Source organism: Candidatus Polarisedimenticolia bacterium, from assembly GCA_036001465.1.
In the GTDB taxonomy this organism is placed as follows: domain Bacteria; phylum Acidobacteriota; class Polarisedimenticolia; order Gp22-AA2; family Gp22-AA2; genus Gp22-AA3.
Genome location: DASYUH010000096.1, coordinates 1 through 57,671, shown reverse-complemented (window position 1 = coordinate 57,671; position 57,671 = coordinate 1). Strand labels below are relative to the sequence as shown.

At 68.8% G+C, this 57,671-nt stretch carries 43 protein-coding genes (1 of these 43 running past the window's edge); 21 read left to right on the top strand and 22 right to left on the bottom strand.

Annotated elements, in window-relative coordinates:
• The 4 genes from VGV60_17200 to VGV60_17185 all read left to right on the top strand — a co-directional run.
• Positions 1–847: the 3' portion of a thiolase family protein gene (locus VGV60_17200; GenBank protein ID HEV8703011.1), read on the top strand. It extends 440 nt beyond the left edge of the window; the window shows 847 of its 1,287 coding nt (coding positions 441–1,287); its start codon lies beyond the left edge, outside the window; the stop codon is at positions 845–847.
• Positions 848–889: 42 nt separating this feature from the next.
• Complete coding sequence (locus VGV60_17195) at positions 890–3,178, top strand: 3-hydroxyacyl-CoA dehydrogenase NAD-binding domain-containing protein (GenBank protein ID HEV8703010.1); 2,289 nt, start codon at positions 890–892, stop codon at positions 3,176–3,178.
• A complete protein-coding gene (locus VGV60_17190) occupies positions 3,165–4,895 on the top strand; it encodes an acyl-CoA dehydrogenase family protein (protein HEV8703009.1) in 1,731 nt (576 codons plus the stop codon). Before VGV60_17195 ends, VGV60_17190 begins: the two co-directional genes overlap by 14 nt.
• Positions 4,896–5,015: 120 nt before the next feature.
• Positions 5,016–6,194 (top strand): saccharopine dehydrogenase NADP-binding domain-containing protein, encoded by a 1,179-nt coding sequence (locus tag VGV60_17185; protein HEV8703008.1) that lies wholly within the window; start codon positions 5,016–5,018, stop codon positions 6,192–6,194.
• 10 nt (positions 6,195–6,204) lie between these two features.
• Here the strand turns inward: VGV60_17185 and VGV60_17180 are convergent, their stop codons facing one another.
• The 3 genes from VGV60_17180 to VGV60_17170 form a co-directional block, all read right to left on the bottom strand.
• Positions 6,205–7,143, bottom strand: a complete 939-nt coding sequence (locus tag VGV60_17180) for an alpha/beta hydrolase (protein ID HEV8703007.1) — start codon at positions 7,141–7,143, stop codon at positions 6,205–6,207.
• A gap of 6 nt (positions 7,144–7,149) precedes the next feature.
• Entirely contained in the window at positions 7,150–9,714 is a 2,565-nt protein-coding gene (locus tag VGV60_17175) for a M1 family aminopeptidase (protein ID HEV8703006.1), read from the bottom strand.
• A gap of 72 nt (positions 9,715–9,786) precedes the next feature.
• Complete coding sequence (locus VGV60_17170) at positions 9,787–10,815, bottom strand: NAD(P)H-dependent glycerol-3-phosphate dehydrogenase (protein ID HEV8703005.1); 1,029 nt, start codon at positions 10,813–10,815, stop codon at positions 9,787–9,789.
• A gap of 181 nt (positions 10,816–10,996) precedes the next feature.
• Here VGV60_17170 and gatB point away from each other — a divergent pair, with 181 nt between their 5' ends.
• The 4 genes from gatB to VGV60_17150 all read left to right on the top strand — a co-directional run bounded on the left by gatB (position 10,997) and on the right by VGV60_17150 (position 14,690).
• Positions 10,997–12,448, top strand: a complete 1,452-nt coding sequence (gene gatB, locus VGV60_17165) for an Asp-tRNA(Asn)/Glu-tRNA(Gln) amidotransferase subunit GatB (protein ID HEV8703004.1) — start codon at positions 10,997–10,999, stop codon at positions 12,446–12,448.
• Positions 12,449–12,461: 13 nt separating this feature from the next.
• Positions 12,462–13,157: a cell division ATP-binding protein FtsE gene (gene ftsE / locus VGV60_17160; protein ID HEV8703003.1), complete on the top strand. Its 696-nt coding sequence runs from the start codon at positions 12,462–12,464 to the stop codon at positions 13,155–13,157.
• Between the two features lie 68 nt (positions 13,158–13,225).
• Positions 13,226–14,131 (top strand): ABC transporter permease, encoded by a 906-nt coding sequence (locus tag VGV60_17155; GenBank protein ID HEV8703002.1) that lies wholly within the window; start codon positions 13,226–13,228, stop codon positions 14,129–14,131.
• A gap of 181 nt (positions 14,132–14,312) precedes the next feature.
• Positions 14,313–14,690 (top strand): cupin domain-containing protein, encoded by a 378-nt coding sequence (locus VGV60_17150; protein HEV8703001.1) that lies wholly within the window; start codon positions 14,313–14,315, stop codon positions 14,688–14,690.
• A 201-nt stretch (positions 14,691–14,891) separates the two neighbouring features.
• Here the strand turns inward: VGV60_17150 and VGV60_17145 are convergent, their stop codons facing one another.
• From VGV60_17145 to VGV60_17130, 4 genes are all read right to left on the bottom strand, one after another.
• Positions 14,892–16,892 carry a hypothetical protein gene (locus VGV60_17145; protein HEV8703000.1) on the bottom strand — a complete coding sequence of 667 codons (2,001 nt, stop codon included), beginning with the start codon at positions 16,890–16,892 and terminating at the stop codon, positions 14,892–14,894.
• 331 nt (positions 16,893–17,223) lie between these two features.
• Positions 17,224–20,280: a hypothetical protein gene (locus tag VGV60_17140; GenBank protein HEV8702999.1), complete on the bottom strand. Its 3,057-nt coding sequence runs from the start codon at positions 20,278–20,280 to the stop codon at positions 17,224–17,226.
• A 48-nt stretch (positions 20,281–20,328) separates the two neighbouring features.
• On the bottom strand, positions 20,329–21,015 hold the full coding sequence (locus VGV60_17135; protein HEV8702998.1) for a hypothetical protein: 687 nt from the start codon (positions 21,013–21,015) through the stop codon (positions 20,329–20,331).
• A 10-nt stretch (positions 21,016–21,025) separates the two neighbouring features.
• The gene (locus VGV60_17130) at positions 21,026–21,508 is read right to left on the bottom strand and encodes a tetratricopeptide repeat protein (GenBank protein HEV8702997.1); all 483 of its coding nucleotides are present in this window, start codon (positions 21,506–21,508) and stop codon (positions 21,026–21,028) included.
• A gap of 152 nt (positions 21,509–21,660) precedes the next feature.
• Here VGV60_17130 and VGV60_17125 point away from each other — a divergent pair, with 152 nt between their 5' ends.
• Entirely contained in the window at positions 21,661–21,855 is a 195-nt protein-coding gene (locus VGV60_17125) for a hypothetical protein (GenBank protein ID HEV8702996.1), read from the top strand.
• A gap of 23 nt (positions 21,856–21,878) precedes the next feature.
• On the opposite strand, the gene VGV60_17120 is transcribed toward VGV60_17125, so the two are convergent.
• Together VGV60_17120 and VGV60_17115 are read right to left on the bottom strand one after the other, a co-directional pair.
• Entirely contained in the window at positions 21,879–22,490 is a 612-nt protein-coding gene (locus tag VGV60_17120; GenBank protein ID HEV8702995.1) for a hypothetical protein, read from the bottom strand.
• A complete protein-coding gene (locus VGV60_17115) occupies positions 22,487–23,914 on the bottom strand; it encodes a hypothetical protein (GenBank protein ID HEV8702994.1) in 1,428 nt (475 codons plus the stop codon). Before VGV60_17115 ends, VGV60_17120 begins: the two co-directional genes overlap by 4 nt.
• Positions 23,915–24,012: 98 nt before the next feature.
• On the opposite strand from VGV60_17115, the gene aroA reads away from it, so the two are divergent.
• On the top strand, positions 24,013–25,317 hold the full coding sequence (gene aroA / locus VGV60_17110; protein ID HEV8702993.1) for a 3-phosphoshikimate 1-carboxyvinyltransferase: 1,305 nt from the start codon (positions 24,013–24,015) through the stop codon (positions 25,315–25,317).
• A 79-nt stretch (positions 25,318–25,396) separates the two neighbouring features.
• On the opposite strand, the gene VGV60_17105 is transcribed toward aroA, so the two are convergent.
• Positions 25,397–26,743: an alginate export family protein gene (locus tag VGV60_17105; GenBank protein ID HEV8702992.1), complete on the bottom strand. Its 1,347-nt coding sequence runs from the start codon at positions 26,741–26,743 to the stop codon at positions 25,397–25,399.
• Positions 26,744–27,213: 470 nt separating this feature from the next.
• Here VGV60_17105 and VGV60_17100 point away from each other — a divergent pair, with 470 nt between their 5' ends.
• A complete protein-coding gene (locus tag VGV60_17100) occupies positions 27,214–27,729 on the top strand; it encodes a hypothetical protein (GenBank protein ID HEV8702991.1) in 516 nt (171 codons plus the stop codon).
• Between the two features lie 90 nt (positions 27,730–27,819).
• Entirely contained in the window at positions 27,820–28,617 is a 798-nt protein-coding gene (locus VGV60_17095) for a hypothetical protein (protein ID HEV8702990.1), read from the top strand.
• 127 nt (positions 28,618–28,744) lie between these two features.
• On the opposite strand, the gene VGV60_17090 is transcribed toward VGV60_17095, so the two are convergent.
• The 3 genes from VGV60_17090 to VGV60_17080 all read right to left on the bottom strand — a co-directional run bounded on the left by VGV60_17090 (position 28,745) and on the right by VGV60_17080 (position 31,468).
• A complete protein-coding gene (locus tag VGV60_17090; GenBank protein HEV8702989.1) occupies positions 28,745–29,188 on the bottom strand; it encodes a hypothetical protein in 444 nt (147 codons plus the stop codon).
• Positions 29,189–29,441: 253 nt separating this feature from the next.
• Complete coding sequence (locus VGV60_17085; GenBank protein HEV8702988.1) at positions 29,442–30,731, bottom strand: hypothetical protein; 1,290 nt, start codon at positions 30,729–30,731, stop codon at positions 29,442–29,444.
• A 230-nt stretch (positions 30,732–30,961) separates the two neighbouring features.
• Complete coding sequence (locus VGV60_17080) at positions 30,962–31,468, bottom strand: hypothetical protein (protein ID HEV8702987.1); 507 nt, start codon at positions 31,466–31,468, stop codon at positions 30,962–30,964.
• A gap of 216 nt (positions 31,469–31,684) precedes the next feature.
• Here VGV60_17080 and VGV60_17075 point away from each other — a divergent pair, with 216 nt between their 5' ends.
• Positions 31,685–32,059: a hypothetical protein gene (locus VGV60_17075; GenBank protein HEV8702986.1), complete on the top strand. Its 375-nt coding sequence runs from the start codon at positions 31,685–31,687 to the stop codon at positions 32,057–32,059.
• On the opposite strand, the gene sat is transcribed toward VGV60_17075, so the two are convergent.
• From sat to VGV60_17050, 5 genes are all read right to left on the bottom strand, one after another.
• Positions 32,047–33,765 (bottom strand): sulfate adenylyltransferase, encoded by a 1,719-nt coding sequence (gene sat, locus VGV60_17070; protein ID HEV8702985.1) that lies wholly within the window; start codon positions 33,763–33,765, stop codon positions 32,047–32,049. The genes VGV60_17075 and sat overlap by 13 nt on opposite strands.
• 628 nt (positions 33,766–34,393) lie before the next feature.
• The gene (locus VGV60_17065) at positions 34,394–35,158 is read right to left on the bottom strand and encodes a glycerophosphodiester phosphodiesterase family protein (GenBank protein HEV8702984.1); all 765 of its coding nucleotides are present in this window, start codon (positions 35,156–35,158) and stop codon (positions 34,394–34,396) included.
• Positions 35,155–37,002: a translational GTPase TypA gene (typA, locus tag VGV60_17060; GenBank protein HEV8702983.1), complete on the bottom strand. Its 1,848-nt coding sequence runs from the start codon at positions 37,000–37,002 to the stop codon at positions 35,155–35,157. Before typA ends, VGV60_17065 begins: the two co-directional genes overlap by 4 nt.
• Before the next feature lie 64 nt (positions 37,003–37,066).
• Positions 37,067–38,119 (bottom strand): class I SAM-dependent methyltransferase, encoded by a 1,053-nt coding sequence (locus VGV60_17055; protein HEV8702982.1) that lies wholly within the window; start codon positions 38,117–38,119, stop codon positions 37,067–37,069.
• 95 nt (positions 38,120–38,214) lie between these two features.
• Positions 38,215–38,712 carry a polymer-forming cytoskeletal protein gene (locus VGV60_17050; protein ID HEV8702981.1) on the bottom strand — a complete coding sequence of 166 codons (498 nt, stop codon included), beginning with the start codon at positions 38,710–38,712 and terminating at the stop codon, positions 38,215–38,217.
• A 313-nt stretch (positions 38,713–39,025) separates the two neighbouring features.
• Here VGV60_17050 and VGV60_17045 point away from each other — a divergent pair, with 313 nt between their 5' ends.
• Positions 39,026–40,243 (top strand): hypothetical protein, encoded by a 1,218-nt coding sequence (locus tag VGV60_17045; GenBank protein HEV8702980.1) that lies wholly within the window; start codon positions 39,026–39,028, stop codon positions 40,241–40,243.
• 13 nt (positions 40,244–40,256) lie between these two features.
• On the opposite strand, the gene VGV60_17040 is transcribed toward VGV60_17045, so the two are convergent.
• Positions 40,257–43,328: a M1 family metallopeptidase gene (locus VGV60_17040; GenBank protein HEV8702979.1), complete on the bottom strand. Its 3,072-nt coding sequence runs from the start codon at positions 43,326–43,328 to the stop codon at positions 40,257–40,259.
• Between the two features lie 344 nt (positions 43,329–43,672).
• Positions 43,673–44,599, bottom strand: a complete 927-nt coding sequence (ttcA, locus tag VGV60_17035; protein HEV8702978.1) for a tRNA 2-thiocytidine(32) synthetase TtcA — start codon at positions 44,597–44,599, stop codon at positions 43,673–43,675.
• A 166-nt stretch (positions 44,600–44,765) separates the two neighbouring features.
• Here ttcA and VGV60_17030 point away from each other — a divergent pair, with 166 nt between their 5' ends.
• The 5 genes from VGV60_17030 (at position 44,766) to VGV60_17010 (ending at position 49,766) form a co-directional block, all read left to right on the top strand.
• Positions 44,766–45,038 (top strand): HU family DNA-binding protein, encoded by a 273-nt coding sequence (locus tag VGV60_17030; GenBank protein HEV8702977.1) that lies wholly within the window; start codon positions 44,766–44,768, stop codon positions 45,036–45,038.
• A 76-nt stretch (positions 45,039–45,114) separates the two neighbouring features.
• A complete protein-coding gene (locus tag VGV60_17025) occupies positions 45,115–46,860 on the top strand; it encodes an ATP-binding protein (protein HEV8702976.1) in 1,746 nt (581 codons plus the stop codon).
• 17 nt (positions 46,861–46,877) lie between these two features.
• Entirely contained in the window at positions 46,878–48,245 is a 1,368-nt protein-coding gene (locus tag VGV60_17020; GenBank protein HEV8702975.1) for a sigma-54 dependent transcriptional regulator, read from the top strand.
• A gap of 260 nt (positions 48,246–48,505) precedes the next feature.
• Positions 48,506–49,507: a tetratricopeptide repeat protein gene (locus VGV60_17015; protein HEV8702974.1), complete on the top strand. Its 1,002-nt coding sequence runs from the start codon at positions 48,506–48,508 to the stop codon at positions 49,505–49,507.
• Between the two features lie 88 nt (positions 49,508–49,595).
• Complete coding sequence (locus tag VGV60_17010) at positions 49,596–49,766, top strand: hypothetical protein (protein ID HEV8702973.1); 171 nt, start codon at positions 49,596–49,598, stop codon at positions 49,764–49,766.
• Between the two features lie 65 nt (positions 49,767–49,831).
• Here VGV60_17010 and VGV60_17005 read toward each other — a convergent pair whose 3' ends face one another.
• Both VGV60_17005 and VGV60_17000 read right to left on the bottom strand, forming a co-directional pair.
• Positions 49,832–51,208, bottom strand: coding sequence for a hypothetical protein (locus VGV60_17005; GenBank protein HEV8702972.1), 1,377 nt, complete (start codon positions 51,206–51,208; stop codon positions 49,832–49,834).
• 111 nt (positions 51,209–51,319) lie between these two features.
• On the bottom strand, positions 51,320–53,317 hold the full coding sequence (locus tag VGV60_17000; protein HEV8702971.1) for a peptidase M49: 1,998 nt from the start codon (positions 53,315–53,317) through the stop codon (positions 51,320–51,322).
• 217 nt (positions 53,318–53,534) lie between these two features.
• Here VGV60_17000 and VGV60_16995 point away from each other — a divergent pair, with 217 nt between their 5' ends.
• Together VGV60_16995 and VGV60_16990 are read left to right on the top strand one after the other, a co-directional pair.
• The gene (locus VGV60_16995; GenBank protein ID HEV8702970.1) at positions 53,535–55,589 is read left to right on the top strand and encodes an oligopeptide transporter, OPT family; all 2,055 of its coding nucleotides are present in this window, start codon (positions 53,535–53,537) and stop codon (positions 55,587–55,589) included.
• Positions 55,590–55,604: 15 nt separating this feature from the next.
• Complete coding sequence (locus VGV60_16990; protein HEV8702969.1) at positions 55,605–57,050, top strand: APC family permease; 1,446 nt, start codon at positions 55,605–55,607, stop codon at positions 57,048–57,050.
• The last annotated feature ends 621 nt before the right edge of the window (positions 57,051–57,671 follow it).

Genomic DNA, 57,671 nt, shown 5'->3' with positions numbered 1-57,671 from the left:
GAAGGCCGCGGCCCTCCTGGCGGTGCGCCCGCGCCATCTGCGCCCGGTGCCGGCGCTCGAGATCGGCCTCAGGGACGCCATCTGCGGCCTCAACATGGGGGAGACCGCCGAGGTCCTGGCGCGCCGCTTCCGCATCGGCCGCGAGGAGCAGGACGCCTTCGCTCTCGAGAGCCACCGCCGCGCCGTGGCGGCGCGCGCGAAGCTGCGCGAGGAGATCGTGCCGCTGTTCCCGCCGCCCCGCTTCGCACCGATCGTGGACGACATCGGGCCGCGCGAGGACCAGACGATGGAGCAGCTGGCACGGCTCAAGCCGGCGTTCGATCGGAAAAACGGCACCGTCACGGCCGGCAATTCGTGCATGCTCACCGACGGAGCCGCCTGCGTGGTCGTGGCCGCCGAGGACCGGGCGCGCGAGCTCGGCCTGCCGTACCTCGGCCGCATCCGATCGTACGGCTTCGCCGGGCTCGATCCGACCGTCATGGGGCTGGGGCCGGCGTACGCCACCGCCGTGGCCCTCGAACGGGCGGGGCTCACGGTGCGCGACCTGCAGCTCATCGAGATCAACGAGGCGTTCGCGGCGCAGGTGCTGGCCGTGCGCCAGGCGTTCGCCTCCGCCGACTTCGCCCGCCAGGAGCTCGGCCTGGCCTCGGCGCTCGGCGAGCTCGATCCCGCCGTCACCAACGTCAACGGGGGCGCCATCGCGCTCGGCCACCCCGTCGGCTGCTCGGGCGCGCGCCTGGCCCTGACGCTCCTGAAGGAGATGGCGCGGCGCGACCTGTCGCTCGGTCTTGCCGCGCTCTGCATCGGCGGCGGCCAGGGGGCGGCGCTGGTCCTCGAACGATCGTAAGGGGTGGCCTCGGTCCGGCGTCGGACCCAGGGGAGGGGGAGCATGGATCCCAAGCGTGCGGCGGCCGAGATCGGCGACAAGACCCTGTCGATGGAAGGACCGGGGGTCGTCCTGGAGACGCGCCGGGACGGGCTCGCCTTCCTGGTCTTCGACCGGCCGCACGACAAGGTCAACCTTCTCTCCTCCCCGGTCGTCGCCGTCCTGGAGATCCTGGTCGACCAGCTGGCGCACGACAAGGACGTGCGCGGGATGGTCGTGATGAGCGCCAAGCCGGCCTCCTTCATCGCCGGCGCGGACGTCAACGAGATCGGATCTCTGGGGTCGATCCAGGACGCCGAGAACGCCTCGCGCAAGGGGCACCGCCTGTTCGACGCGATCGAGGCCCTGCCGTTCCCGGTGGCGGCCGCCCTCAATGGCACCTGCCTGGGGGGCGGCACCGAGCTGGCGCTGGCCTGCCATTTCCGGATCGCCGCCGACGATCCGCGCGTCGAGATCGGCCTCCCCGAGGTGCGCCTCGGCATCATCCCGGGCTGGGGCGGGACGCAGCGCCTGCCGCGCCTGATCGGCATCGGCCCCGCGCTCGAACTGATCCTGACCGGCCGCTCCGTGGACGCGCGCAAGGCGCAGAGGCTGGGCCTGGTCGATCAGATCGCCCCCGCCGAGACCCTCCTGGAAGCGGCCGAGCGGCTGGTCGTCGACGCCGCCGAGGGCCGGCGCCACCCGCGGCCGCACGCCGGCGATTCCGCGCTGGCGCGGCTGAACCCGGTCCGCCTGGCCCGGGTCGCCCTGACGGCCCAGGTCGCCCGGGCCGGACTGCGCCGCCGCGTCAACGAGGCGCACTACCCCGCCCCCTATCGCGCCCTCGAGGCGGTCGTCCACGGGCTGCGCCACGGCATGGACGAAGGGCTGCGGCGCGAAGCGGAGCTGCTCGGCCCCCTCGCCGCGGGCCGCACCAGCAAGAACCTGGTGGCGATCTTCCAGATGCAGCGGGCCGCCAAGCGCGATCCCGGCGTCGACGATCCCGCCGTGCGACCCAGGGAGGTGCGGGCCGCCGCCGTGATCGGCGCCGGCGTCATGGGTGGAGGCATCGCCCAGACCCTCGCCCGGAGCGGCATCCCGGTGCGCCTGAAGGACATCGATCCGCAGGCGCTGGCGCGCGGCATGAGCGCGGCGCACGACCTGTTCCGCGCCGAGACCAGGAAGGGCCGGCTGACGAGGCGCGAGAGCGATCAGAAGCTGGCGCTCATCCAGCCCACGCTCGAGTACACCGGGATGCGGCGCTGCGACGTGGCGATCGAGGCGGTCGTCGAGTCGATCGCCATCAAGCACCTGGTGTTGCGCGAGGTCGAGACCGTCATGCCGGACGGGTTCGTGATGGCCACCAACACGTCCTCCCTGCCGATCGACGCCATCGCCTCGCCCGCCCGCCGCCCCGAGAACGTCGTCGGGCTGCACTTCTTCAATCCCGTCCACAAGATGCCGCTGGTGGAGGTGATCCGCGGTCCGCGGACGTCCCCCGAGACCGTGGCCACGGCGGTCGCTCTCGCCAAGCGCATCGGCAAGACCCCGATCGTCGTGGGGGACGCCCCCGGGTTCCTGGTGAACCGCATCCTGATGACCTACCTGGGGGAGGCCCTGCTCATGATCGAGGAGGGGGCGATGATCGACGAGATCGACCGCACCCTTCTCGACTTCGGAATGCCGATGGGACCGCTGGCGCTGCTCGACCAGATCGGCATCGACGTCGCCTGCCACGTCGCGGGGGTGCTCTCCGAAGCGTTCCGGGACCGGGCTCCGCGATCGACGGCGCTGCAGATCCTGAAAGACAAGGGATGGCTCGGCCGCAAGTCGGGGCGCGGCTTCTACACCTATCCGGACCACGCGGATGATTCCGATGGAGGCGCTACCGCGGCGGGCGGCGGCCCCGCCGGCCGAAGCGCCCCCGCGGGCCGCAAGCGGGCGCGCCGCGTCGAGGGGCCGCCGCGCGCCGTGAACGAGGCGGTCTATGCGCTCATCTCCGCCAGGCCGCGCCACCACGAGGACCCGGGGCCGACCGAGACCCGCCTCGTCCTGCCGATGATCAACGAGGCGGCGCGCTGCCTCGAAGCCGGGATCGTCGCCAATCCCTCCCACGTCGACCTGGCGATGGTCCTCGGGACCGGCTTCCCGCCGTTCCGCGGCGGGCTCCTGCGTCACGCCGACGCGCTCGGTCTGACGGCCGTGGTGCAGGGACTGGAGGCGCTGGCGGGGCGTCACGGCACGCGATTCCTGGCGGCCCGCCTGCTCCTCGAGATGGCCCGCGAAGGCCGGGGGTTCCATGGGAAAGCCTGAAGAGGCCCCGCTCAGCTTCATGAAGTCGCTGTTCGGGGGCGCCCTGCCGGCTCACCTGGTCTTTCCGTACCCGCGGCAGGACAAGGACGCGCGCGACACCCTCGGCCTCGTCCTCGAGTCGTTCCGATCCTGGGCGCGGGAAAGGCTGGACGGCGGCGCCATCGATCGCGCCGCCGTGTTCCCCGAGGCGCAGGTGCGCGAGCTCAAGGAGCTCGGCATCTTCGGGCTGACCGTTCCCGAAGAGTACGGCGGCGCCGGCCTGTCGATCACCTCGTACTGCCGCCTGATGGAGGAGATCTGCCACCACTGCGCCGCCACCGCGACCATCGTCGGCGCGCACCTCGGGATCGGCAGCAAGGGGATCGTCCTGTACGGCAGCGACGACCAGAAGCGGCGCTGGCTGCCGGCCGTCGCGAAGGGAGACCTCCTGGCCGCCTACGCCCTGACCGAGCCCGAAGCCGGGTCGGACGCCGGGTCGCTGAAATCCCGCGCCGTGTGGGACGAGAAGCGCCAGGCGTGGATCCTCAACGGCGGCAAGCGCTTCATCACCAACGGCGGTCACGCCGGCCTGTTCACCGTGTTCGCCCGCACCGCGATCGGCGGCGCGGACAAGATCAGCGCGTTCGTCGTGACGCGCGATCTCCCCGGAGTCTCGACCGGCAAGGAGGAGGACAAGCTCGGCCTCAAGGGGTCGTCGACGACCGATCTCTACCTCGAGAACGTGCCGGTGCCGAAGGACAACCTGCTCGGGGAGGCGGGGCGCGGCTTCAAGTACGCGATGGAGATCCTGAACGACGGCCGCGTCTCCCTCGCGGCCGGGGCGGTCGGCGCCTCCAAGGAGATGATCGACCGGGCCGTCGAGGCCGCCAAGGGGCGCCGCCAGTTCGGCCGCCCGATCGCCGAGTTCGAGATGATCCGGGACAAGATCGGCCGGATGATGACCGACACCTACGCGGCCGAGAGCATGGTCTACCTGACCACCGGTCTCGCCGAGCGCGGCGGCGTCGACTACTCGATCGAGTCGGCCCTGTGCAAGATCTTCTCGTCCGAGAACGCCTGGCGCGTCGTCAACCAGGCAGTGCAGATCGCCGGCGGCAACGGGTTCATCAAGGAGTACCCGTACGAGCGCTACCTGCGCGACTGCCGCATCAACATGATCTTCGAGGGGACGAACGAGATCCTGCGCGTGTTCGTCGCGCTCGCCGGCGTGCAGAACCTGGGCGACGAGCTGAAGAAGGTCGGCCGGGCCCTGCGCGATCCGATCTCCCAGATCGGCGTGCTGTCCGACTTCGCGCTGAAGAAGATCCGCCAGGCGATCACCGACGAGCAGTTCCCCGACATCGACCCCCTCCTGAAGAAGACCGCCGTGCGGGCCGCGCACTACGCCGAGGCCCTGTCCACCACCGCCGAGCAGGCGCTGCGCGATCACGGCAAGCAGATCGTCGAGCGGGAGTTCGTCCAGGAGCGCCTCGCCGAGGCGGCCGGCGACCTCTATGCCCTGATCGCCTGCCTGTCCCGCGCCAACACCCGCATCAAGGAGGAGGGGGCCGCGAAGGCGAAGCGGGACCTCCTGCTCACCCGCACCTTCGGCAACGCCGCCTGGCGACGCATCCGCCGGCGGCTGCACCAGGTGACGCACAACCAGGATGAAAACCTCGTGCGCGTCAGCGACCTGGCCTGCGATCAGGGCGGGTACGGCGAGGACCTGATTTCCTGACCCGCCGGCCCGCCGCGTGCGGGCGCCCGCGCGCGTGGGCCCGGCGCGGCCCACGGTCCATCATTGACGCCGCTTCGCCGAAAACGCTAGCATGCGCGCCATCCGCAGGGGAGGCCGGGAGTGCGCATCGTGGTGCTGGGAGGGGCGGGGATCATCGGGCGGGTCATCGCCCGGGACCTGGCCGGCGACCGCGAGGTCAAGGAGATCGTCATCGCCGATCTCGATCTCGACGGGGCCAGGAAGCTGGCCGCCTCCCTGGGGCGGCCCGGCGCCGTCGCGGTGCAGGCGGACGTGACCGATCACGCCGCCCTGGTCAACCTGGTCCGCGGTGCCGGCGCCGTCATCAACTCGGTGCAGTACTACTTCAACATCCCGGTCATGCAGGCCTGCCTCGAGGCGAGGACCCACTATCTCGATCTCGGCGGCCTGTTTCACACCACCCGCAAGCAGCTCGAGCTGCACGACGAGTTCAGGAAGGCCGGGCTCCTCGCGGTGCTCGGGCTGGGATCGTGCCCCGGCATCGCCAACGTGCAGGCTCGGGCCGTCGCCGACACGCTCGACACCGTCGAGTCGATCCGGATCTACAACGGGGCGACGCCGGACATGGGGGACTCCCTCGCCTGGGCCTATTCGATCCAGACCATCTTCGACGAGATCACCCAGCCCCCGATGGTCTTCCGCGACGGCCGGTTCCAGGAGACCGCGACGCTGGGGGAGGAGGAGCTGTACCGCTTCCAGGACCCGATCGGCGTCTCCAAGGTGCACCTGTCCCTGCACTCCGAGGTGGCCACCCTGCCACTGACCTACGGCGCCAGGGGGATCAAGGAGTGCTTCTTCAAGATCTCCTTCTTCGGTTACTCGGAGAAGGCGCTGCGCCAGCTTCAGTTCCTGGCCCAGATCGGCCTGGCCTCCACCGAGCCGGTCGAGGTGCGCGGCGCCCGTGTGAAGCCGCGCGACGTCCTCGTCGAAGTCCTGAAGCGCGCCCCCCAGGTGGAGCGCAAGGGGAGCCTCGGCTTCAAGGACATCGTCACCGAGGTGCGCGGCACGCGCGGCGGGAAGCCTCTCGTCGGGAAAGTCGAGACCACCTGCTGGCCGCACAAGGAATGGGGCGTCTCGGGCGGGACCGTGCTGGTCGCCTCGCCGCCCGCCATCGTCGCCCGCTGGCTGGCGCGGGGCCAGATCAAGCAGGCCGGCGTCCTCGCTCCCGAGCAGGCCGTCGATGCCGCAGCATTCTTCCGCGACCTCGAGGCACGCGGGGCGCGGACGACCGTCGCCGTCGCCGAGCCGTTTCCCGCGTAGGCCGCGCTCTTTACCCCAGCGATTCCAGGAAGCGCCGCACCGCGTCCCATACTTCGTCGTCGTGAAGGGCCCAGAGATCGTTGTGCCCGCCCCCCCGGATCGCCGCCAGTACCTTTCTCCCCGGCGCCAGGTTGTAGAGCCGCCGGCCCAGATCGAACGGCGCGATCTCGTCGTCCGTCCCGTGCACGACCAGGACCGGCGCGGCCACCCGCCCGATCCGCGCCGCCGAGTCGAAGCGGTAGGTCCCGAACCGTGACAGGGCGAGAAGCGCGAAGTGCCCGCCCTCGCGCAGAAGGTCCGGCACGGATGTGAACGGTGACTCGAGAATGAGGCCGGCCACCGCGGGCGAGCCGTTCCGATCAGGGGATGGGGCGGCCCCCTCCGCTCCTCCCGCCGCGAGGTAGACCGCCACGGCCGCGCCGATCGACCGCCCCCACACGACGATCCGGGCGGGATCGCCGTCCGGACGCGAGAGCAGATGGAGCAGCGCCGCCTCGCCATCCTGGTAGATTCCGCGCTCCGAGGGATGGCCGTCGCTCTGGCCGTAGCCGCGATAGTCGATCAGAAGCAGGTTGAGCCCGGCCTGCCGTGCCCGCGCCGCCAGGTCCAGACAGCCTCCGATGTTCTCGGCGTTCCCGTGGAAGAACAGCAGCGTGATCGGCCGTCGCGATCGGGATGAGGCGATCAGGCCCGCCCGAGCCGATGGTGCATCCGCCGCCGGAACGAACCAGCCGTGGAGGCTCACCCCATCGCCGGTGCGCAGGACGACGTCCTCGAACGGCAGTCCCGCCGCGGCCGGCGTCTCAGGGTAGGCGCGCACGGGATAGAACGTCAGGCGCGGCTCGAGGGCCAGAGCGGCGATCTTGACGGCCAGGACGACGGCTACGATGACCCCGCCGGCCGCCAGCACCGTCCTGACGACCGAGGAGGCCAGAGCACCCCAGGCCACCGCGTCTCAGCCCGCTTTGATGATGTCGGCGAGCAGGGAATGGTCGTCGTCGAGCGTGACGTCCTTCGGCTCGGCCGGGGACAGGAGCTTGATGTCCTGATCCATCTGGGTCACGGGCTTGTACTGCGGAATCGTCTTGTCCTTGAAGTGAATGTGGATCGGCATCAGCACGCGCTTGATGTGGTTCTTGTCGTCCTGACCGACGTGCACGGTGATCAGGAATTTCCCGTCCGGCTGCTTCTCCGAGCGCCAGGAGTAGCGGAACTTGGGGATGCCGACGTCCCAGAACCACTGGTCGAAGAAGTAGGTGTAGTCCGAGCCGGTGATCCGGTTGACCTCGCGCACCAGCATCTCGGTCGAGATGTTCTGGTTGCGATAGGTCTCCTGCACGCCGCGCATGACTTTGGAATACATCTCGTCATCGAGCTGCACCCGCAGCATGTGCAGGACGTAGGCGCCCTTGTTGTAGAGGAGGTACCTGCGATAATCACCGGAGTTCGGGCCCGCCAGCATGTTGGCCGCGGCGATTGGCGCCTCCTGGTCGCCCAGACGGGTCTCCTTCTTCCAGTCGTCCAGCACTTGCCGGAACCGCTTCGGCCCCTGGTATTCATTGACGAAAATACCGGAGGCGTATTCCGCGAACGATTCACTCAACCACTCGTCGTCATCGGAAGCCCAGCCAATCTGGTGCGCCCACCACTGGTGCGCGATTTCGTGGGCGAAGAAGCCATGCACGAAGTCGATCGGGCCGGTCCCGGTCATTTCGCTCGCGGCCACCTCGGATTGCGACATGAACGCCACCCCCCACAATTGGACGAATCCCTGGGGCGCCTGTCCGAAACTCAGCTGCGGGGCCATCTGGGCGATGTGAAGCTCGTCGTAGGGGTAAGGACCGTAAATCTTCTCGTAGAGCTTCAGAATCTGTTTCCCTTCATCGACGAATCCCTGAATCTTCTTCGCCGGGGCGACCAGGTTGAACGTGATCGGATTCTTCGACCCCAGGAAATCCAGGGTCTCCTTGTCCGTGATCGTGACGGTCATGGTCGGGAAGGAATGCACCGTCATGGGGATGTTCTTCTTCGATTCCTCTCCCGTGAACACGCTGTCGGTCTTCTGAAACCGGCCGAAAATGACCCACGGCAGGTGGGTCGGAAATTCGCAGTACGTTTCGATGCCGTTCTGGCCGTTCTCCTTGTCTTCGAAAGTCCTCTGCAGCTTGCCCGATCCGGAGATCAAGAACGGCTTGGGGACCTTGACCGTCCAGCGAAATGTCGAGCGGCCGTTGATGAAGCCGTACTGCGGATACCAGGCGGTCTGCAGGAGGCCGAACGATTCGGCGGTCAGTTGATACACGACCTGGGCCTTCCCCTTGGCCACGATGACGATCGGCGCTCCCGACCGCACCGGAGAGGGCATCGTCACGAGGAGTTGATCCCGCTTGTGCGTGAATTCCAGCGCCTGGCCCGACTCGTCGATGACGCTCAGGACGCGCACCGGTCTGAAGTCCTCGTACCACCGGCTGGCGAAATCGGCATTGCTTGCCAGGTCGAATCGAAATGCGCGGAGATTGTCCATGAGCGGCAAGACCTTCAGGCGGGCCTCCCACTTGACCTCCGCCGTCGACGGGAGGTCGACCACGAGATCCGTATGCTGGACCCTGAACACTCGCGGCCCGTCGCGCTCGGGCAGCATCACGTAATGTCCGGAAGCGGCGTAGTCGCCCATCTTGTGCCACCGACACCACTGCACCTGGTAACGACGGCTGGCCGCGCCCATCGTCTCGCTGCCGCTCAGTTCGTTCTCCTGAATCTCCTGCGGGTTGTATGTGTAGGTGAGCCAGTCGTGCTTGCTCGAATGGAAATCCGCAACGAAAAAGTCCTGATCCCGAAGCCCCGAAATCCGGATCTCCAAGTACTGCATCTCCAGGTGAAGCCCGCGTGTCCCATTCAACCAGCCATTGCGGTCGGAAAAGTTCTGGCTCGCTCTCGCAGAGGCTGCCGCCTCGGCCGTGACAGGCTTGCCAGCCCCGATCATCATCCGGTCGGTCTTGTCGCTGAAGCGAAACGTCGCCTCGGTGAACGGCTCCTTCAGCGTCTCGGCTCCGTAATACTTGTTCAGCATGAAGCGCTGCGTCCGGTTCGGGGGCGTCATCGACGCCTCGCCATCTCCGATGAACACGGCCCCAGTGATCTCACCGCCGATCGGCTGCATCAGGAAGACGGTCCCCTGCTTCAGGAGCAGCGTCATGTTGTCTTTCTTGATGGCGAGATTGGTGACGGCGTACGCCTTGGAGGTGTCGAGACCGGTCTGGTAGAAGGCCTTGAAGACCTCCTCGCGATTGGCGGCGAAGTCGAAGCCTTCTGCCGCTGCGGGAGCCGCCCCTCCAGGCGACGCGGTGGCCGACCCCGCGGGTGGAGCGGGAACTGGAGGCGCCGCGGGAGCCGGGGTGGCCGATCCCCCCTGGGAGAAGGCGCCGGGCGCGACCAGCGTGACCACGCCGAGAGCCAGGGCGCCGAGAAGGACCAGGACGAACACGCGAGGTCTGGCAGCAGACGCGACCGGAGTCGACATGAGTCCCTCCACACAGACCGCAACACTGAGGGCGGAAGTGCTATCAGAGACTACCGATGGGCCGGCATTCTATCACCCGATCAGGCGGGTGATCAGCTTCAAGGGGTCGCCGGCCTGGTCGACGGCGGCCGCGATCCCTTCGAGCAGCGGCAGGCGGAGGTCGTGCCGCGCGGCCAGATCGCGGGCTAGGCGGACGGAGCCGATCCCCTCGACGACCCCCGGGATCGACGCCAGCGCCTCCTCGGCGCCCTGGCGGCGCGCCAGCTCCGCGCCCATGCGCCGGTTGCGGCTGAATTCGCTGAGGCCGGTGCCGACCAGATCGCCCAGTCCTGCGAGGCCATAGAACGTCGCCCGCTTGCCGCCGAGCGCGACCCCGAGGCGGGCCAGCTCCGGGAGGGCGCGCGCCAGGAGGGCCGCCTTGGTGTTGAGGCCGAGCCCGAGCCCGTCGCTCAAGCCGAAGGCGAGGGCATAGGCGTTCTTCAGGACGCCCCCGAGCTCGACGCCCGCCACGTCGCGGCTGATCTGGAGGCGCAGGATGGGGGTCTGGATGTCGCGGCGCACAGCGCGCGCCAGGACGGTGTCGCGGCAGGCGAGCATGACCGCCGTCGGGGTGCCGCGGCTCAGCTCGTGCGCAATCGACGGCCCGGACATCGCGAGCACCCGCCCGCTGAACGAGGCGGGCAGCTCGGAGGCGAGGACCTCCGTCATCCGGCGATAGGTCCCGGCCTCCAGCCCTTTCGAGGCGCTGACGATCGCGGGGAGGGCCGGGCCCGCCGTGCCGGCGCCGAGCGCCGTCGCCAGCTGGCGGGCCACGTCGCGCACCACCTTGGAGGGGACGGTGACCAGGACGACCGAGGCCCCCGCGAGCGCCTCGGCCAGGTCCATCGTGATGCCGATCGATCGGGCGAGCGGGACGTCCGGAAGGTACTTCGTGTTCAGGCGCCGCTCGCGGATCTCCCGGGCCACGTCCGGTTCGATCGTCCAGAGAACGACCCTGCGGCTCCGGCCGGCGCGGATCCCCGGAGCGCCGCCCGCCAGGACGATGGCGAGTGTTGTCCCGAGATTGCCGGCGCCGAGAATCGCGACCTTCAGCTCCGGCACGCTGTCACCTCGAACCGTGGCGCTCGTCGGATCGCGACACCTCGATCGGCCGCGGATCGGCGCGGCCGGCGCGTACTCTAGCATAGGCGCGATGCTATAATTCGCGCGCGCCGCGAGTGGCGGCGCGCCGCGGGTGACGGCGCGACGTCCGGTGACGGGCGCCGCGACTCGAAGGAGCGGAATGACGTACGAACCGGTCATCGGCCTCGAGGTCCACTGCCAGCTCCAGACCGAATCGAAGATTTTCTGCGGCTGCTCGACGCGCTTCGGCAATCCCCCCAACACCAACGTCTGTCCCGTGTGCCTCGGCATGCCGGGGACGCTGCCGGTCCTGAACCGGCGCGCCGTCGAGTATGCGATCCGGGCGGCGCTCGCGCTCCAGTGCGAGATCGACCCGGTGTCGATCTTCGCGCGCAAGAACTACTTCTATCCCGACCTGCCGAAGGGATACCAGATCTCCATGTACGACAGGCCGCTCGCCGTGCGCGGCCACCTCGACATCGAGGCGGGTGGGCAGACCCGGCGCATCGGCATCACCCGCATCCACATGGAAGAGGACGCCGGCAAGCTGTTGCACGAGGGGTTCCCCGACTCCGCCTCCAAGTCGCACGTCGACTACAACCGGTCGGGCGTCCCGTTGATCGAAATCGTCAGCGAGCCGGACCTGCGCACCCCCGAAGAGGCGCACGCCTATTACTCGACCCTGCGCACGATCCTGGTCTACATCGGCGTGAGCGACGGCAACATGGAGGAGGGATCGCTGCGCTGCGACGCCAACGTATCGCTGCGGCCGGCCGGGCAGAAGGAGTTCGGCACGAAGGCCGAGCTCAAGAACCTCAACTCGTTCAAGTTCGTGCAGCACGCCATCGAGCACGAGATCCGCCGCCAGACCGATCTGCTGACCCGCGGCGAGAGGGTGACCCAGGAGACCCGCCTGTACGATCCGGTGGAAGACATGACCCACCCCATGCGATCCAAGGAGGAGGCGCACGATTACCGCTATTTCCCCGAGCCGGACCTCCTGCCGCTGCGCGTGGATCAGGCGTGGATCGAGGAGGTCCGCCGCCAGCTCCCCGAGCTGCCGGCGGCGCGCCGGCTGCGGTTCGTCAGCCAGTGGGGGCTCAAGGAGCAGAGCGCGCACGTCCTGGCCGCGAGCCGGCCGCTTGCCGATTATTTCGAGGCGACCGCGACGGCGGCGGGGGACGGGCAGGCCGCGGCCAACTGGATCGAGACCGAGATCCTGAGGAAGATCAAGGAGGACAAGCTCGAAGTCGGAAAGCCCGAGGACATCCCGCTCGCTCCAGAGCGCCTCGGCAGGCTCGTCGCCATGGTCAGGGACGGCACCATCTCCGGCAAGATCGCCAAGGACGTGTTCGAGATGATCTATGGCACGGGGAAGGATCCCGCCGACGTCGTGCGCGAGCGGGGGATGGCCCAGGTGACCGACGAGGGGCCGATCCGCGCGGCAATCGAGACCGTCGTCGCGGAGCACCCGAACCAGCACGGTCAGTATCGTGCCGGCAAGAGCGCCCTCCTCGGCTTTTTCGTGGGCAAGGTGATTCAGGCGACCGGCGGCAAGGCCAATCCGGCGCTGGTGAGCCGGCTGCTCAAAGAGCGCCTGGACCGGCCGTGAGACCAGTCCCCGGATGCGCCACGCCGCCGCACCGGCGCGCGGCATGATCCAGTTCTTCCACGTCACCCGAAAGTTCTCGCACGGGGCGCCGGCGCTCGACGATGTCAGCGTGCACATCGAGAAAGGGGAGTTCGTCTTCCTGACCGGCCCCAGCGGCGCCGGCAAGACGACGTTCCTGAAGATGATCTTCCGCGAAGACGTCCCGACCTCGGGGCAGGTCGTCGTCAACAACGAGGACGTCGCCACCATGCCGGCGCGGCGCATCCCGCACCTGCGCCGCCAGGTGGGCGTCGTGTTCCAGGACTTCAAGCTGCTGCCGCGCAAGACCGTTTTCGAGAACGTCGCCTTCGCGACCCAGGTGATCGGCCTGCCGCGGAAGGAACAGCGCAGCCGCACCTACCATGTGCTCGAGATGCTGGGACTGAACCACCGGCTGCACAATTATCCCGAGCAGGTGTCCGGCGGAGAGCAGCAGCGCATGGCCATCGCCCGCGCCCTGGTGAACAAACCCCTCATCCTGCTGGCCGACGAGCCGACCGGCAACCTCGACCCCGACCTGGCGAAGGAGATCATGGGCCTGTTCAAGGACATCAACTCGCACGGCACCACCGTCATCGTCGCGACGCATGATCGCGACATGATCCGCCGCATGGGCCGGCGCCTGGTCGCGCTCGATCACGGGCGCCTGGTCGCGGCGGCCGTGGCGTGATGCGTCTCCGCCCGGGAGCCGCGCGCCGCAACGGATCGGGGCGACGCCGCCCGGGAGCCGCCTGAGCGATGGCACGCCCGCTGCTCGCGATCCGCCATTCCATCCGGGAAGCATCGGAGGGTCTGTGGCGCAACCCGGCCCTCAGCCTCCTTTCCGCCGCCTCGATCGGCATCTCGCTCTATGTGCTCGGGCTCTTCCTGCTCCTGGCGTTCAACCTGAACCGCTTCGTCGAGGCCCTCGGCCGCGAGACCCAGGTGCAGGTGTACCTGCTCGAAAAGGCCACCCGGGACAATCTCAGCGACCTGCGCGCCGAGTTCGCGACCGACCCGGCCATCGCCGCCGTGGGCTTCGTGTCGAAGGAAGCCGCCCGCCAGAGGTTCCAGCGCGATTTCCCGTCGCTGGGCGACCTGCCGGAGCGCGTCGGGTCGAACCCGTTTCCGGCCTCCTTCGAGCTGGAGATCAGGGACGCCTACCGCGACCCCGCCTCGCTGGACCGCATCGCCAAATCGTACGAGAAGGCCCCCGGGGTCGAAGAGGTGCGCTACGACCGCGGCTGGACCGAGCGTCTGGTCGGCATCGTCGCGCTGGTCCAGAGGGGAGGGTACGGCATCGGCATCCTGCTGGCGCTTGCCGCGCTGGTCACCGTCGGCGCCGTGGTCCAGCTGACCGTCCTGGCGCGCCGCGAGGAGATCGAGATCATGAAGCTCGTCGGGGCCACCGCCGCGTTCATCCGCGGTCCGTTCCTGCTCGCCGCCGCCGTGCAGGGACTCGTCGGAGGGGGGATTGCCGTGGCCGGTCTCCTCGCGACGCACCGCCTCGTCGAGCGGTCGGAGGTCTTCCGCACGAACCCGTTCATGTCCCTCGTGGCCGGCCGGTTCCTGCCGGCCGAGGCGGCGACCGCGCTGGCCGCCGGCGGCGCCGTGCTCGGGGTCCTGGCTGCCATCCTGTCGCTCCGCCGCGCGGGGACTTTTTGAGAAACGTGCGGAGGCGACGTCAGCCCGAACCAGCCGACGATACGAACATGCAGGCCGACCGGGCTGGCGCCCCGGATACCACGGATTCCCCTTCAAGAAGGAGACGCTGATGCCCTCATCCAGCAACCTGCCCCATCCCCAACCCCCCGGAGCGGACACCGGCGCGACAGGCTCAGGGCGGATGGCCCCTCTTGCAGCCCTGGCGATCGTCTTGACGGTCGTCGCCGTGGCGGTCCTGGCGCAGCCTTCCACGGCTTCCGCGGGAGAAGGGGAGGCGACGAAGAAACTGGTGCTGCAGAACGACCGGATCCGCGCGGAGTCGAACTACTACCCGGCCGGGGCCGCCGTCGCCGAGCACGAGCACACCTCGCCACGGGCAGTCGTGGTCGTCGAAGGGGGGACGATCGAAATCCGTGACGCGAACGGAAAAGTGTCCACCCTGTCGCTGAGAAACGGCGACGTCGTCTGGCGGCCGCCCGAGAAACACTCCATCGTGAACATCGGATCGACCCCCGTGCGCCTCGTCGAGGTCGACATCCTGGACTGCCCCAAGCGCTGAGCCGGGAGGAACGGGGGCACGGCGGCCGGGCCGGGGACAGGCGGGCTCCGGGGGACGGCGGATCGGCACTCTGCGACGGGCGCCCCCGGGAACAATCGATTGTCAAAGACCCCGTGGCTCTCGAGGCGGCATCGTTGTCCGGAAGGCCGCGCGGAGCCGACGGCTTCCAGAGCCACACGACAGCTTCATGGTTCAGGACGTTCAGAGGTCGGCCGGCGCCCCGCTCTGCCCTGCAGGCCGCGCTCCGGCGCCGGCGATCCGGTCTCCGAAATAGCGCGCCAGCGGCGGGGCACCCTGCCGCCGGCCCAGCTCCCACCACAGGGCGTCCGGCGCGCGACCCGAGCAGCTGATTCGCCTCTGGTGCAATCCCGCCTGGTGGTGCCCGACGCACAGCGTCACCAGGTTCCCCTCGTCGTTGTCCCCTTGGTGGGAGCGGAAGATGATGTGGTGGGCATTCAGGTGGCCGCGGGACGTGCAGCCCGGCACCTTGCAGCGCCAGCCGTCGCGTTCGAGGATGCGATACCGTCGCCGCCACTCGGGATCGCCGGGGTCTTCCCAGGTTTCCCGCATCGCGTCGACGAAGACAAGCAGGCACTCCCACTCGCGCAGATGTGTGCCGGCGGACGCGCGGCAGGCGGCGATCGCCGACTGCCACAGTCGGGCGACATCGGCCGGAGCGTAGAAGGTGATGCGGTGCCGTGCGCGGCCAGGATCCGGGGGGAGGTCCGGCCGTCGAAGGGGCTGGGAGCCGGTGCCGAACGTGAGAGGAAGGGGCGGATCGACCGATCGGGGCGCCGACGTGTGCCACACCGGGCCCCCGGGCTCCGGCTCGACGGGAGGGAGGGGTCCGAATCCCGTACGGTCCCGGCGATCGGAATCGTTTCCGCCCCCGCTGCCTTCCGCCGTCGGGTTCGCAAGCGCCGTCTGGATTTCGCACGACGTGACGACTTCTTCCAGGCGGCGCACCGTCACCTTGCGAGCATAGCGAATCCAACGGCTCTCGGTGCCTGGGCGAACGACGCGAATCAGCAATCGCGCCTGGCACCAGGTGACGAGCCCGCGCCGGTAGGCATCGCGCACTTGCGGTAGCGTATCGAGGCGCCGGTCGAGCGAGACCAGGTACCGGGTTCGCCGCGGCGATGCGCCGAGCACCTCGGTCGAAAATTCCCCCAGCGATCTGAACCCCAGTTCCCTGTGGAGAGCGAAGGCCGCGAGTGTCCGCAGCAGCCGCCCCTGGCGCCAGACAAGCGATTGCCGCAGCCGGACGAGGACGCGCAGGTACGTGTCCATCTCCCACGGATCGACCCGCTCGGCGGGAGGTCCGGGGGACCCCTCGCTGGGGAAGCCACTCCCGGACCTGTCGGCGAGCTCCGGCAAGCGCCCCGAGAGGATGACGTCGGGGTCCGCGGCGGTGCCGAGAGGGCAGAGGGCTTCACGGACGGCCTGGGTCGCAGCGGTCCAGGCCTCCATGCCGGAGAGGTTGACGGCTCCCCGCCGGGCATCGGAATCCGGAGGGCCATCGGCATGACGGCTCACGACTCCTTCTGAGTTCCCGGACGGTCGGTCGCTCGCAGCCACGGACGCGCCGCCGGCCGGCTCCGAAGTGGACTCCGAACGCGACGGCGGCGAGGGGACGCTGGGGACGCCGGAAAGATACTCGGCCGCGAGAAACTCCGCGCACCGCCAGGCCGGCTCCTGGAGGCCCGCGACGCGCCTGACCAGGTCGAGGACCCAGTGCCACTTGGCGACCGCCTGGCCGGGCGCGGCGAACGAAACCGGGACGAACGCCTCATCGAGCGATTCCACCGCGCTCGCCGGCCCCTGCGCGGCGGCCGTGGCGGCACGGTCGGCGCGGGCTTGCTCTTCAAGCTGGCGCACGGTCAGCTTCCCGGCACGCGCCAGCCAGAGCTCCTGCGTATCGGGTGTCGCGACGTCGGCGATGACCCTCGCCCTGGAGACGCCGAGCGAGCCCGAGTCGAACGCGGCTGCGACCGACGGCAGATCGCGAAGCGCCCGCTCCATCCTGAGGAGAGACTGACAGCGCCTGAGGCTCATCCCGAGCCGCTCGGTCACGTAGTCCGCCGCCCGGACGTAGCCGAGCTGCCGGTAGAGCTGACCGGTGTGCAGGAGGTCCAGCCCCCGCCCCAGCCGGCGATCGATAGCCGCCGTGGCCTTGACGAGCCGGACCAGCTGCCGTACCAACAGTCGAGCGGCGAGCGGACGCAGTCGTGCCGGCGACTCGAGACTCGGAAGAGGGGCGCCCCCCGGGGAGGAGCTCCGCGACGTTGCGCCGCCAGGCTCGAACGGATGGCGATTCGTGGATGCATCGATACTCGGCCTGGGAAGCATGGGCCTCCTTTCCAGTGGCCAGAGGTCATCGACGCGGGCAGAATGAGTATGGTGTAAGATTCATGAATTGTCAAGACATTTTCCGCAACTTGTTTGGTGACTTTCACCTTGGGCCGGACGCGCTGGGAGGCGAAGACCGCACGGCAGGTGCACCGCGCAGCCGGCCGTCAGAAACCGCCGGGGATCAGAACTCTCTGGCGATGTAGAACTGCGTGACCGTGCCGCCCTCGTGAAACGGATCGTCGATGCGGGTGATGGTACATGGACTGGGAGGTGGTAGCGCGGAGTCGCAGACCTCGATGGTGTTCGGGAGCTGCTTGGCGAAGGACCAGGTGAGCTGGAACGGGCCGAGGTAGAAGCCCCAGCCGAAGCCGTAGGACGCCCGGCCGTCACCCAGCTTGCTGTTCTCGGAGTCCCAGAATCGGAAGCGCCGGCGCACCGGGTTCCCGGACCCGTCCACGGCGATGAAGTCGGGGTTGAGTTTCCCCTGCACGGCGCTCGTCGTCTCGAACCCGAGGCGCGGGTGGAAGAACTCGCCGCCGCCGAACCAGGCGGAGCCCACGTCGAGGAACAGGAAGCCGCGAATGTCCCGAATGATGCCGAACGGAAAGGCGAGCGCGTCCACGAGCGGGAACCGGAACTCGAGATTCATGAAGGACGTGCGGCTGCCGAAGAATTCGCGGTAGTCGTAGCCACGCAGCTGGTTCAACCCGCCGATCGATCGAATGTTGAAGCCGTTTCCGTTGCTGACCAGGCCGACCAGGCGAAGAGCGAGCAGCGAGCGGGAGGTGGCGCGCCGGTACAGGCGGTAGTCCAGGATGCTGTCGACGAACGGGCCGCTGCGGAAAAGGTCCGTGTCGCCGGAGGCGCTGACGGTCGGGGCCCACTCCTGGGTCAGCTCGAAGCGCTGGCCGTGATACGGGCCGAACTCCTTGAAGCGCGTCGTGTCGCCGCTGAGGCTCCAGGTGAACAGCGGGAAGCCCTCTTTCAGCTCGGCAAACACAGGCAGGAGGGTCGAGGCGTCGAGCCCCAGCGGCCGGTTGATGTCGCGCTGAAAGTAGCCCGCCGAGGCGCCGACCCGGTAGAACTTGTTGAACGGGTAGCTGATCTGCGCGCCGGCCCCGGTGAAGCGGCTGAACTGGCGCGTCCTCAGGGTCGCGTTGCTGAAGGCCGAGCGGACCACGTAGAAATCGCGGAAATCGGTGGCGAACACGCCCCAGTTCCAGCGGTTCTTGAGATTCAGGTAGGCGTAGTTGAAGTTGGAGAACGTGGAGACCGACTGGAAGTCGAAGAACATGCGGTGGTCGCCCAGGAGGTCGGACAGGATGATCTGCGCGTTGCTCAGGACCGTGCCGTCGTCCGCGACGCCGACCAGGACCGACGGCGCGCTCTCGACGTGGAAGCGCAGCTTGTCGTAGGGCTTCTTCTTGTCCGCGTCGAGCGTCAGCTGCAGGGGGGCCTGGAACGGCTGGAGCTCGGCCGGCTCGCGCGCCTGATCGGCGGGGTGCTGGATCGCCTCCGGCTCCCCGGGGGAGGTGCGGAACAGGCGGAAGCGCCCGCCGCCGAAGTAGGTGTACGCCAGGGACGGCTTGCCGTTCTCGTCGGGCAGCTCGAGCGGCGTGAAGACGCCGCCCAGGATGTCGGTCTGCCGCCTGATCTCGCCGGTGTCCAGGGCGAGCACGTGCAGGTTGAAGATGCCGCCGTAGGCGTCCGAAGAGTACCAGACCCGCTTGCCGTCCTTCGAGAACGACGGCTGGATGTCGCTGCTGTCGCCGAAGGTCAGCTGGACCTTGCGGGAGGGATCGGCGACGTCCACGAGGAAGATCTTCTCCGAGGCGTTGATGCGCCGGTTGTACAGGATCTGGGTGCCATCCGGGCTCCAGGCCGGGTTCCCGTCGTAGAACTCGTCCTGGGTCAGGTTGCGGGTCTCGCCGGAGTCCAGGTCGAGGGTGAAGAGGTCGACCTGCCCCCCCTGGTTCCCCTCGAAGGCGATCTTCTTGCCGTCGGGGCTCCAGGCGGGCGACAGCTCGTCGTCCACGCCCGGAATGCTGACCATCCGCTCGAGGTCGCCGCGCACCGCGTCGTAGATCATCAGCGCCCGCTCGTTCTCGCGCCGGGCGAAAAAGGCCAGGCGGTCGCCTTCCGGCGACCAGGTGAGGTCTTTCTTGAGCTGGAAGCCGCCGAGCACCGGGTACTCGAATTTGTTGGTGAACCCCTTCGTCAGGTTGCGGAAGATCTTGCCGTCCTTGGCCGAGATCACCACGACGTCCCAGTCCTCGTAGCGGGTCGTCAGGGCCGCGATCAGCTCCCCCGACGGGGAGAGGGCCGGCGACAGGGTGAGATGCCCCTCTTCATAGGAGGGCCGCTTTTCCGGCGGCGCGATCTCCTTGCCGTAGTCCTCCGCCTCCTTCTTGTCCAGAAGCGCCGGAAGATAGCGCTTTTGAAGGAATTTCTTGAATTGCCTGTCGAACTCGTCGGCCTCCACGCCGAAGGCGTCCTTGATCGGCTTGGCGACGTTGTTGGCGAGCAGGCTCTTGCGGAATTCCCACAGGAAGTTGCGGATCCCTTCCGAGCCGTAGTTCTCCTCGATGAAGTCGAAGGCCGCCTGGCCGTAGCGGTAGGTCATGAAGTTGAGCACCTGCACGCGGTGGATCGGCGGGATGAGGCCGTTGACCACGGCGTCCCGGATGATCGTCTTGTCGAAGTTGTCCTCGTCCTGCCCCAGATGGCTCGCCAGCCCCTCCATGATCCAGCCGGGCACGTTGGAGCGGAAGGCCCGCGACAGCGACTCCTGGTACAGGATGCTGTACTCGAAGATGTGCGTCAGCTCGTGGCCGATGAGCGAGTATTTCTTGTCGGGCGGCATGTCCATCGGCAGGACCATGCGGTGCTCGATCGGGTGGGCGAAGGCGCCGACGGCCTCGGGGATGAATTCCAGAATGATGTTGGTCTGCTCGAACTCGACGTGCGTCTTGTAGTAGATGAGCGGGATGCGGAACTTGATCTCGTGGTCGAGGATCTGCGACAGCCGCATGTACTGGCTCTCGGCGTCGCTGACCACCTGCTGCAGGAGGGGCTCCTCCTCCGGGTAGTAGTAGACGTCGAAATGCGGCGACCGGTAGACGTGCCAGTCGAACCGCTCATAGGCGATCTTGTTCTTGCCGAAGGCGAACGCGCCCGCGGGGAACGCGGCGGCGAGCAGCAGGAGCGCGGCGAGGGCGAACGGAATTCTGCGTCTCACGCGAGGCCTCCGAGGTCCAGGAGCCCGGCCGTCGGCCCGGGCGGTCTTCTAGTCCGTGAAGATGAAGCGCTGCGCCGACTTCGCCCGGGGGACGACGATCCCGAGGATGTCGTCCTCGAACTGCTCGAACAGCGTGTACAGAACGGTCAGCCGGTCCGTGCCATGCCCGGTCAGGGTGTTCTCGCCCGTGAAATGGTCCTCGTACAGCAGCCGCCCCGTCACCCCGTCCATGAAGAAGAGGTTCAGCCCCAGGGAAAATCCTTCGCGGTCGACGAAACGGGAGCGGCGCACCCGCTGCCCGGTGACCGGCGAGATCTCGTCCTGGGTCACGAAGCCGGACCGGTCCTGCGACTCGAACGACACCTTCCCCGCGATCAGCATGTCCGCCCCGTGGGTCTCCGCCAGCCGCCTCCAGAACCCGCTGTTCGCCAGGAGATCCTTGAGCGGCTGCTCCGGCAGCGGCGGCGGCTCGGCGTCCAGGACCTCGAGGCGGGTCTTCTTGCGCATCGCGCGCCGGACCAGCGAGACCGTCTCCTTGTTGAGGTCGACCCCCGAAAGCTCCTGGTCCACGATGAAGCGCGTCACCAGTATCTTACGAATCCGGCCCATGTCGATGCGGGCCGGCATCGGGGCGCTGATGGTAACCCGCACCACTCCGGCCGAGGCCGGGCCCGGCCAGGAGCCAGCGGCGGAGACCAGGGTCGCGCCGAGCATCAGGCGGCCGGCAAGACGCATCGGCGCGCGCCTAGACGCCGCCGGGCGTCAGGCCGCCCGGACCGCCGCCAGCGGGTGAATCGGGTCCAGGAGCCGGTTCGGGACTCGGGGACTCGGAAGGCTCGGCCCCGGCGGGCGTGGGGGACGCCGAGGGCCCCGAGTCTTCGCCCGGGCAGTTCTTGATCGCCTTGCAGAGAGCCCGGAACGCCTCGAAGTTGATGCGGATCTCCTTGCGTTCCGGATCGAGACGGCGGGCCTCCTCGTACTCCTTGCGGGCGAGCTCGAACTGCCCGAGGCTCTCGTAGGCCACCGCCAGGTTGTTGCGCAGGCGCGCGTTGCCTGGATCGTTCTTGAGGACCCGCTCCCAGCGGAAGGCCGCCTCCCGCCACAGACCCCGTTCCGCGGCCTCGGCGCCGAAGCGCATCTCGTCCCTGGGAGCATCACGCCGGCCGGCTCCCGACAACAATAACGTGAGCGTGATCAGGCAGGCAATCTTCAGGAGTGTCGATCCCATGGTCGAGCACCGGGCCTTCCATCCGGCTGCCGGCCCGGGTTGGACCGAGCGATCGGGACATGGCAGGGCTGACGAGTATAGAACACAGATCGGGGCATTTTCAACGCGCATCAGGGTTGACAACCCACAGGCCGTCAATAGATTATCCATCGATGACCCGGATCAGCAAAGATTGCTTCGGCACCGTGATTGCCAGCCTCAAGAAGATGAAGGAGTGCGTCCGCTGCGAGCTCCTGTCGGAGTGCCGGGCGATCAACTGGCAGGCGCAGGCGGAAGCGGACAACACCCCCGTCGTCGTCCACCGCTCCCCCAAAAGCGGCGACAGCTCGAATACCACCCCGGCCTGAGACCGCCCGCCCAGGGACGGTCCCTAATTCTCGGACGGCTCGATCAGGAACAGAAGCGCGGGGGCATGCCGGGAGAGGGCCTCGCGCAGCCCGTCCCTGGGGCGGTCCGGGAGCGCGAAGCAGGCGATCCAGGCCAGCCCCATCAGCATGACGACGACACCGAGATGATGCGTGAGATCGGCGACCGTGCGGACGCTGTCCTCCCCGAGTAGGCCGAAGCGGTAGAACAGCTCGTTCCAGTCGTGATCGCCGCCGCCGACGAGCGGGAGCGCCAGGTCGCGCGCGTCGCGCATGTAGACGGAGATGTTGATGCAGTTTTCCCCGATCCACCAGGTGCAGAAGGCCGCGCCGAGGGGGCGCGTCGGCGGCCGCAGGAGAAAGCATCCGGCGAGCAGGGCGGGGACGGCGAGCTGGCCGAGAGTGCCGCCGAGGTAGTGCAGGGTGGAGCCGAACGGAATCAGGACGAGATGCCCGGCCTCGTGGAACGCCAGATTGACGAGGTCGAGAAAGCAGCTGGTCTGGGCGCCGCTCGCGAGCCTTGCGGTCCAGAAGCCGAGGACGGGCAGCAGGAGAAGGGCCGTCCAGGAGGCGCCGCTGCGCGCCGCAGGGGCGGCGGCCGCCGCGCCGCCGTTCACGGCTGCTTCACGAGCTGGGTGGCGAAGCAGGTCCGGCGCGCCTGGACGACGTGCCCGGGAACGCGGGAGCGCAGCTCGATAGTGCGCCAGCCTTCGCGATCCGGGTTGGCCGGCGCATAGCTGATCAGATACTGGTGCTGCAGCGACTCGGACATCCGCCGGCAGGCCGCTTCTATATCGGCGCCCGATTCGACGACCACGAACTCCCCGCCGCTCTCCTCGGCCACCTTCTGGAGCGACGTGAAGGCGACACCCTCCGCCCGCCCCACGACGACGACGTACAGGGTCGCGCCCGTCTTCTTGAACGAGTCGAGCGCCTCGGCGAGCGTCGCGGCAGGGGCCGCCTGGGCCGGGACGGTCGGTTTCGCCCCCGCAGGCGCGCCCGGCGCCACGTCGGCGGGCGCGGGCGGCCCGATGGGAGGCGTGTCGCCTGCCAGAAGCAGGAACAGGATGCGGCCGCGCGGCCGCGTCAAAAGGCCCCGCGTGGCGGAGGCCAGCACCGAGGGAAGGGCCGGGCCGCGCCGATCCGATGACGTGCCCAGGCCGGCGAGCCAGGACTCCAGCCGGGCCCGGTTGTATGAGAACTCGATGGACGCCTCGGCGTGGCCTGGCAGGCCTCCCGGGCGGGTCACGACACCGGCCGGGCGCCCGATTCCGGCGATCTGGAGCGACTCCTGCGCCCGGGGCCGTGCCTCCGGGGCCGCGGCGGTCAGATCCCCGACTTCGAGGAGAGCGAGCGAGTCGAACGACAGCAGGGAGTCCGCCAGTCCGAGAGCGCCTCGCCCCAGTGCCGTGCGCGCCGAGTCGGTGGCATCCGCCTGGACCCCCAGGGCGATCGACTGCGGGATCGGTTCGTTGTCGAAGTGCAGGATCGGCGTCGGTTCGCCATTCTCCAGAAGGACGAAATCGCCCACCGACAGGCCGTCGACGAAGCGCCCCGAGGCGTCCCGGATGATCGCCGGGACCAGGGCGATCGGCACCGCCGGATCCCCCGAGAGGTCGGCGGCCCTGGAGATCAACGACACCTTGGCGTGCCGCCCTCCCGCGGTCTGGGCGGTCACGATGATGGTATGCCGAGTGATGTCGGAGCCGAAGTCGATCTCGGTGGCGTAGGGAGCGCGGCGGTCGGTCGCGACCAGCCGGCCGTCCACGAAGAAGTCCACTCCGGAGACGCTGTCTCCCGGCGGGAGCGTCGGCTCGATGACGATTTTCCGGATGCCGACCAGGTAATGCTCGCGCGGCTCCGCCAGGATCATCGAGAACCCGTCGTCATCGCCGCTCTTCTGGGCCGCGGAGGCGCGCTCGGGCTGCCGCGGCCGCGACGCGGGCTGCGCCCCGGTCAGGAGCGTTCCCAGGCCGAGGAAGAAGGCCGCGAGGACGACAAAGGCGGCGACGGCGACCAATCGGCCCTGGCGGAGGATCACGCGGCGGCTCCCGGCGAACGGCGTGGCTATGGGAAGCCAAAGATAGAGACCGGACGCGGCGCCGTCAAGTGCCCGAATTCTCGTGTACGATCCGCTGCGTGGATCCCGATCGAGCGATACCGATCGTCGCGGAGGTGCAGGGAAGTGTCGAGGCCCCCGCCTCGAAGAGCGCGACGCAGCGCGCCCTGATCGCCGCCGCACTGGCCTCCGGTCGATCGCAACTTCGTCATCCCCTCGTGGCGGACGACTCGCGCCACCTGATCGCGGCCCTGAATGCCGCCGGGATCCCGGCGCGCATCGACGCGGCCGGCCCGGTGCCGGTTTTCGAGATCGAAGGCCGGGGCGGCGCCATCCCGGCGAGCCGTGTCGCGGTCGTGGTCGGCAACGCCGGCACCGCGATGCGCTTCCTGACCGCCCTGCTGGCCCTGGGCAGGGGGGAGTACGTCATCGACGGCGACCCCCGCATGCGGCAGCGCCCGATCGAAGACCTGCTCGCGGCCCTTCGAGCCCTCGGAGCGGAGGCGGTCTCGCTGCGCGGCGACGGCTGCCCGCCGGTCCGGGTCGGCGGCCCCGGCCTGCGCGGCGGCCAGGCCAGGCTCAAGGGGGGGACCAGCAGCCAGTACCTGTCGGCCATCCTCCTGGCGGCCCCGGCGATGCCCGAGGGAGTGCGCCTCGAGATCGAAGGCCCCCTCGTGTCCCGCCCGTATGTCGACCTGACCCTGGGCCTCATGCGGCGCTTCGGGGCTGAAGTCGATACGCTCCCCGCCGGCCCCGAGCCCATGGAATTCGTCGTCCGGCCGGGCCGCCCGTACCGCTCGTGCGACCTGGAGATCGAAGGGGACCACTCCTCGGCGTCCTACTTCTTCGCCGCGGCGGCGGTGACCGGCGGGCGGGTCCGCGTCAACCGCCTCGACCCCGCATCGTCCCAGGGGGACGCGCGGTTCGTCGCTCTCCTCGAAGAGATGGGCTGTCGGGTGGAGCGGGGGAATTCCTGGGTCGCCGTCGAAGGGACACCGGACCTGCGGGGCCTCGACGCCGATTGCCGCGCCATGCCCGACATCGTGCCGACGCTGGCGGTCGTCTCCCTGTTCGCCCGCGGCCCGACCCGCATCACCGGGGTCCCTCACTTGAAGGTGAAGGAAAGCGATCGGATTGCCGCCGTCGCCTCCGAGATCAACCGGATGGGGGGGGGCGCCACGCCTCTCCCCGACGGGCTGGCGATCGCACCCCGCCCGCTTCATGCCGCGCGCATCGAGACCCATGCCGACCATCGCATCGCGATGGCGTTCGCCGTGGCCGGCCTCAGGGTGCCCGGAGTGACCATCGCCGATCCCGGCTGCGTGTCGAAGTCGTTCCCCGACTTCTGGACACGATTCGACCAGTTGACCCGCCGAAGCGACTGATCGATCCCAATCGTCCGGGCAAAAAAAACCCCCGCGGGCGGACCCGCGGGGGCGTGAAGCGTAACGACCCGAATCCGAGCTAGAACCGGAAGCGGGCGTTCCCGTACAGCCGCGTGACCGTGTCGTCCACGCCTCCCCCGGTCAGCAGGTCGTCCGGGGTGAACTGCGACAGCGAGGCCGAGAAGGTCATGTTCTTGCTGTAGTTGTAGTTGTAGAAGACGTCGATCTCGGAGCCGATAGCGTCTTCGTCCGTGGCCGGATCGCTTTCGGACGACGAGAAGCTCCAGAACTCGGCGCCCAGCTCCGACCGATCGCCGAACTGGCCGGTCCAGCCGAGAGCGAAGGCGTTGACGCCGAGATCGTCCGCGGCGCCGCCCCCCAACTGCGTGGGGGAGCCGGAAACCTGAAGGAAGTCCCCGTGACCGAGGCGGTTGTGGAAGTCGCCGAAGAGCGGCACGAAGGCGTCGAACGAGTCGTCGGTCGGGTCGTCGTCGCCGCTTGCCGAAGTGTAGCGGGCGTAGATGCGGTGATTGTTCTTCCCGGTCTTGAAGTTCCAGCCGATCCAGCCCTCGAGCACGCTGCCGCCCGCATCGATATCGGCGGTGCCGCCGATCAGTTCGCTCTCGACCTGGCCGGTCTGGACCGCCAGCTCGACGTTCCAGAAGAGGCCGTTCTTGCCCGACACGTCATGAGAGTAGCGGCCGCCCAGCGTCTGGAAGTTGGCGCCGTCGGAGCGATCGGCGATGCTCATCAGGTAGACGTCGATCCCCTGGTTCTTCGCGACCGTCCAGTTGGCGTATCCGCCGAGGAAATGCACCGTGGAACAATTCGGGCAGTTGTTGACGAATACCTGATCGGGCGGGAAGATGCCGAAGTCACCGTTGAATCCGCTGCCTTCGGACGGCCTCGTGTACCAGACCATCAGGTTCCACTTGTCGAATTTCCAGTTGCCAACGCCCCCGTCGTGCGAGATGCCGGCATAGAAGTCGAGGTCGCCGAGGAGCAGCTCGGTGCCGGCCACGATCTCCTGGCGGCCGATCCGGAGGCTGAATTTCTTGCTCCAGAGCTCGTTCAGGGTGATGTTCCCCTGATAGAGCTGGGCCTGGTTGCCGAAATCGACCTCGCCCGATCCGTTCTTGAACGGCCCCTCGTCGCCACCGAACACGCCGGAGTTCTGGAATTCGATCCAGGCGGTGATGTTCTTGGCGAAGTGCCCCTCGGCCGCGATGCGCACGCGATACGGCCACGCAAGACCTTCGTCGCTGGTGTCGTCGTCATCGAAATCCTGCGTGTTGTCCAGGTACTCGCCACGCGTCCTGACTTCGCCGTGCAGCGTGAACGGCTTCTCGTCCTGCGCCATCGCCGGGGGAGCCATGAGGGCCACCGCGCCGAGGGCGAGGACCATGACAAACAGCAACTTCTTCATTCGGAAACCTCCTCGAGAAAGGTTGAGAAAGCTGAAACGGGCCTCTTAGGAACTCTTTGCTTGATCGGTCGTGTCTGCCTCGGTCGGCCGTCGGCGATTTTCAGGATGTCTGGGGACGGGTACCCCCTGTTCGCCGCGGCGTTTCGGTGCGATCCCCCTTCGTCACCTCCTTCGCGGATGTCTTCGATCGGTCAGCGCGTGGCAAGGCAGAGAGCCACGCTGGGTCGATGTACTGCAAGGCGACTGCCAGATGTGTAACTGGACGGATTTCCACAAGATAAGTGCTGAAACCAGTGTTGTTATAGAAAAAAATCGCTTCAGAAGAAGGACGGATTGGGGGCGATTTTTGGTCCGGCTTATCCAATTCGTTGGACGATTCGGTTCAAATGGATGGATGCAAATCGATCGGCCCATGCGGACCAGGCGGGAGCGCGGAAGGGCTCGAATGGGGCTAGAATGATGCGACGTCCATGAAGGAACTCTCGAGGTCGGGGCTCTTCGCGGCGCTCGCCATGGTCCTGCTGGGTGCGGGGGGGTGTTCCTCGTCCGAGCAGACCGCGTCGGTGCCGCCTCCCGCCGCAAACCCCGGGGGTCTCGTCCCCGACACCAAGCCGGTGCCGGAGGTGCGCTGGATCGAAGCGACGGTCCCGCAGGGGACGACGATCAGGCTCAGCATGATCGACACGCTCAGACCCGAGACCAGCAAGCAGGGGGACGTCTTCCGGACCCTGGTGACCGAGGCGGTGATGGTCGGCGGTATCGTCGTCGTGCCTTCCGGGTCAAACATCCTGGGACGGGTCACCGAGGTGACGCCGACGTCCCTCCACCTGCGATTCGAGCGGATCGACACACCGACCGGGGCGAGCGCATCGCTGAAGGCCAGGCTGGCGGACGCGAAACAGGGCGGCGACGGGAGGGGGATGATCTCGACGGCCCCCCTCGCCGTCGTCCTCGAGGAACCCCTCCACATCCGGGTGAAGCAGTAGCCTTCCGCTCCTCGGGGCACTATGATGAACACGGTCGCGAAATCGATGCAGACAGGGCGCGGGTGCGCCCCATTCACAGTGAGGAGGCCTATGAATCGAAGACACGGGACCTGGCTGGCTCTTTCGGCTGTTCCGATGCTGTTGCTCTACACCGCCGGCTGTTCGGGGCAGAAGACCGACAACGCGGAGATGATGGACGAGGCCCCGCCTCCGGCGACCGACACCAGCGTGGCCGGGACGACGGCGCCCGAGCCGCCGCCGCAGGCGCAGGCCGAGCCCGCCCATCCACAGAGAACGCGCAGCACCGGGACGATCCCGGAGGAGCGTCCCCGGCAGAGCGCGCCCCCGAAGCCGCAGGCGCCCCCGGCCGTCACGGTGGTCATCCCGTCCGGCACGACGCTGGCGGTGACCTTCGGGGAGATGATCACCTCCGAGACGGCGCAGGTGGGTGACAACGTGAGCGCGACGCTCAAGAGCCCGCTGATCGCGGGGGACCGCGTCGCGTTCCCGGCCGGCAGCCGCGTCCAGGGTCAGGTGAGCGACGTGAAGCCGGCGAAGAAGGGCTTCAAGGACACCGGCGGCGCGCTGTCGATCTCGTTCAACCGGATCGTCGCGCCGGACGGGCATTCCGCCACCATTGCGGCGGGGTTCACCAAGCTGGCCGAAGGCAGCGCCGGCAAGAAGGCCGCGATCATCGGCGGCAGCGCCGCCGGCGGGGCGCTCCTCGGGAAGGTCCTGGGGAAGGACTCGAAGGGGGCCGCGCTGATCGGCGGCGCGATCGGCACCGCGGTCGCCGGCGGGACCAAGGGGAAGGAGTCGATCATCAACGCGGACGAGGAAGTGTCCGTGAACCTGGAGCGCTCCGCCCAGACCACCCTGCACCCCTGAGAAAAGCGCCCGGCGCACGGGCCCGATTCGTCATCGGACTTCCGTGCGCCGGGCTTTTCTTTGCCGCCGCGCGGGCGGCTCGGGGGCGATGGCCCCTACGCCGGCTCTCGTCCGGCGTCAGGCTCTCCTAGTCCATCAGGTGGGCCTTCACCTGGCACGGATGGGCGGCCCAGTTGCCCGCGCCGTCGTCCATGTTCAGGTTCAGGTTGAAGAAGGCGTTCCCCACGTGGTCATTCTTCAGCGAGTCGAAGACGAACGTCAGCTCGACGCCGTTCGGGATGCGCTTGCCGCTGACCATGTGACCCGTGGTGCCCGGCGGGGCGAACCCGGGTCCGCGCAGGCCGAAGCTCACGACCGGCCCGCAGCCGCCGGTGCAGCTGTAGTTGATGGTGAGGGTCACCGGCGTTCCCACCGTGTAGTCCTTCACGTTGAAACTGCAGTCGTAGGTCATCGAGTTCGAGCCCACGACTTCGGTGCAGGTCTGCTCCCGCACCACGGCCTGGGCCGAGGCGGGACTGACAGCGGCAAGGGTTACCAGGATGGCCGCCACAGCAAATAGAGCGCGCTTCATGCTCGTGTCCTCCTGAGACGCGCCCATGCATCACGGGGTCACGTCGCACCCCGGTATAGAGCAATCCCGATACCATGTCGCGTTCCTGGACGGTGGGTCCCCCTGCAGCCGCTAATGGTCTGAGGACGGGGTGGTTCCGGGCGTCCGAAAAAGCCCCGGTTGCCGCGGTTTTGGACAGATTACAGTCGGGTCAGACAAAAGATGTCGTCGGATCGTCTCCGATTGTCAAAGTGACCCGCTGCGGCAGGAGGAATCAGGGCCTCGGGCCGAGAAAGGCCTGAAATGCCGCACTCTGGCGAATCCGGGCGAAATCGGGCTCTCCGGCCATCTGGTCGGCGGGGAGGTACCCGGCCCCCCGGGCCCGCTCCAGGCACCGGAGGGATTCCTCCTCCCGCCCTGCCAGGGCCAGCGCGCGGGCCAGGCGATAGTGGGCGGCCCCCGGATCGGTCGCCCGCAGCCGGGCCTGGACGGAATCCAGGGCGCGGGCGGCGGCGGAATCCTCCGGCAGGCGGTGGGAGCCGGAGTCCGTGCGCAGGCGCACGAGCCTCAGGACCGACTCGGCCACCTCGAGCACATCCTCGAGGGGATCGCTCCCGAGAATGGACTTCTCGAGCAGCGAGGCGGCCTTCCCGCCATCCTTCCCCGCCTCCATCTGGTCCACCAGGGCCCGGGCCAGTCGGGTCGGGACGAGCGGCCGTTCGCAGGCCGATTGCAGGAGGGAGATCACCTTGCGATCGCGGCCGCGCGTCTTGAAATAGGCGATCAGATCGTCGTAGGCGCTGAACAGGACCTCCCGGCCCCGGGCCGGCCCGTCGTAATCGGTCGGGACCCGCTCGATCAGCGAGCTCCAGAAGTACTCCGCCTCCGCCTCGCGGCCCAGGCGGCCGAGGGCGTACCCCTTTCCATAGAGCGCCAGGAGGGCCGGGAGCGACGTGCCGTCGGGGACGGTGACGCGGTCGTACATCTGGACGGCGGCTTCGTAATTCTGCATGAAGACCAGCAGGGCCGCCGCACCGAGCCTGGTCCGGTTCTCGCCGTAGTCCCAGTCTCTCAGGAGTCGATCGTAGAGCCGGCGCGCCAGGGGCAGGTTGCCTGCCTTGAGCAGGGCGCCGGCCACGCCGAGCTGGGGGCCGATCGCCTCGTGATCGAGATCGATCGCCTGGCCGAATATCTCGAACGCCTGGGAGTACCGGTCGGCTTCCCTGAGCGCATCCCCCAGGGCCGTCAGGATGCGCGGGTCGTTGGGAGCGATCGCGGCGGCCCGGCGGCAGGCGTCCAGGGCCCCGCCGGCGTCCTTGCGAAGACGCAGGACGATGCACCGGGCGACGTGCGCCTCGGCCGAATCGGGGTCGAGCGCCGCGGCCCGATCGGCCTCCTGCAGGGCGGGGTTCAGGCGGTCCGCCGTCGCCAGGGCGAGCGCCAGGGCGGCCGCGGATGGCGCCTCTTCCGGGGCGAGGGCCACGGCGCGGCGGGCTTCGCTCAGGGCCGTTCGCAGGCGGTCTTCCGACTCGTCGAGACCCAGGTTGTAGAGGTACATCGCCACCCGCGCCAGCCCCGCGTGCGCCGCGGCGAGGTCCGGGTCGATCGCCAGGGCCTTGCGAAACAGGCGTTCGGCCTCGGCCTGATCCTCCGGACGCGGCCGGGCGAAGTACTCGAAACCCCGGGCGACATAGGCGCCGGCGTCGAGGGACTGCTCATCGCGGGATGTGGCTCCGAAGGCGAATCCGGCAGCCAGCAGGAGGGGGAGGACGATCGGAGCCGCGCGGCTCCGGCTCAGTTCCTTCCGTTGCCTGAGCCGTCGAACAGGGAGCGGAAGCGGAAGCGCAGCTGGCCCGCCAGCCGGTTGACGGTGTGATTGCGCGGCAGGAATCCGAAGACCGGCTCGCTCCGGTGGTCGTACTTCTCCAGTTCCTCCAGGATCCGCTTGTGGCCGGGCTTCAGGTTGAGGCCCTTCTGGAAGGCCTCGAAGGCCGGCGACTTCATGCGGTGCCTGAGGTAGACCATCCCCAGGTTGCAATACAGGTCGGGATCGAAGAACTCCCGTTTGACCGCCTGCTCGCAGAGCTTCAACCCCTCTTCCGACTTCCCCTGGGAAAGGGTCAGGGCCAGCCCCAGGTAGGACACGAACTTCATGCGGGGGTTTTTCACCCCCTCCTGGCGCTCGAGATCGATCGCCTGCTGAAAGAGGACGATCGACTCCTTGTAGCTCCGGCGCTCCAGGCACTGGACGCCGTTTCGCCAGGCCACCTCGGAGGATGGAATGGAAGGATTCGTCGACATGGTTCCTCGGTCCGATTAGGTGCCGCCCAGATTCCATGGCCCAATATAATCCCGCCCGCGCCCGTGTCAAATTGCCCGTCCTGCCCCGAAAAAGAAACCGCCCGGCGGGGCCGCAAGGCGCCGCCGGGCGGCATGATTCGGTGCTGTCTGCAACGCCCCCGTCCCGGGGCCTATTCCTCCTCGTCGGACGAGGGGAACCCGGTGCCGTAGGCCGGCGTGATCCCGGTCGCGGGCATCCCGGAGGGGGAGATCGCCGGGGCCTGGCTCGAAGGAGTCGACACCGGGGCTGGCCTCGGGGCTGCGGCCCGCGCCGCGGGCTTGCGCCGGGCCGTCGTGCGGGCGGCGGCTTTCTTCCTGGGACGGGCCTTCCTGGCCGTCTTCTTCCGGCGGGCGACCTTTCTGGCCGACGCCCTCTTCGCGGAAGACTTGCGTGCCGCCTTCTTCCGCCGAGGCGATTTGCGCCTTGCTCGTTTCTTGGCCACGGTCTCACCCCCTCTGCATGTTCTGTTGGAAAACGATAATCAATACATCACAAGGGTGATCCTTTGTCAAGACGGCGAAACGGGTCCGGAATCCTGTCAGCTCCGGTAATCCTCGTAGGGGCGCTGGTTCCAGACGCGCGCCCTGAAATCCCCGTCGCCGCCCCCCCGCAGCTCGCCGAGGATGCGGCGCGCCACCTCGAGCTCGCGCGCGACCTCGTCCCGGTCCTGGTACATGTACGGATCCTCGACCGATTCGGTCGCGATTTCAAGCTTCTGCTCCAGCGCCCGGATCAGCTCTTCCTGGATGGCGATCGCCTTGCGGCGCGCCTCGTCGACCAGGGTCGAGCTGGCGCCGCGCTCGATGTCGAACAGCGTGGCGAACGTCTCGTAGACTCGCTCGTAGACGCGCGAGGCGTTGTCGCGCGTGTCCCGCAGCGCCGCCTCGAGGTCGCGCGCGTTGAGGGACTTCGGATCGAGCGGCTGCGGGCGCTTCGGACCCCCGAGCCGGGTGTGCGTGAGGTAGGAGGGGAACAGCCCCTTGATGGTCTCGCCCACCGGTTTGATGGCGTGTCCGTCCGGGCCTTTCCCCTTCGGCTGGATTCCCTGAAGGATCACCTGCCCGACCTCGGGCCTCAGGACCTCCTTGGGCGGGAGGAAGCCGTAGCGCAGGATGTCCTGCACGCCGGTGCCGCTCATGGTGATGTGCTGCTCGCGTCCATGGGGGCAGGTCTTCTCCGAGGCCACGGCGCCGCAGCGCGTGCAGTAGAACGACTCGCGGAAGAAGATCGGCTCGATACCGAGCTCGTCGCGACCGTAGTCCGAGAAGATCTGCTGCGACGCGTACGGATCGTAGAAGTTCCCGAAGCCGGCATGATCCCGTCCGACGATGAAGTGCGTGCAGCCGAAATTGCGGCGGATGAGCGCGTGCAGGATCGCCTCGCGCGGTCCGGCGTACTGCATGGTGATGCGCAGGGGGGCCATCGCCACGCGGTCGGCGGGGAAGTACTCGCGCAGCGCCACCTCGTACGCCTGGATGCGGAACTCGTTGCGAAAATAGGCGCGCCGGGTCGTTTCGACGACCGGGTGGATGAACAGGCCGTCGAAGATCTCCAGGGCGCACTTCTGCAGATGCTCGTGGCCCCGGTGCAGCGGGTTGGCCGTCTGGAAGGCCACCACCGTGTTCCAGCCGCGCACCTCATGGAACAGGCGCCAGGCGTCCTTCGGTTCCAGCCGGTGCTTCTCGAACGGGCCCCAGTGCGTCTTGTCGATGAGATCGATGGGCCCGGCGAGCGACACGTCCCCGAGCCGGCGGAAGATCGCGTCCACTCCGGGGTGCCGCCTCTCGGTGGTCCCGAACAGCTTCTGCGCCCGCTCGTTCTTGTCGAAGCCGTATTGTTCCTGAAGATGCAGGATGGCCACGGGGGCCCCGGCCTGGTCCACCAGGGCGACGGCGTCCCCCTCCTTGAGGCGGTCCACCACGCGGCGGCCGTCTTCATCGGCCGGCGCGAGCGTCGGAGGCAGCGTCCAGGGCGTGCCGTCGGCGAGCCTCCCGCGGTCCAGGATCGAGGCGTAGTCCTCGCTCCCGGGGTACCCCTGCAGCGGGCTCAGGACGCCGGTCGCGATCATCTCCAGGGTGACGATCTGGTCCAGGGTCAGGGTCAGCCTGGGAAGCCGGGGAGCCAGGTCCCTGGCCCGATCTCTCGCCGTCCCCGTGAGCACGCGGTCGACGAGCGTCCCGCCCACCGGCGTGGGACCCGAACGGGCCGCCCGGCGCGGAGCGGCGGCCTCCGTGACAACCCCCTTGTCGTCCTTCATGACGTCGGTTCTCCTCTCCTGCAAAGAAAAAACCCTTTCCGGGGGACCGGAAAGGGTCTTGGCATCGTGTGTCGTTGAGTCTGCCTCGTGCCGCCCTATCCCCCGGAAGCCGGACGCCGCGTCGTGCGACAACAGCGGCCGCGCCCAAGGGGCGCTTCCGGAGAGCCGTCGAGCCGGGATGCGATGCGGTTTTGATCCATGAAACCCGGAGCCCCTCGCTGCACTGTTGGAGCCGCAACTATACGGTGAGGGGGGGCGGCTGTCAACGCCGTTTCCGGCGCGCCTCTCCGGCCGAGGGGGCGGCGGCGTGGGGCTTGCGGGGCACGGCTCCGCCGTCGCGGATCGGCCCGGGGACCACGGCGCGGCGAGCGGAACTGCTCGACCGGGCCTACGCTCCGGCTCGCCTCTCTCTCGCGCGCCGGGCCCGCTTGAATTCGCGGGCATGTCCGGCGCGCTTCGAGAAGGCCCCGCAAGCCCCACGTCGCCGCCCCCTCGGCCGTGGCGGTCCGAGCCTGTTGCCTCACCGCCAGGCCGTTGGGTGGGTCACTCCAAACAGCCATGATGCATGGCTGCACGCCTCGACGTGCCGCGCGAGGGGAAGCGCCCCGCACCGTCGGCGGGGCAACGCTCAGCCCAGCTCCTGGAAGAGCGCGGGGTCGTCGGTCATCAGCCCGTCAGAGCCGAGGGCCAGGAGGCGCCGCATCAGGGGAACATCGTTCACCGTCCAGAACAGGACCACCAGGCCGAGGCGGTGGGCCAGGCGGACGCGGCGCGACGCGGCAAGACGGACGTGCGGGTGCACGGCGTAGAGTCCGAGCCTTCGGTGGGCCGCGCGCAGGCCGCGGAGCGATCGCGAGGCCAGGTGGCCGAGCCGGACGTGCGGCATGTGGGCGCGTGCGGCCAGAAGCGCGGCCGCCGAGAAGGAGGAAACGATGACCGGCTCCCTGAAGCCGGTGCGCCGCAGCGCGCGCGCCACGGCGCGCGCCACGCCGGACGATCCGGCCGCGGCCCGTGAGGCCGAGGATCCCGATCCGCGGCGACCGGACGGTCCCTTGATCTCGATGTTCAGGCCGCACCGGCCGCGCGCGCACTCCAGCGCCTCTTCGAGGGTCGGGATGCGCTCGCCCTTGAAGCGGGGGGAGAACCAGGCCCCGGCGTCGAGACGCCGCAGCCGGGCGCAGGCGAGGGCCGCGACGGTCCCCCGCCCGTTGGTCGTCCGCTCCACCGTGTCGTCGTGGATGATCACCGGCACGTCATCGGCGCTCAGGTGGACGTCGCACTCGATGAGATCGGCGCCCAGCCGGATCGCCTCCTTGAACGCGGCCAGGGTGTTCTCGGGTGCGTGCGCGGAGGCGCCGCGGTGGGCGATGCGCAGGGGAGAGGCCCTGCTCAAGAGGCCTGGGCCTCGCCGGCTGCCTTCTCCTCGCGCTTGCGGTCGTGCGCCCCGAGCAGCCGCTTGCGCAGGCGGATGGTCTTCGGCGTGACCTCGACCAGCTCGTCGTCGGACAGGAACTCGATGCAGTCCTCGAGCGACATGGTGCGCGGCGGCGTCAGGCGGACGGTGTCATCCGACCCCGAGGCGCGCATGTTGGACAGGTGCTTCTTCTTGCAGGGGTTGACCACCAGGTCGTTGTCGCGCGAGTGCTCGCCGATGATCATCCCTTCGTAGACCGGCACGCCCGGGCCGAGGAAGAGCGTCCCCCGGTCCTCCAGGTTGTGGAGCGCGAAGGTCACCGTGGTCCCGGGTTCCTTCACGACGAGCGCGCCGCGGGTGCGCGTCGGGATGTCGCCGCGGAACGGCCCGTACTCGTGGAACACGTGCGACATGATGCCGGTGCCGCGCGTCTCGGTGAGGAACTCCCGGCGGAACCCCAGGAGCCCGCGGGCCGGGACGGTGAACTCGAGACGGACGCGGCCGGTGCCGACCCCACCCATGTCAGAAAGCTCGGCGCGCCGCCCGCCGAGCATCTCCATGACGCAGCCGCGGTACGCCTCGTCGAGGTCGAGCACCAGGTACTCGATCGGCTCGAGCGGGCGGCCCGCGCCGTCCCGGCGCAGGATCACCTGGGGACGCGACAGCTGGAACTCGTGCCCCTCCCGGCGGATCGTCTCGGCGACGATGGCCAGGTGGAGCTCGCCGCGCCCCGAGACCTTGAGCGCGTCGAGCGAACCGCTCTCCTCCACGCGCAGGGCCACGTTGTTCCGCGCCTCCTTGAACAGGCGCTCGCGCAGGTGTCTTGACGTGACGAAGCGGCCGTCCTGCCCGGCGAACGGCGAATCGTTGACCGAGAACTCCATCGAGATGGTCGGCTCGTCCACCCGGATCGGCGGCAGGGCGTCGGGCGTGTTCGGATCGGCGAGGGTCTCGCCGATCTGGATGTCCGGGATGCCGGCGACCGCGACGATCTCGCCCGCCGCGGCCTCCTCGACGCCCGTCCGCTTGAGGCCCTCGAAGGTCTCCAGCCGCGTCACCTTCCAGGTCTGCACGGTGGAGTCGAGCTTCAGGATGGAGATCGGATCGCCCAGCCGGATCCGGCCGCGGTAGATGCGCCCGATGGCGATGCGGCCGACGTAGTCGTTGTAGTCCAAGGTCGCGATCTGCAGCTGCAGCGGTGCGGCGTCGTCGCCCGGCGGGCCCGGCACCCGGTCGAGGATCAGGTCGAGGAGCGGGCGCACGTCGGTGTCCTGGTGATCCAGCTCGAGACGTGCGTACCCCAGCTTCGCCGAGGTATAGACGTGCGGGAAGTCGAGCTGCTCGTCCGCCGCGCCGAGATTGAGCATCAGCTGGAACACCTCGTCGAGCACCTCGTGCGGACGCGCGTCGGAGCGATCGATCTTGTTGATCACGACGATCGGCCGCATGCCGAGCTCGAGGGCCTTCTTCAGGACGAAGCGCGTCTGCGGCAGCGGCCCCTCGGCCGCGTCCACGAGCAGGAGGGCGCAGTCGACCATCCCGAGGATGCGCTCGACCTCGCCTCCGAAATCGGCGTGTCCGGGCGTGTCGACGATGTTGATCTTCACGCCGCGGTGGCGGATGGAGGTGTTCTTGGCCAGGATGGTGATGCCGCGCTCGCGCTCCAGGTCGTTGCTGTCCATGACGCGGTCGATCAGCCGCTCGTTGGCGCGGAAGGTCCCGGTCTGCTGCAGCAGGCGGTCGACCAGCGTCGTCTTGCCGTGGTCGACGTGGGCGATGATGGCGAGGTTGCGGATGTCGCCGCGCCGGGCGTGTCCGTGCACGGGTCTCCTCTCAGGCAAGCGGCAATTATAGCGCCTTGGCAGCCGATCCGGATCCGGGGGGGGGCTACTCGATGGTGAACCGGGGCTTGGGCGTGGCGGGGCGGACCAGGGTGCGGCTCCCGTCCGAGCGCGCCGTCTTCTTCTCCATCAGCAGCTCGCGCGTCGAGTTCTTCAGGAAGTACAGCTCCACGATGGTCAGCCCCGCGAACATCTTCTCGAGGTCGCGGTTCTGGTAGACGTGGCGCGACAGGGGCGGCCCCGGCTGGTCGTCGCGCGCCACGCGCCCCTCGTCCAGGATGCGGTAGCGTCGCGGCGTGTCGGGGCCGTCCGGCCGCCGGGCGTGGAAGTATCCGAAGAGCAGGCCACCCGGGCGCAGGATGCGGCGCGCTTCGGACGCCATCAGGCGCATGGTGCCCGCCTCGTAGTAGTTGAAGATGTCCCAGGCGACGATCGCGTCGAACGTTTCGTCGGGATAGTCGAACCTCGTCGGCAGGGCGGCGTTTCGGGTGGGCGGCCCCAGAGGTCCCCCCGCGCGTCGCGCCGACTCCCGTGCCGCGGCCTGGGCCGCGAGGCCGGACGTGAAGGTGCGGGGCGGCAGCACGATCCGGCGCGTCGGTCGCGCCCCCTGCCGTGCAGGCAGGACGCCTGCGGCCACCGCCCCTCCGGCCATCGCCTGGGAGGAGGAGCCGCCGGCCGCGACCGTCTCCGGCGCGGTGCCGGGTGCGGGAAGGGGCCGCGTGCCGGGCGGGACGATCCGACCGGATACGGCCTGCCCGGAGGGCGCGGCACCGCCGTCGGTCGCGTGCACGATGCCGCCCCCGGCGGGGGCGTCGTCGACCGCGCCGGGCCCATGCGCCGGCGTCGCGCCGGAGGTCTCGTCCGCCGCGGTCGATTCGATCGCGAGGAGAAGGTCCTCGACCTGCACCTTGCAGCCGCGCTGCGCGAAGAACTCGATGTTGACGCCGCACAGGCGCCCCAGGTCCAGAAGCCGCGGCTTCTCCATCGGGCGCAGGCGCTTGAGGAACTTCGGAAGGATGTGCGACGCCACAATCGGACCTTCCGATCCGTCGATCGGCGATCCGTCGCGTGATCCGGACTTGCGAAACAGATGGAGCATGACCTCTCTGCCCCCGGCGGCCCCCGGGCCGGGCGCTCCCGGCCGCCGAACCGGGGCCATCCGGCCCCGGCTCGGTCCAGCTCGGGCGCCTGCCTCTACAGGCGGGTGCCCTGGATCTTGAGGTCGTCCTTCATTTCGGGGATGCGGCGGACTTCCTCGGACTTGCCGGGCGCCACGGCCTTGCGCGACGTCTCGGCGCGTTCCATGTCGACGCTTCCCTTGAAATGGGCGCCGTCCGCGATGGTGATGCGCGGGGAGGCGATGTCGCCGGTGAGGCGGCCGGTCGGGGCGATCTCGACCCGCTCCTTGGCGTGGACGCTGCCCTGCACGTCGCCGGCGATCACGATGGTGTTGGCGTGGAGGTCGGCCTTGATCTTGCCGTTCGGTCCGATGGTCAGGTTGTGATCGCGAAGCTCGATCTTCCCCTCGACCTGCCCGTCGATGGTGAGGTCTTCGTTACCCTGCAGTTCGCCCTTGATCATGATCGATGGACCGATATTCACGATGCGGCCTCCCTTCCCCGGGTCGGGTGTATAGACCGGATTGACTGGCGACTCGTTCGGGCGACCGATGGTGTCCCTCTTGTCCCACATGGGAACCTCCCTGAAAGACCCGGTGGCTTCCGGGTGGATCGTTGATGCCCGCGCGACAGGCAGCCTTCACCCGTGATGCGGATGAGGGGCTTGTGTCGACCGGCCGGCACGTGGACCGGGCGGCTGCGGGAAGGAATCGAGGGAGCCCATGCTCCCCACGGGATCACTCGGACCCGTTCTTCTCTATGATGCAACGGACTGTAACACACGGTCCGAGGAGCGTCAAGGCAACGAAGCCTTGTGTGTTCCGTCCGCTCCAATATATATATGGCGGCCAGCGAGGAGGCAAGTTTTTGACGCGCGATACTTACAAATGTGTCTGATTCTGCGGCTTGAAGCCGCGTTCCTGGTCGCGATCGGGCTCGCGGGCGGAGCGATGGGCCGCACCGCGGCGGCCGGCCCGCCGAAGGAACCGGTCGCCGGCCCGTCGGCCGCGGTCGATTCCATCCTGCCGCTTCTGACCGCGGAGGACTACGACGAGACCCGGCCACGGATCCTGGAGGCGCTGCGGCAGTTCGGCGCGCCGTGCCGGAGCCTCGGTGCCTACGCCTCGTCGCGCTCCACCCTCGTGCGTGAGCACGCGGTGCGCGCCCTGTCGGACGCGGGCTGCGCCGATTTCGCGGCGTACGAGGGCTTCGCCGCGGACGGCGATGCCTGGGTGATCGACGCCATCATCCGCGCCGCCGGGAAGCACCTGATCGCGGGGGCCGTCCCGTTCCTGCTGGCGCGTCTCTCCGATTCGCGCCGGATCCTGGCGGACGAGGGGACCTGGACGATCGGCGACACCGCGCACCGCGGGCTCCAGGCGATCACCTGCCAGTCGTTTCACTACGATGCCGCCGCGTCCGCCGACGACCGGCGCAACGCCCTGACCCGCTGGCGGCAGTGGTACCTCGCCCACCGGGACGAGCCGCGCGAGGCCTGGGTGAGGGAAGGGATCGACCGGGCGCGCGAGTACGCGGCGCGCGACTACGGGCCGCACCGGCTGGAAGGCCTGCGGCTCCTGGCGCTGATCGGCGAGCCGGCGCTCCCGGCGCTTCGCGCGCTTCTCGGCCGGACGCCCGGCGACCTGTCGGCCGAGGTCTCGTGCCTGCCGGAGGAGCCGCCGCGCCCGCCCGACCAGGTCCCGTGCGTCCTGCTGGTGCGCAACGTCACGGATCGCAAGGTCGCCTTCGCGCCGCCGCAGTCCGGGCCCGAGGTCCGGGTCACGCGGCAGGAGCCTCCGGAGGCCGACGGGGCTCCGGCGCGCCCCGGGAAAGCGACCGCGTCCCGCCCGGCGCCCGCCCCCCCCGAACCGCCCGTCCCCGTCGATCCGCGCGCGGCCCTCGCGGCCCTCGCCGCCCGCCTCGTGGAGCTGTCGCCCGGGGAGGTCCGCCGCTACGACTTTGCCATCGGTCCGGTGCCCGCTCCGGGGCGGTACGAGGTCCGCGCCTCGCTGCCCGATTCCGCCCTGACCCCAGGGGCCGGCCCCGCGTCGATGCGGGCGCCGGGGACGATCGAAGTCAAGACGGTCGTGCGCTTCGACATGTGACCCGAAGCCTGTTCTAGACCAGGGACGATGCCAGGTGCAGGAGGTTCTGCACCCAGAAGAGCCAGTGCAGCGCGAGCGGCGCGATGGCGCCTTCGTGCGGATCGAGCGTCAGGGAATTGTTGTTGCGGTCGAGGTCGATGGCATACAGCCCCGTCGGATCGATCGTCGCCCTCTCCACGCGCACGGTCCTCTCGTAGGTGAAGCGCCTCCACGTGGCGCGACCGTCCCACGTCTCCCGCACCTCCTCGCCATTCTCGAAGCGCACCACCACGTCGACGGGCAGGACGACCTCGCCCCGGCGCGCCACGATCACCTCGGTTTCGTAAGCCTTCGGACCTCCCTCCGGCGACTCCGCCCGGCGGTCGATCGCCTCCTCGCCCGCGCGGGCCGGAGGCAGAAGACCGCGCGGCGCGCGAACCTCGCGGCTGCGCAACGAGTCGACCGCGAAGTCGAGCGTGCCGGTGCCGTAGAAGAGCTGATCGATGTAGGGGGCCATGTCGAGCCCGGACCGGGCCCGGGCGGCGGCGTCCTTCAGGACGAGGAAGAAGTCGTCGCTCGACGGATGCGTGAAGCGGAAGCGCCGGACGTAGTCGCGCAATACTTCCTGAAGGACCTCTCCCCCCAGGACGCGCCGCACGGTCTCGAGGGCGACGTCGGTCTTGCTGTAGACCGTGTCGGTGTACGAGCCGGGACGGAAGCCCCACGACGGAGTGACGATCGCATTGTCCCTGGCCACGCCGGCGTACGCCTCCTTGCTGCCCAGGAGGCCCCCGTCCCCCAATCCCGGGAGATCCAGGGCGAACGGGCCGACCGGGTAGCCGAGGAATCCCCCCTCGACCGGACGGAACGGCGTGGCGCGGAATCCCAGCAGCTGATCGAGGTCGAGCGTGAAGCGGCCGAGGTCGAGCTCCAGTCCTTCGCCAAGAATGCGCGCGCCGACGTACGCCGCCAGCCCGTCGGACGTGCTGCCCGGTCGCGGCGCGTACTCCTGCTCCATGAGCAGGCGGGTGACGAAGGAGTTGATCCCCTCGTCCAGCCACGGCTCTTCGAATTCGTTCGTGGCGACGATGCCATACCAGTACTGATGCCCGAACTCGTGCAGCGTGACTTCCTGGGGCGCCGTGTAGAGGCGCGGCAGGAACCAGGCCATCGAGGTGGTGAAGAGCATCGGGTATTCCATGCCCCCGCCGAGACCCATCGGCAGGTCGTCCACCACGATGCGGGGGTAGGGGTACGGCATGAAGTGATCGCCGTAGTAGCGCAGCCCCTGCTTCACCGTCTCGAGGATCAAGGGGGCCATGCGGCGCCGATACGGCTGGTGCACATAGAGGATCTCGACGGGAGACGAGGCGTAGGGTCCCCCGGCGTACGTGTCCCTCGCCACCAGGGCGTTCCGGTCGGCGATCCAGGCGAAATCGTGGACGTCCTGGGCGCGGTAGGTCACGGTGCGCGTGCCGTCCGGACCGCCGCGCGGTGCGTCCGGCACGCCGGTCGCCTCGACGACGTACTCGCGGGGAACGGTCAGGGTCACGCGGTAGGTGCCGAAGTCGGCGAAGAACTCCGAGTAGCGGGAGAAGGGATAGATCTTCCAGCCCGAGGCGTCGAAGACGGCCAGCTTCGGGAACCACTGCATGACATCGAAATGGTCGCCCCAGCGGCCCATCCGATGGAAGGTCCTCGGGAGCACGGTCTCCCACGCGACCTCGACCCGCACCGATTCGCCGGGCGCGACGGGCTGCGGCAGCGGCACGCCCATCACCGTGTCCTGAATCGTCGCCTGCCGCGTCAGGTCGGCGCCGCCGGCCAGGCGGAGCGTGGTCACGGTCATCGACCCCCACGACTGTTCGCGCCCGAGGCGCTCGACCCGGCCGCGCGCGGCATCGTCCGACCAGGGAATGCCGCGCATGTACGTGCTGTGGGTGTTCGAGAAGGCGTTTGGATAGAGATGGAACTGGAGATCCCTCATGACGGTCCGCGTGGCGTTGCGATAGCTGATCGTCTCGCGCCCGCGCACCAGCCGGCGATCCGGATCGAGGGTCGCCTCGATGTCGTAGTCCACGACCCGGAGGCTGAGCGGCGCGGACGCCCCCGCGGGAACGACGGCCTCGGCCCGCGGTCCGGCGAACGCCGCGACGGGCAGGAGCCCGAGGACGAGCAGGGCCATCATCCCGGTCGCCGTCGCCCCGGGAGCCGCAGCGGCCGGCGCCTCCCCGGGCTCCATGGCCGCGGCGCCGGTCGCCCCCCGGTAGCGCGCCATGAGCGAGGCGAAGGAAGCGACCCTCAGGTAGTGGCGCAGCAGCATCACGAGCTGCTGCGTGACGGCGAGCAGGACGATCGATCCGGGCGGCAGGACCGCGTGCCCCGCCGCGACGTAGGGAACCAGAAGGCCGAGACCCAGGGCCATGAGTGTGGCGTAGAGGGCGAGGATGGAACCGGCGTGGCGCGCCACGAAGCCTGCCGAGGTCAGGAGCGCGCCGACCATGTGGGTGCGGTTCTCGAACGCGGTCAGGATGCGCGCCAGGTCGAAGACCGCCGCGAGGAGGAGGAGGAGAACGAGGATCAGCCCCTGCTTGCCGCGCATGACCCAGAAGGCGGCGATCTCATGGTCCGACTGATCGTACAGAAGGACGATCAGCCGGTTGAGACCTCGATTGACCCAGTACACGCCCCAGAGCGCCGCCGCGAGGTAGGGGATGAGCCGCAGATACCGAAACGCGAAGCGCCCGCATCCTCCCAGGAAGCGCGGCAGGAAGGGAGACCGGGGGGAGGTCTTCAGCGAGTCGATGACCCCGCCGGTCAAGAGGGCCGACAGGACCACGAAGAGCAGCGCCCCGAAACCGAGCACCCGGTCATGGGCGGCGAGCGCCGCATGGTTCGCGAACAGGAAATCGACGATCGACTCGAGGCGGAAGGTGAAGGCCAGGTCGAGGCCGCTGGCGCTCCGGCCGAGAGTCTTGTCGATGAGCACCGCCACCGGCGCGGCCAGGAACGCCGCGGCCACCAGGTTGGCCAGGTAGAGGACCAGGGTGATGCGGTACTGCCGGGCCGCCTCGGTGAATCCCTGCCGCAGAGAAGGGACGATCACGCGCGCTCCGTTCCGGACGCCTGGAGGCTGTCCGAGCCCACAAGGGGGCCGAGTCTAGCCGACGCTCTCCGGGGGGTCAACAGCGGGGGGCCGCGGGGATTGCTCCAATCCCATGTCCTGTCAGCAAGATGGGAAAGGCTTCGTCAGCAAGATAGCCATTGGCTATTACCGGGACGCGGAGTTATTAGAGAGGCGCAATTTCTTTCTTGACAATTACAATTTTGACCGTACTCTCATGGCGTAATAGCAAGGCAGTTCGGCACCGGAGGCTTTAAAAACGGTCGCCGGTTTTTCAGGGGCTTTCTGGTTTGCGGCGAGCTGGACGGTTCCTGACGGCGACCGACTTACGCTCCCTCCCGCTGGCAGGTGGGACTTCCTGCCCGCGTCGGGACGGTGGATCCCAGGGCTGATCCACCGTCCCGTTTTTCTTGTCCCGGATCGAGGTCGATGGCCTTCCCGCCCAGCGCCGGGAGGAACCGGCGATCCAGAAGGTGCTCGGTCCTGAGGTTCGAGAGCGCCCGCAGGAGCGACGCCTTGATCCCGGAATGGTCCGCCTCCAACCGCTGCAAGAGCAGCTTCATCTGCTTGCGCTTCAGGGAATTGTCGCCGCAGGCAGGGCAGGCGCAGCAGATCACCGGGAATCCGGCCTCCGCCGTGAAGCGGATGATCTCCTCCTCCCAGACGTAGCACAGCGGCCGAATCACGATGTTCCTGCCGTCGCGCGCCTTGAGGATCGGCGGCATCGAGCAGATCTCGCCGTTGTAGAACTGGCTCATCAGGAGGGTCTCGAGGAGATCGTCGGCATGATGCCCGAGCGCGATCTTGTTGCAGCCGAGATCGGGAGCCAGGCGATACAGGACGCCGCGCCGCAGGCGGGCGCACATGGAGCAGTGCGTATCGCCGAGCGGCATCGTGTCGTCGATCACCTCCGCGATGTTGGTGCGCTCGATGTGATAGGCGTACCCTTTTTCCTTGAAGTAACGCTCCAGAACGCCGGTCTGGAATCCGCGGTACCCCTGATCCACGGTGACGGCCACGAGCTCGAATCGGACCGGGGCGCGCCGCCTGAGGTGATCGAGCAGGTGCAACATGGCGTACGAGTCCTTGCCTCCGGACATGGCGCACAGAACCCGGTCGCCGTCCTCGATCATCCGGAAATCATCGATCGCCCTGCCGACGCGACGCGCCAGGGGCTTCAGGAGGCTACGGGGGGCTCCGGCCTCGGATCCGTGGCGCCGCCGGGGGAGCTCGATCTGCAACAGGGTCGACATGGGGGTCATTATAATTGCGAATTTCTCTTGCCGGGCGCTCATTTTTTGCCGATCAAATTATGAGGGGAAAAACCGCATTGACATCGCGGGGAGCATTTGTTATAAGCGATCAAATTACCGGACCGAATAAGCAGGCTTCTGCAACGCTAGTTCCAGGAGGTCGTGAATGAACAAGGCGGAATTGACTGCCAGGGTGGCGAGGGACACCAGGATGACCAAGGTCAAGGCGGCCCGGGTCATCGACTCTCTTCTGGAGCACGTCATGAAATCGCTGAAGAAGGGGGAGCGCGCCAGCCTCGTCGGATTCGGCACCTTCACGGTGACACGGCGCCGGGCCCGCACGGGCAGGAATCCCCAGACGGGAGCCCCGATCCAGATCCCGGCACGTCGCGTCGTGAGGTTCACGGCCGGGAAGTCGCTGAAGTCCGAGATCCGCTAGTCCGGAGGTCCCCCCGGCCAGGCTCCCAGGGCGACCGGCGCGCCGGCCGCCTCACGGCATGGTATCTTCGGCCGCGATGAGACTCGGCCTGCGCGCGCGCATCACGGCCCTGCTCCTGCTTCTCAGCGTCGCCCCGCCCTGCGCCGTCGTCTGGATCATCCGGGAGCGCGTGCTGCCACTGGTGCGCGCCGAGGACGAAGGGCGCATCGCCGACGCGCTCTCGGAATTCGAGGCCGCCATCGAGCGCGAGGGGAGGGACGCGGCCGGCGCCCTCGAAATCGTCGCGCTCCTCCTCGAGAGCGACCCGCGCTTCCGCGCCGGCGTACCCGGCGCGGACTCCACCGCCTCGCTGATGGCGGACGCCGGCCTCGACTGCCTCTCCATTCTCGATGCCCGGGGGACCGTTCTCGCCTCGGGACATGCCCCCGCGAGCGCCGGACGTTCGGAGCGCCTGAAGCTCGACCTGCCCGACACGCGCTCCACGTTCGTGGAGGAGGAGATCGCACCGGGCATCGGCCGCGTCCTGACGCTCCAGTCCCGGCGCGTCGCCAGGACCCCCCGGCAGGAGCTCCACCTGGTCGGGGGGCGGTTCCTGGACGCGGATTTCCTGAGGCGCCTGTCCCCCGGCGGCACCGTCCGCACCCTTCTCCTGGATGGCGACGGCGCCATCCTGGCGGCCAGCGACCCCGACAATCCGCCCCCGATCCCGGCCGGGTGGAAGGACCCTCAGGCGGAGGGCGGGCGCCTCGACATCCGAGGGGTTCCGCACAGCTACCGGATGATCCGCCTGCGCGATCACCTGGGGCGCCCCGTCGGCGCGCTCGTGGCCGCCGTGTCGCTGGCGCGCGGTCTGGCGCTGTCCTCTTCCCTGGGGGCCATCGCGCTCTGGGTCGTCGCGGCAGGGCTTCTGGCGTCGCTCCTGCTGGGATTCGTCCTGGCGCGCGGCGTGACCGGACCGCTCCGGCGCCTCGAGGAGATGTCGCGCCGCATCGCGGCCGATCGCTACGAGCCCGTCGCCGGGCCGCCGGGCCCGGGGGAGATCGGCGCATTGGTCTCCGCCTTCAATCACATGGCCCGGGGCCTGGCCGAGAGCCGCGAGCGGCTGCGGCAGACCGAGCGACTGGCCGCGGCCGAGGAGGTGGCCCGGCGCGTGGCGCACGAGATCAAGAACCCGTTGTCGCCGATCGCCCTGACGCTCGAGGGGCTGGTCAGGACGCGGCAGACGAGGCCGCAGGAGTTCGACGCCGCCTTCGAGGCGGCCGCCCGCACCATCCAGGAGGAGATCCAGAGGATCCGGGGAATCCTCGAAGACTTCTCCCGGTTCGGGCGCCTGCCGGTCCCCCGGCCGCGCCCCTCCGATCTGAACGGCGTCGTCAGCCAGGCGGTGACGTTGTACTCGGGCTCGAGCCCCGGGGCGCGGATCGTCGCCGATCTCGATCCGGCGATGCCGTCCGTGTCGCTCGATCCGGACAGAATGAGCGAGGTGATCAACAATCTCGTCGGCAACGCGCTGCAGGCGCTCGAGGGGAGGGACGGGACGATCACCGTGACCACCCGCAGGACCGACGCGGGGGCCGAGATCCGGGTGAGCGACACCGGTCCCGGGCTCCCGCAGGAGGTGCTCGGGCGCCTGTTCGAGCCGTACGTCTCGACGACCCAGGGCGGGACCGGGCTGGGCATGGCCATCGCGCGGCGCATCGTCCTCGACCACGGCGGCCGGATCGAGGCAGGCAACCGTCCCGGACTCGGCGCCGAGATCCGCATCCTCCTGCCGTGGGGCGCCCCCCGGGGCGCGGCGGGCGGTCACCCGACAGGCTCCTGAGGACGAGAGGAGGGGACGTGGCCACGGTCCTGATCGCGGACGATGAGAAGAACATTCGCGCGTCCGTCGTGCGCCTCTTCGATCTGGAGGGTCACAAGGCGTTGGCCGCGGCGGACGGCGGGGAGGCGCTCGCCATCCTGCGCAAGGACGACGTCGACCTGGTGATCCTCGATCTGCAGATGCCCGGTCAGGACGGCTTCGCCGTTCTCGCGGAGATGCAGGCGCTCCAGATCGATGCGCCGGTGATCGTCCTGACCGGCCACGGCAGCATCGAGAAGGCGGTCCTGGCGGTCAAGCGCGGGGCGCACGACTTCCTGGAGAAGCCGCCCGACCCGGGCCGGCTGATGCTCTCCGCGAAGAACGCCCTCGCCCTCGGCCGGCTCAAGAGGGAGAACCGCGAGCTGCGCGGGGCCCTCGCCGCCCGCCACCGGCTGGTGGGGGAGTCGCAGGCGATGGCGGACCTGAGACGGGAGATCGCGCGCGCCGCGGCCGGCGGAGGCGCCGTCCTGATCACGGGGGAGAACGGCACCGGCAAGGAGATGGTGGCGCGATCCATCCACGCGGAATCGGCGCGCCGGGACGGCCCGTTCGTGGCGGTGAACTGCGCCGCCCTGCCGGCCGAGCTCTTCGAGAGCGAGCTGTTCGGGCACGAGCGGGGGGCGTTCACCGGGGCGCTGCGCCGGCAGATCGGGCGTTTCGAGAGGGCGTCCGGAGGGACGCTGTTCCTCGACGAGATCGGCGAGATCCCGCCGCCGCTCCAGGCGAAGCTCCTGCGCGCTCTCGATTCCATGACCATCGAGCGGCTCGGAGGAGAGGGGCCGATCCGGGTCGATGCCCGCGTCATCGCCGCGACCAACCGTGACCTGCGATCCGCCATGGCCGCGGGGGGCTTCCGGCAGGACCTCTTCTACCGCCTCGCCGTCCTGCCGATCGTCGTCCCCCCCCTGCGCGCGCGGCGCGACGACATCGCCCCCCTGGCCGCCGCCTTCCTGGAGGAGGCCCGCCGCGAAGGGACGACCCGCGCCAGCCGGTTTTCGGAGGACGCGCTGGCCCTTCTCCAGGGGTACGACTACCCCGGCAACGTGCGCGAACTCAGGAACCTGGCCGAGCGCCTGGCTCTCACGGCGTCCGGAGAGACGGTCACCGGAGACGACGTGCGCCACGTCCTGCCGGGTCCGTCCCCCGGGGTCCCGCCCGCGCCTCCGGCCGCGGTCCCCGCCAGGACCTCACTCAAGGACAGCCTGCAGCAGGCCGAGCGGGAGATCGTGCTCAAGGCGCTCGAGCGCAACCGCTGGCAGATGACGAAGACCGCCCGCGAGCTCGGGCTGGAGCGCAGCCACCTCTACCGCAAGCTCAAGGCGCTGGGCCTTCGCCCTCCCGATTAGCCGGGGAGCCGAGGCACGGACAGGCTTCCGCGAACGCCCTCCCGCCCGCGACCGTGCACCGGGATCCACGCCACGTGTCTTCGCTGCGGCGCCGCGTGTCGGCACGGACACGGAGCCCCCTCGCTCCGCGGCGTCGGGGAGGGCCCGCGCACCACCCGATCGGCCGGAATGGCTGAGAACGGGGTCGTCCGTTTCATGCCGCCATCCCCCTCCAGGCTGGCACCGGTCTCGCTATGCAGCCGGTCCAGGAGGTCACACACATGAGCATGAGTCGGACAGGCAGGTTGATCGTCAGCTGTGGAGGGGCGGCGCTCCTGGTAGCGGCCGCCGGAATCGTGATCGTCGGAACGACGTCGCGCCGGGAGCCGGGCGAGCCGACGAAAAAGGCCGCGCCGTTCATTCAGGCCGGTCAGATCGGCGGAGGGTCCGGGAGCGTCGCGGCCGGTCCCGTGGCCGTTCCGGATCCGGGCGCCGGCGGTCCGGTTTCCGGATCGGTCGTCGACGACCTGGTCGTCGAGAGCCTGGTGCTGCGGCCGGGCGAAACGTACTACGGCAAGGGGGAGGCGTTCTTCAAGGACGGCGACTTCACCTCGGCCTCGCGCTATCTCGAGGCGGAAGTCGGGAAGCACCCGGACCGGTTCTATCCCGCCTACCTTCTGGGGCTCTCTCTCTGGAAGGACGGAAAGCTGGACGAGGCGGCGACCGCGCTCGAAGGGGCCGCGGCGCTCGATACGCGATCGGTCAAGGCGCGGGTGAACCGGGGCAGGGTGCTGAACGACGCCGGCCGCTACGCCGAGGCCTTGGAGTCCGCCGACGAGGCGGTGAGCCTGGGTCCGGAGGACTCGCCGGCCCACAATGTGCGCGGCCGGGCGCTCCTGAACCTGGGCCGGAAGGACGAGGCGATCGCGGCGTTTCAGACCGCCGTCGAGAAGGACCCCGCGAACGCTTACGCGCTGAACAACCTCGGATACGCCTTCATCCAGGCGGGTCGCTTCCAGGACGCGGTCCCCTCCCTGGAGGAGGCGGTGCGTCTCAAGCCCGGGTCCGGGGCCTTCCACAACAACCTCGGCATGGCCTACGAGCGCACCGGGTCGAGGGATCGCGCGGTCGACGAGTACCGGGCCGCCGTCCAGGCGGGTGGCTCGGAAGCCGCGGGGCGCAACCTCTCCAGGCTGGGGGGCACGATCGACGACGCGGGCGGATCGGGAAACGAAAGCGAGTCGGGAAGCAACTTGCTTGACGAAGAGGGACGCCTATATTAGCCTAGCGCCCGCGTTTCGGAAGCGACGAAACCCAAGGGGGTGGCGGGACGCGCCACCCCCACTTTCGTACCGGAGGGATGACGGACTTATGGACATGTTCCTGCTCTTCCTGGTGATCTTCCTGTGCGTGATGTTCGGTCTCGGCGTCGGGGCCCTGGCCCTGTCCCTCCTGTTCAAGCTGATCCTGAAGATCTCGCCGCGCGGCGCGTCGGTGGCCGTGGCCACCGCGGCGGCGTCGTCCTCCACACCCCGCTCCTAGTCGCCTTCAAGGACGGATCGTTTCTCTTCCGTAACGACGGATCCGTAGCCCTGGCCTTGGCAATCCTAGCGGCTGTGGGCTGACGCCTGGGCGGTCAGGGGCCGCGGGGTGTCTCCCAGGAGCACGTAGAACAGGTTCCCCTGGAAGCCGCGATTGGCGGGCAGAAGCCCGTGCGTGGCGCAGAAGAAGAACGTCGAGGCGACCCGGGACGGGGGGGACAGCTCCCCCAGGCCGGTGAGCGAATCGGCGGTCACCGTGCCGTCGCCCGGGGCAAGCATCAGACGTTCCAGCTCGCGCGCATTCTTGAAGGGGGCCGTGCCGTCGGTGAACAGGAGCCGGGTGCCTCCCGGCGCGGGGTCCACGACGACCCGGTCGAGGGTCGGGATGCAGTCCGAGCCGAACAGGTTGATCGGCACCAGCGGCGGGGCGCCCGGCCCCTCCCGGTCGAGGGCCGTCCTGAAGGCGCGGGCCCGATCCAGGGAGGCCTGCAGGAATCGCCCGGCGTTCTTCGGGACCGGTGCGATCGCCGCCTCGCGCGGGCTCCAGATCGACCAGCGGTTCCTGATCCAGGTCTGCGCGTCGTACAGATCGATCGCGACCTCCCTGCCGTCCATGTCGAGGAAGTGCCCGGCGCCTGTGGCCGGCAGGAGCTGGTAGACCGACGGCATGGTGAAGAGCTCCCGGGGAGACAGGGTGCGGGAGATGCCGTTGTTGAGGATGCGGAAGGCCGACATGGTCCCCTGGTGCGGCGTGCCGATGGCGACGATCCTCCCGATGTCGGGGGCGCCGGCCCAGGTCACGGCAGCTTCGCCGGGTCGATCGAGGACGTCCTCGGTGCCGTACTTGAGATAGTACTCCGCGATCAGTCCGCCCATGCTGTGCGCCACGATGTCGAAGCGCATCCCGGGCGCCTGCAGGCGGGCCTTGATTTTCCTGATGGCCCGGCCCAGGGCGATTGCCGCCTCGACGTTGTCGCGCCGCCAGTCGTAGTTGAAGACGAAAGCGGTGTCGTCGGGGCGGGGATCGTCGATGTCTCCCAGCCGGTAGCCACCCACCTGCACGAGCGAGTCCAGGATCGAGCCGTAGAACTTCACGCCCAGGATGGCGTCGCAGATCTCGTAGGGCACCAGGTCGTCCCGGTTCTCCGCCAGGGGGAGCCGGTCGATAGGCAGGGCCAGGTCGTCGGGATCGCCGCGCCTTACGGCGTTCAACACGCGCCCCCACACCGACTGGTGGGTGCGGAGGTTCTTCATCCGGCTGCCGAGGAAGCCGTGCAGGACGATGACCGGGTTGCGCGGCCGCGCCGCGGCCTCCTGATGGATGCGCGCCATGTCGTAGCGCCGGAACGCCAGGCAGCCGGTCAGGATCGTCGCCAGGATCGTCGCCAGGACGAGACCGGCGAAAGGTGGACACGGAGGCCTGTGAGATGGAGTCGGCGCCATGACGCTCCCCGCGCCGCGATCGGGCGCGTCGTCATCCAATATAGGTTGCGGGGGGGTGGCGGGCCATGCCGGACGGGCCTTGCCGCAGGTCCGTGACCGCAGAGCCGCCTGCTAGCGTCCGGGGGCCGGCGTGGGAGTCGGGGAGGGGGCCGGAGGGGGCTCCTCGAGCGGGAGCTTTCCCGAGTACTTGAGCATCTGTGTCGCCAGGTCGGACGCATAGGCGAGCCGGACGTCCTGGATCCCCCCGTCCGCGTCGCGCACGGGCACGATGTCCGGCATGACGAAGGCGACATACGAGGGGATGCCGGCCCGATCGGCCCGGGCGACGATCTCGTCGCGCAGGGCGGGGTCGATGCGCACCGCGTAGCGCTCGGTCAGCTCGCGCGCCGCCTCGTAGTCTCCTTCCCCTTTGATGCGCTGCAGGGTGCTCAGCAGCTCCGCCACGCCCCGGCGCATGGCGGCGATGTCCTTGACGCGCGCGTAGCTCTTGCCGTCGCGCTTCACGAACTCGACCGCGCCGGTCGCCTCCCTCAGGTAGCTGACGATGAGGTGGATGGCGCGCATGTGATCGTCCTCCAGGACGTCCCCCTGGCGCACCCGCCTGAGCATGTAGAGGTCGTTGGTGGCGTAGTCCCGGCAGGCGGCCTCGGCGACCTCGGCGGTGGGAATCGCCCCGATCTCGATCAGCTTCGGGTCGAAGAAGTTGTGCAGGGCGATCAGCTCGGCGCGCGCCTCCTCCAGCGCCGAGTAGTACTCGCGCAGGCGGTCCCGGGGATCCCCCTTGAGGGCGTCGGCGACCTTCCCGGAGGCGTGACCGAGGACCTCGTGCATGGTCGTCTGCAGAAGGTCGGCCGCGGCGCCGTGCTTCTCGACCAGCGCCCGGTCCTCCGGCAGGAAGAACTCCTCCACGACCTTGGCGTGCACCGCCCGGTTGCTGGAGTCCATCACGTTGACCAGGGCGACGCTCTTGTTGCCGTGACGCTCCCTGATCTCCTCCTCGTTCGGCAGGTTGATCCCGATGGGGGGCATCGGGCCCGAGTCGCCCGTCGAGACCAGGACGTTCACGGCGTTCGCGACCGGGATGTTGAACCCCTTGCGCTTGAAGCGATCGTCCCAGGGCGCGTGGTCCTCGAAGTACTGGGCCAGGCGGGCGAGGTCCTTCTGGAGCCGGGTCATGCGCGGATCGACGAAGTGGACGATCCCCTCGTAGGCCCCTTTCTGGCCGCGCGGGTCCTTGTAGGTCTCGATGAACCCGATGACCGCGTCGACCCTGGGGTCCTGCGCGACCCAGGCGATGTTGTAGGCGCGGAACGCCTCCGGCTGGCCGGTGGCGAAATAATCGATCAGATGGCCGAGGATGGTCGACTCGGGTCCGTCGGCGTAGGCGCGCGCCTTCTCCAGGAAGCCGACGATCGTCTTCAGCTCCCGGGCGTAGCGACCCGGCGGGACCTCGCGGCGGCCCGCGCGGTAGACCTCCTCGACGACGCGCCCGTCCTTCTTCACCAGCCGCGAGTTCAGCGGGTATTTCTCCTGGAACCCCTCGAGATCCTTGAGCGCCAGCCCCTCGTGAAAATTGACGCTGCTGCAGGTCAGGATGTCCTGGCCGGGCGGCGGCGTCTTGCAGGTGGACAGGGGGTCGACGTTCGGATCGAAAATCGCCGGCCTGAGGCGCTCGAGCTTCCGGGGCAGTGTCTCGCCGACCGCCAGCTTCACGCTCGCCCCGGCCGAAACCGCCGCCTCGGCGGCCCGGCGCAGATCGTCGGGCGAGAACTCCGGAACGAACTTCCGCCGCGTGCGGTCGTTGTGGTTGCCGTTGTTGATCCAGAAGAGTTTCAGATAGACCAGGAGCCGGTCGCGGAACCGCGCATCCACTCCCTGCGGGTGCGTCAGGATCTCCTCCAGGAGGTCCCTGATCTCCAGGACGTCCCGGCCCATCTGGTCGTAGAAGATGTCCCGCCCGGCGAGGGCGGCGCGGTAGAGATAGAAGGCGAGGATCCGCTCTTTCGGGTCGAGCTCCTCGAAGCCGTCGGCGTAGAGCCGCGCCACGGCGAACTCGCCGACCGTCTCCAGGAGATACGGCCGCGTGTCGCTGTCCCTGGATGCCGGCATCGATCCCTTCCCGTCGCCCCGGCAGGCGCCGGCGGACAGGGCCAGCCCCAGGGCGCACAGTACCCAAGGCGCGTTCGTCTTCGTGGGCGCCCTCCTCCCGTCCGGGCCCGCCCGAACGAGGCGCGAAGGCCGCGTAGTATAGACGACTTTCGTTGACACCCTCACGCGGGGCGATGTAGAGTCTCGCGACCTGAACGACTCGGAGGGCCCACTGCGCATGAGCAACCCCCAGTCTTCCCGTCCCTCGAACCCATCCGGTTACAAGCCGTTCGTCCCCCCTTCGGTCGAGATGAAGGAGTTCACCTGGAGGGCGGTCTTCATCGGACTGGTCATGACGGTCATCCTCGGGGCGGCCAACGCCTACCTCGGCCTGCGCGCCGGCCAGACGATCGCCGCGACCTACCCGGCGGCGGTCATCAGCATGGCGATCCTCAGGTTGTGGAAAGGGTCGATCCTCGAGGAGAACATCGCGCGGACCGCCGGCTCGATCGGAGAGTCGGTGGCCGCCGGCGCCATCTTCACGCTGCCCGCCTTCTACATCGCCGGGGTCTGGCCGTCGTTCGGCTTCGCCGACGCCTACTGGAAATCGACCGCCCTGATGGTGGTCGGATCGGTCCTGGGCGTGCTCTTCTGCTCCCTCATCCGGCGCGTCATGGTGGAAGACCGCGAGCTCCCGTTCCCGGAGTCGGTCGCCGCCGGCGAGATCCACAAGGCGGGGCAGCGGGGCGCCGAGGCCGCCCGCCATCTTTTCTACAGCATGGCGTTCGGGGCCGGGGCCTTCCTCCTGAGCGTGTTCAAGGTCGTCGCCATCGACAAGGACATCCCCGTCAAGATGGGGGCGATCGGGACCAGCAAGATCAAGCTGGGCGCGACGGCCGCGGCGCCCGCAGTCGCCACGGGGGGCGTGACGAATTTCGCCGCCCCGAGCATCTCCCCCGCGTACTTCGGCGTCGGATACATCATCGGCCCGGAGCTCGCCGCCCTCAATTTCTCGGGCGGGGTGATCGCCTGGGGACTCATGGTCCCCCTGATCGCCTACCTGCTCGGTCCGGAGCTCAATACCATCCTCCCGGCGGGCAGCGATCCCGAAGCCTGGGGCGGGACGATCAACGCCGTGTGGCGCTTCATCGTCAGGCCGATCGCGGTGGGAGGCATGCTGGTCGGCACGGCCTACACCCTGTTCATGAGGCGCCGGAGCATCTTCGGGGGGCTTGCGAAGGCGTTCTCCGAGCTGCGCGGCGGCTCCGCGTCCGCCCAGGCCAGGGCGAGCCGCACCGAGCGCTACATGAGCTCGAAGACGGTCTTCCTGCTGATCGGGCTGTTCTTCTTCCTGATGACCGCTCTCTACATCTACATGACCGGTCTCGTCGCCGGGGCGATCGTCGCCGCGGTGGTGATGATCGTGGCCGGCTTCTTCTTCGCCACGGTCTCCGGCTACCTGGTCGGGCTCATCGGGTCGTCGAACAATCCGATCTCCGGGCTGACACTATCCACCCTGGTCATCGCCGCGCTCCTGATGGTGGGGATGGGCGTCTCGGGGCTGAGCGGCGTGGCGGCCGTGCTGGGGGTGGCCGCCGTCGTCTGCGTCTCCTCGGCGGTCGCGGGGGAGCTGCTCCAGGACTTCAAGGTCGGATACATCCTCGGCGGGACGCCGCGCACGATTCAGATCGTCGAGCTCATCGCCGTCCTGGCCGCCAGCCTCGTCATGTATTTCCCGCTCCTGGTCCTGCACGAGGGGAACATCAACGCGGGAGGGACCGGCTTCGGGGATCGGCAGCTCTCCGCCCCGCAGGCCGGCCTGATGGCCGCCCTGGCGCAGGGGATCGTCGGGAAGGAAATGGCCTGGCCGCTGATCGTCATCGGCATCATGCTCGGCGTGGCGATGATCATGGTGAAGGTCAAGAGCCCGATGCTCGTGGCCGTCGGCATGTACCTCCCTCTGGCCACCACCTCCGCCATCTTCGTCGGCGGGATGATCCGCTGGGTCATCGACCGCCTCGCGACCCGCCGGGGCCTGAACGCCGCGCAGAAGATCCGCGTCGAGAACGTCGGCATCCTGGCCGCCTCGGGGCTCATCGCGGGGGAGGCCCTCGTCGGCCTCGGCACGGCCACCTGCAACTTCTTCGAGGTCCCGATCCCGGGGCTGTTCCGCGATCCGTCCTACGTGGCGGGGCTCCTCGTGGCGGCCCTGATCGTCTACCTGCTCGTGAAGGTCCCGCTCGACAATGCCGGCCGCGCCGACGAGCCGGCTCCGCCCGCGGCGATGATGTAACGGACCGATGAGCCGATGACCACCCCGGGGGGTGTCGACGGCCAGGCGTCCGGCGCTTCGTCGGCCGGCCTCAGACGCGAGCTCGGGCTGTGGGACCTCGTCCTCCTGAACGTCGTGGCCATCGTCGGCCTGCGCTGGTGGCTGACGTCGGCCGGGGGCTACGGCTACGCCGCGCTGCCGCTCTGGGTGTTCGCCTTCCTCTGCTTCTTCGTACCTTCCGGCCTGGCGGTCATCAACCTGACGACGCGCTACCCGGAGGAAGGCGGGATCTACGCCTGGACCAAGCACGCCTTCGGCGACAACCACGGCTTCATCTCGGGCTGGTGCCTGTGGACCAACAATCTGATCTACTTCCCGCACCTGCTCATCTTCACGGTCGGCAACCTGGCCTTCATGCTGGGAGCCCAGCACAAGGGGCTCGAATCCAGCCCGCCGTTCATGGCGGCGCTGTCCCTCCTCATCTTCTGGGTCGTGGTCTGGTTCAACGTGCGCGGATTGAGGCACGCGCGCTGGCTGAACAACCTCGGGGCCTACGGCACCTGGCTGCCGGCGACGCTGCTGATCGCCCTCGGGGCGTTCGCCCTGGTGCGCTACGGGGCCGCGACCCCCTTCCACGCCGGCGCCCTGGTGCCGGTCTTCAGCTTCGGGACGGTGTCGTTCTTCTCGGCGATCTGCTTCGGCTTCTCCGGGCTCGATCTCGGGGCGCTCATGGGCGAGGAGATCATCGATCCGAAGAAGAACGTGCCGCGCGCCATCCTGATCTCCGGCGTCATCATCACGCTCATCTACATCCTCGGGACGGCCGCGCTCCTCGTGGCGCTGCCGCAGGAGAACGTCGGCCTGCTGGACGGGGTGGCCGCCGCCATCGCGGCGGTGCAGGAGAAGATGGGGTTCGGCTTCCTGGCGGGGATCATGGCCCTTTTAATCGCCCTCGGCGGCGTCGGCGGCTGCAGCGCCTGGCTCGCCGGCTGCTCGCGCATCCCGTTCGTCGCCGGCATCGATCGCTACCTGCCCCCCGCCTTCGGCCGCCTGCACCCGGTCCACAGGACGCCGCACGTGGCGCTCCTGGTGACCGGCGGGATCTCGAGTCTCCTGATTCTCGTCGGCTTCATCGGCGTGGATGTCGAGCAGGCCTACCTCTTCCTGGCCGACTTCACCATCGTGGTGTATTTCATTCCCTATCTCTACCTCTTCGCCGCGTTCCTGAAGCTCGGCCTGCCGCCGGCCGGTCAGGAGGTCGCGGCCTCCGCCCCCGATGGCACGATTCCGATTCCCGGCGGCCGCGCCGGGATGATGCTGGTCGGGGTGGTCGGGTTCCTGACCACCGCCGCCTCCATCGTCTTCGCTCTCGTCCCGCCGGCGGGATCGAATTTCTGGATGTTCGAGGGGAAGATTCTCGGCGGATGCGGCCTGCTCCTCGCCTTCGGCTGGGTGCTGTACCGCCGGGGCCAGAAGGGCTAGCCCGGGGCTAGCCCCAATGCCGGTTAGTTAGCCCCATGTTCCACGTCTTTTCAACAGGTTAGCCCCGCTCTCCTTCCTTCCCCTCAGGCTCTTCTCCGTTCCCGCTGTCCCAGGGAGTTGCGCGAACAATACTCTTACGGTTATAAGAATGTAAGTCTATGCGGAACCTACTCGACCGCCGACGTCGCGCCGTCCACAAGTTGCCCCCTCTGGAGGAGGTTCTGCGGGGGAGCATCTTCGTGCGGACGCTGCGCGCGGAAAGCCCCTGTGCCGCTGCGCCGTCGGCGACGGACATCGCGCCACCTATCTGAGCGTGACCTTACGCGGCGGTCGCTTGCTGCTCCTTCTGTCGCGTCGTCCCATGGCTTGGACGGCTGCGGCCGTGCATCTCTTCGGTGTCTCCCGCGAGCTCACGCCTGACGCCATCTTTCACTTGGCACAAGAATGTTTGTCGAAACCACACCGACTTATTGGACGAGGTCCACGGAAGAGCCATCCACACAGGCCATTCCAGCGAATCTGCCGCCGCTCACTTTGTGGTTGCCCCGCGGCGGGGCTGACGGTAGATAGGAGACCTTCGTCGAACCATCTGGATGGCCTATCTCGGGTGAGACTCGGCCG

Coding starts and splice junctions, on each gene's coding strand:
- VGV60_17025 (HEV8702976.1), top strand. CDS start 45,115: ATGAGACTCGGCCTGCGCGCGCGCATCACGGCCCTGCTCCTGCTTCTC.
- VGV60_17105 (HEV8702992.1), bottom strand. CDS start 26,743: ATGAAGAAGTTGCTGTTTGTCATGGTCCTCGCCCTCGGCGCGGTGGCC.
- VGV60_17000 (HEV8702971.1), bottom strand. CDS start 53,317: ATGCCGGCATCCAGGGACAGCGACACGCGGCCGTATCTCCTGGAGACG.
- VGV60_17005 (HEV8702972.1), bottom strand. CDS start 51,208: ATGGCGCCGACTCCATCTCACAGGCCTCCGTGTCCACCTTTCGCCGGT.
- VGV60_17090 (HEV8702989.1), bottom strand. CDS start 29,188: ATGAAGCGCGCTCTATTTGCTGTGGCGGCCATCCTGGTAACCCTTGCC.
- VGV60_17190 (HEV8703009.1), top strand. CDS start 3,165: ATGGGAAAGCCTGAAGAGGCCCCGCTCAGCTTCATGAAGTCGCTGTTC.
- VGV60_17100 (HEV8702991.1), top strand. CDS start 27,214: ATGAAGGAACTCTCGAGGTCGGGGCTCTTCGCGGCGCTCGCCATGGTC.
- VGV60_17125 (HEV8702996.1), top strand. CDS start 21,661: ATGACCCGGATCAGCAAAGATTGCTTCGGCACCGTGATTGCCAGCCTC.
- VGV60_17045 (HEV8702980.1), top strand. CDS start 39,026: ATGTGTCTGATTCTGCGGCTTGAAGCCGCGTTCCTGGTCGCGATCGGG.
- VGV60_17155 (HEV8703002.1), top strand. CDS start 13,226: ATGGCACGCCCGCTGCTCGCGATCCGCCATTCCATCCGGGAAGCATCG.
- VGV60_17130 (HEV8702997.1), bottom strand. CDS start 21,508: ATGGGATCGACACTCCTGAAGATTGCCTGCCTGATCACGCTCACGTTA.
- VGV60_17175 (HEV8703006.1), bottom strand. CDS start 9,714: ATGTCGACTCCGGTCGCGTCTGCTGCCAGACCTCGCGTGTTCGTCCTG.
- VGV60_17055 (HEV8702982.1), bottom strand. CDS start 38,119: ATGCTCCATCTGTTTCGCAAGTCCGGATCACGCGACGGATCGCCGATC.
- VGV60_17050 (HEV8702981.1), bottom strand. CDS start 38,712: ATGTGGGACAAGAGGGACACCATCGGTCGCCCGAACGAGTCGCCAGTC.
- ftsE (HEV8703003.1), top strand. CDS start 12,462: ATGCGCCACGCCGCCGCACCGGCGCGCGGCATGATCCAGTTCTTCCAC.
- VGV60_17080 (HEV8702987.1), bottom strand. CDS start 31,468: ATGTCGACGAATCCTTCCATTCCATCCTCCGAGGTGGCCTGGCGAAAC.
- sat (HEV8702985.1), bottom strand. CDS start 33,765: ATGAAGGACGACAAGGGGGTTGTCACGGAGGCCGCCGCTCCGCGCCGG.
- VGV60_16995 (HEV8702970.1), top strand. CDS start 53,535: ATGAGCAACCCCCAGTCTTCCCGTCCCTCGAACCCATCCGGTTACAAG.
- VGV60_17010 (HEV8702973.1), top strand. CDS start 49,596: ATGGACATGTTCCTGCTCTTCCTGGTGATCTTCCTGTGCGTGATGTTC.
- ttcA (HEV8702978.1), bottom strand. CDS start 44,599: ATGTCGACCCTGTTGCAGATCGAGCTCCCCCGGCGGCGCCACGGATCC.
- VGV60_17095 (HEV8702990.1), top strand. CDS start 27,820: ATGAATCGAAGACACGGGACCTGGCTGGCTCTTTCGGCTGTTCCGATG.
- VGV60_17015 (HEV8702974.1), top strand. CDS start 48,506: ATGAGCATGAGTCGGACAGGCAGGTTGATCGTCAGCTGTGGAGGGGCG.
- VGV60_17195 (HEV8703010.1), top strand. CDS start 890: ATGGATCCCAAGCGTGCGGCGGCCGAGATCGGCGACAAGACCCTGTCG.
- VGV60_17135 (HEV8702998.1), bottom strand. CDS start 21,015: ATGCGTCTTGCCGGCCGCCTGATGCTCGGCGCGACCCTGGTCTCCGCC.
- VGV60_17030 (HEV8702977.1), top strand. CDS start 44,766: ATGAACAAGGCGGAATTGACTGCCAGGGTGGCGAGGGACACCAGGATG.
- VGV60_17150 (HEV8703001.1), top strand. CDS start 14,313: ATGGCCCCTCTTGCAGCCCTGGCGATCGTCTTGACGGTCGTCGCCGTG.
- VGV60_16990 (HEV8702969.1), top strand. CDS start 55,605: ATGACCACCCCGGGGGGTGTCGACGGCCAGGCGTCCGGCGCTTCGTCG.
- gatB (HEV8703004.1), top strand. CDS start 10,997: ATGACGTACGAACCGGTCATCGGCCTCGAGGTCCACTGCCAGCTCCAG.